This window comes from Halapricum salinum (assembly GCF_004799665.1).
In the GTDB taxonomy this organism is placed as follows: domain Archaea; phylum Halobacteriota; class Halobacteria; order Halobacteriales; family Haloarculaceae; genus Halapricum; species Halapricum salinum.
The window spans coordinates 2817463-2871829 of record NZ_CP031310.1; the positions used below are offsets into that span (position 1 = coordinate 2817463).

At 64.4% G+C, this 54367-nt stretch carries 59 protein-coding genes, 2 tRNA genes and 3 pseudogenes (1 of these 64 cut by a window edge); 33 read left to right on the top strand and 31 right to left on the bottom strand.

The annotated features are described in order from the left end of the window. The first annotated feature begins 118 nt into the window (after positions 1-118). Positions 119-1030: a PLP-dependent cysteine synthase family protein gene (locus DV733_RS13805; RefSeq protein WP_049992577.1), complete on the top strand. Its 912-nt coding sequence runs from the start codon at positions 119-121 to the stop codon at positions 1028-1030. A gap of 17 nt (positions 1031-1047) precedes the next feature. On the opposite strand, the gene DV733_RS13810 is transcribed toward DV733_RS13805, so the two are convergent. The 5 genes from DV733_RS13810 to cyaB form a co-directional block, all read right to left on the bottom strand. Then, positions 1048-1611 carry a hypothetical protein gene (locus DV733_RS13810; protein ID WP_049992578.1) on the bottom strand — a complete coding sequence of 188 codons (564 nt, stop codon included), beginning with the start codon at positions 1609-1611 and terminating at the stop codon, positions 1048-1050. A 76-nt stretch (positions 1612-1687) separates the two neighbouring features. Then, entirely contained in the window at positions 1688-2203 is a 516-nt protein-coding gene (locus DV733_RS13815) for a DUF5804 family protein (RefSeq protein WP_049992579.1), read from the bottom strand. Between the two features lie 52 nt (positions 2204-2255). Continuing rightward, complete coding sequence (locus DV733_RS13820) at positions 2256-3437, bottom strand: tRNA sulfurtransferase (RefSeq protein ID WP_049992580.1); 1182 nt, start codon at positions 3435-3437, stop codon at positions 2256-2258. 37 nt (positions 3438-3474) lie between these two features. Then, positions 3475-4677 (bottom strand): methionine adenosyltransferase, encoded by a 1203-nt coding sequence (locus DV733_RS13825; RefSeq protein ID WP_049992581.1) that lies wholly within the window; start codon positions 4675-4677, stop codon positions 3475-3477. A 59-nt stretch (positions 4678-4736) separates the two neighbouring features. Continuing rightward, positions 4737-5288, bottom strand: coding sequence for a class IV adenylate cyclase (cyaB, locus tag DV733_RS13830; RefSeq protein WP_049992582.1), 552 nt, complete (start codon positions 5286-5288; stop codon positions 4737-4739). A gap of 91 nt (positions 5289-5379) precedes the next feature. On the opposite strand from cyaB, the gene DV733_RS13835 reads away from it, so the two are divergent. Continuing rightward, positions 5380-6348: an FKBP-type peptidyl-prolyl cis-trans isomerase gene (locus DV733_RS13835; protein WP_049992583.1), complete on the top strand. Its 969-nt coding sequence runs from the start codon at positions 5380-5382 to the stop codon at positions 6346-6348. Positions 6349-6778: 430 nt separating this feature from the next. Here DV733_RS13835 and DV733_RS13840 read toward each other — a convergent pair whose 3' ends face one another. After that, on the bottom strand, positions 6779-7408 hold the full coding sequence (locus tag DV733_RS13840) for an RAD55 family ATPase (RefSeq protein ID WP_049992584.1): 630 nt from the start codon (positions 7406-7408) through the stop codon (positions 6779-6781). Between the two features lie 164 nt (positions 7409-7572). Here DV733_RS13840 and pyrB point away from each other — a divergent pair, with 164 nt between their 5' ends. The 3 genes from pyrB (at position 7573) to DV733_RS13855 (ending at position 9977) form a co-directional block, all read left to right on the top strand. Then, a complete protein-coding gene (gene pyrB / locus DV733_RS13845) occupies positions 7573-8487 on the top strand; it encodes an aspartate carbamoyltransferase (protein ID WP_049992585.1) in 915 nt (304 codons plus the stop codon). Then, on the top strand, positions 8484-8948 hold the full coding sequence (pyrI, locus tag DV733_RS13850; protein ID WP_049992586.1) for an aspartate carbamoyltransferase regulatory subunit: 465 nt from the start codon (positions 8484-8486) through the stop codon (positions 8946-8948). Before pyrB ends, pyrI begins: the two co-directional genes overlap by 4 nt. Positions 8949-9143: 195 nt before the next feature. Beyond that, positions 9144-9977: a hypothetical protein gene (locus tag DV733_RS13855; RefSeq protein WP_049992587.1), complete on the top strand. Its 834-nt coding sequence runs from the start codon at positions 9144-9146 to the stop codon at positions 9975-9977. Here DV733_RS13855 and DV733_RS13860 read toward each other — a convergent pair. Continuing rightward, positions 9974-10525, bottom strand: coding sequence for an NUDIX hydrolase (locus DV733_RS13860; RefSeq protein ID WP_049992588.1), 552 nt, complete (start codon positions 10523-10525; stop codon positions 9974-9976). The genes DV733_RS13855 and DV733_RS13860 overlap by 4 nt on opposite strands. A gap of 161 nt (positions 10526-10686) precedes the next feature. On the opposite strand from DV733_RS13860, the gene DV733_RS13865 reads away from it, so the two are divergent. The 6 genes from DV733_RS13865 to psmA all read left to right on the top strand — a co-directional run bounded on the left by DV733_RS13865 (position 10687) and on the right by psmA (position 13866). Then, positions 10687-10896 (top strand): hypothetical protein, encoded by a 210-nt coding sequence (locus tag DV733_RS13865; protein ID WP_049992589.1) that lies wholly within the window; start codon positions 10687-10689, stop codon positions 10894-10896. Positions 10897-10905: 9 nt separating this feature from the next. After that, entirely contained in the window at positions 10906-11337 is a 432-nt protein-coding gene (locus DV733_RS13870) for an RNA-binding protein (protein WP_049992590.1), read from the top strand. Next, positions 11337-12032 carry an RNase P subunit p30 family protein gene (locus DV733_RS13875; protein ID WP_049992591.1) on the top strand — a complete coding sequence of 232 codons (696 nt, stop codon included), beginning with the start codon at positions 11337-11339 and terminating at the stop codon, positions 12030-12032. Before DV733_RS13870 ends, DV733_RS13875 begins: the two co-directional genes overlap by 1 nt. Positions 12033-12103: 71 nt before the next feature. Then, complete coding sequence (locus tag DV733_RS13880) at positions 12104-12511, top strand: hypothetical protein (protein ID WP_049992592.1); 408 nt, start codon at positions 12104-12106, stop codon at positions 12509-12511. Between the two features lie 93 nt (positions 12512-12604). Continuing rightward, positions 12605-13084 (top strand): Rpp14/Pop5 family protein, encoded by a 480-nt coding sequence (locus DV733_RS13885; protein WP_049992593.1) that lies wholly within the window; start codon positions 12605-12607, stop codon positions 13082-13084. A 2-nt stretch (positions 13085-13086) separates the two neighbouring features. Continuing rightward, on the top strand, positions 13087-13866 hold the full coding sequence (gene psmA / locus DV733_RS13890) for an archaeal proteasome endopeptidase complex subunit alpha (RefSeq protein ID WP_049992594.1): 780 nt from the start codon (positions 13087-13089) through the stop codon (positions 13864-13866). A gap of 36 nt (positions 13867-13902) precedes the next feature. Here the strand turns inward: psmA and DV733_RS13895 are convergent, their stop codons facing one another. Continuing rightward, on the bottom strand, positions 13903-14685 hold the full coding sequence (locus DV733_RS13895) for a hypothetical protein (RefSeq protein WP_049992595.1): 783 nt from the start codon (positions 14683-14685) through the stop codon (positions 13903-13905). A 96-nt stretch (positions 14686-14781) separates the two neighbouring features. Further along, positions 14782-16890 carry a DUF4397 domain-containing protein gene (locus DV733_RS13905; RefSeq protein WP_237560461.1) on the bottom strand — a complete coding sequence of 703 codons (2109 nt, stop codon included), beginning with the start codon at positions 16888-16890 and terminating at the stop codon, positions 14782-14784. Between the two features lie 339 nt (positions 16891-17229). On the opposite strand from DV733_RS13905, the gene DV733_RS13910 reads away from it, so the two are divergent. The 3 genes from DV733_RS13910 (at position 17230) to DV733_RS13920 (ending at position 18671) form a co-directional block, all read left to right on the top strand. Further along, entirely contained in the window at positions 17230-17508 is a 279-nt protein-coding gene (locus tag DV733_RS13910) for an ArsR/SmtB family transcription factor (protein WP_049992596.1), read from the top strand. A gap of 43 nt (positions 17509-17551) precedes the next feature. Then, positions 17552-17860 carry a hypothetical protein gene (locus DV733_RS13915; protein ID WP_049992597.1) on the top strand — a complete coding sequence of 103 codons (309 nt, stop codon included), beginning with the start codon at positions 17552-17554 and terminating at the stop codon, positions 17858-17860. A gap of 85 nt (positions 17861-17945) precedes the next feature. After that, on the top strand, positions 17946-18671 hold the full coding sequence (locus DV733_RS13920; protein ID WP_049992598.1) for a ribosome assembly factor SBDS: 726 nt from the start codon (positions 17946-17948) through the stop codon (positions 18669-18671). 42 nt (positions 18672-18713) lie between these two features. On the opposite strand, the gene DV733_RS13925 is transcribed toward DV733_RS13920, so the two are convergent. The 3 genes from DV733_RS13925 to DV733_RS13935 form a co-directional block, all read right to left on the bottom strand. Continuing rightward, a complete protein-coding gene (locus DV733_RS13925) occupies positions 18714-19028 on the bottom strand; it encodes an FUN14 domain-containing protein (RefSeq protein ID WP_049992599.1) in 315 nt (104 codons plus the stop codon). A 73-nt stretch (positions 19029-19101) separates the two neighbouring features. Beyond that, positions 19102-20076 (bottom strand): transcription initiation factor IIB, encoded by a 975-nt coding sequence (locus DV733_RS13930; protein ID WP_049992600.1) that lies wholly within the window; start codon positions 20074-20076, stop codon positions 19102-19104. Positions 20077-20238: 162 nt separating this feature from the next. Then, positions 20239-20520: a DUF357 domain-containing protein gene (locus DV733_RS13935; protein WP_049992601.1), complete on the bottom strand. Its 282-nt coding sequence runs from the start codon at positions 20518-20520 to the stop codon at positions 20239-20241. Between the two features lie 82 nt (positions 20521-20602). Here DV733_RS13935 and DV733_RS13940 point away from each other — a divergent pair, with 82 nt between their 5' ends. The 3 genes from DV733_RS13940 to DV733_RS13945 all read left to right on the top strand — a co-directional run bounded on the left by DV733_RS13940 (position 20603) and on the right by DV733_RS13945 (position 23293). Beyond that, positions 20603-22432 (top strand): DEAD/DEAH box helicase family protein, encoded by a 1830-nt coding sequence (locus tag DV733_RS13940; protein WP_049992602.1) that lies wholly within the window; start codon positions 20603-20605, stop codon positions 22430-22432. A gap of 120 nt (positions 22433-22552) precedes the next feature. Then, complete coding sequence (locus DV733_RS17165; protein WP_154019507.1) at positions 22553-22711, top strand: hypothetical protein; 159 nt, start codon at positions 22553-22555, stop codon at positions 22709-22711. Positions 22712-23002: 291 nt separating this feature from the next. Continuing rightward, on the top strand, positions 23003-23293 hold the full coding sequence (locus tag DV733_RS13945; RefSeq protein ID WP_136342360.1) for a hypothetical protein: 291 nt from the start codon (positions 23003-23005) through the stop codon (positions 23291-23293). Positions 23294-23692: 399 nt separating this feature from the next. Here DV733_RS13945 and DV733_RS13950 read toward each other — a convergent pair whose 3' ends face one another. Both DV733_RS13950 and DV733_RS13955 read right to left on the bottom strand, forming a co-directional pair. After that, positions 23693-24010, bottom strand: a complete 318-nt coding sequence (locus DV733_RS13950; RefSeq protein ID WP_174876521.1) for a hypothetical protein — start codon at positions 24008-24010, stop codon at positions 23693-23695. A 48-nt stretch (positions 24011-24058) separates the two neighbouring features. Further along, positions 24059-25819: a MutS-related protein gene (locus DV733_RS13955; protein ID WP_049992604.1), complete on the bottom strand. Its 1761-nt coding sequence runs from the start codon at positions 25817-25819 to the stop codon at positions 24059-24061. Positions 25820-25896: 77 nt separating this feature from the next. On the opposite strand from DV733_RS13955, the gene DV733_RS13960 reads away from it, so the two are divergent. After that, the gene (locus DV733_RS13960) at positions 25897-26505 is read left to right on the top strand and encodes a zinc ribbon domain-containing protein (RefSeq protein WP_049992605.1); all 609 of its coding nucleotides are present in this window, start codon (positions 25897-25899) and stop codon (positions 26503-26505) included. 9 nt (positions 26506-26514) lie between these two features. Here DV733_RS13960 and DV733_RS13965 read toward each other — a convergent pair whose 3' ends face one another. Beyond that, the gene (locus DV733_RS13965) at positions 26515-27816 is read right to left on the bottom strand and encodes a prolipoprotein diacylglyceryl transferase (RefSeq protein ID WP_049992606.1); all 1302 of its coding nucleotides are present in this window, start codon (positions 27814-27816) and stop codon (positions 26515-26517) included. A 192-nt stretch (positions 27817-28008) separates the two neighbouring features. On the opposite strand from DV733_RS13965, the gene DV733_RS13970 reads away from it, so the two are divergent. Then, positions 28009-28452, top strand: a complete 444-nt coding sequence (locus DV733_RS13970; protein ID WP_049992607.1) for a type IV pilin — start codon at positions 28009-28011, stop codon at positions 28450-28452. A gap of 91 nt (positions 28453-28543) precedes the next feature. On the opposite strand, the gene DV733_RS13975 is transcribed toward DV733_RS13970, so the two are convergent. Then, positions 28544-28945: an ArsR/SmtB family transcription factor gene (locus DV733_RS13975; RefSeq protein WP_049992608.1), complete on the bottom strand. Its 402-nt coding sequence runs from the start codon at positions 28943-28945 to the stop codon at positions 28544-28546. A 98-nt stretch (positions 28946-29043) separates the two neighbouring features. Between DV733_RS13975 and DV733_RS13980 the strand changes: the two genes are divergently transcribed. Together DV733_RS13980 and nirK are read left to right on the top strand one after the other, a co-directional pair. Next, positions 29044-29694: a DUF7509 family protein gene (locus tag DV733_RS13980; RefSeq protein ID WP_049992609.1), complete on the top strand. Its 651-nt coding sequence runs from the start codon at positions 29044-29046 to the stop codon at positions 29692-29694. 109 nt (positions 29695-29803) lie between these two features. Next, on the top strand, positions 29804-30907 hold the full coding sequence (gene nirK / locus DV733_RS13985) for a copper-containing nitrite reductase (protein WP_049992610.1): 1104 nt from the start codon (positions 29804-29806) through the stop codon (positions 30905-30907). A gap of 43 nt (positions 30908-30950) precedes the next feature. On the opposite strand, the pseudogene DV733_RS17825 reads toward nirK, so the two are convergent. The 6 genes and pseudogenes from DV733_RS17825 to DV733_RS14005 form a co-directional block, all read right to left on the bottom strand. Next, a pseudogene (locus DV733_RS17825) lies at positions 30951-32129 on the bottom strand (RtcB family protein); the annotation flags it as partial. 3 nt (positions 32130-32132) lie between these two features. Continuing rightward, positions 32133-33488: pseudogene (locus DV733_RS17830) on the bottom strand (RtcB family protein); the annotation flags it as partial. Positions 33489-33491: 3 nt separating this feature from the next. Next, a pseudogene (locus DV733_RS17835) lies at positions 33492-33839 on the bottom strand (RtcB family protein); the annotation flags it as partial. A 55-nt stretch (positions 33840-33894) separates the two neighbouring features. Further along, complete coding sequence (locus DV733_RS13995; protein ID WP_049992612.1) at positions 33895-35013, bottom strand: DoxX family protein; 1119 nt, start codon at positions 35011-35013, stop codon at positions 33895-33897. A 68-nt stretch (positions 35014-35081) separates the two neighbouring features. Further along, on the bottom strand, positions 35082-35492 hold the full coding sequence (locus DV733_RS14000) for an archease (RefSeq protein ID WP_049992613.1): 411 nt from the start codon (positions 35490-35492) through the stop codon (positions 35082-35084). After that, positions 35489-36220, bottom strand: coding sequence for a DUF502 domain-containing protein (locus DV733_RS14005; protein ID WP_049992614.1), 732 nt, complete (start codon positions 36218-36220; stop codon positions 35489-35491). The genes DV733_RS14000 and DV733_RS14005 overlap by 4 nt, the downstream gene beginning before the upstream one ends. A 93-nt stretch (positions 36221-36313) precedes the next feature. On the opposite strand from DV733_RS14005, the gene DV733_RS14010 reads away from it, so the two are divergent. The 4 genes from DV733_RS14010 (at position 36314) to DV733_RS14025 (ending at position 38608) form a co-directional block, all read left to right on the top strand. Then, positions 36314-37147, top strand: coding sequence for an HD domain-containing protein (locus tag DV733_RS14010; protein WP_049992615.1), 834 nt, complete (start codon positions 36314-36316; stop codon positions 37145-37147). A gap of 60 nt (positions 37148-37207) precedes the next feature. Continuing rightward, complete coding sequence (locus tag DV733_RS14015; protein WP_049992616.1) at positions 37208-37933, top strand: MinD/ParA family ATP-binding protein; 726 nt, start codon at positions 37208-37210, stop codon at positions 37931-37933. A gap of 62 nt (positions 37934-37995) precedes the next feature. Further along, on the top strand, positions 37996-38436 hold the full coding sequence (locus tag DV733_RS14020) for a hypothetical protein (protein ID WP_049992617.1): 441 nt from the start codon (positions 37996-37998) through the stop codon (positions 38434-38436). Positions 38437-38534: 98 nt separating this feature from the next. Further along, positions 38535-38608, top strand: a tRNA-Gly gene (locus DV733_RS14025). 19 nt (positions 38609-38627) lie between these two features. Here DV733_RS14025 and DV733_RS14030 read toward each other — a convergent pair. Genes DV733_RS14030 through DV733_RS14040 form a run of 3 tightly spaced genes read right to left on the bottom strand, consistent with a single transcriptional unit; the run spans position 38628 to position 39853 of the window. After that, positions 38628-39305, bottom strand: a complete 678-nt coding sequence (locus DV733_RS14030; RefSeq protein WP_049992618.1) for a class I SAM-dependent methyltransferase — start codon at positions 39303-39305, stop codon at positions 38628-38630. Between the two features lie 36 nt (positions 39306-39341). Next, positions 39342-39572 (bottom strand): DUF7123 family protein, encoded by a 231-nt coding sequence (locus DV733_RS14035; protein WP_049992619.1) that lies wholly within the window; start codon positions 39570-39572, stop codon positions 39342-39344. Beyond that, positions 39572-39853 carry a hypothetical protein gene (locus tag DV733_RS14040; protein ID WP_049992620.1) on the bottom strand — a complete coding sequence of 94 codons (282 nt, stop codon included), beginning with the start codon at positions 39851-39853 and terminating at the stop codon, positions 39572-39574. The genes DV733_RS14035 and DV733_RS14040 overlap by 1 nt, the downstream gene beginning before the upstream one ends. Positions 39854-40001: 148 nt before the next feature. On the opposite strand from DV733_RS14040, the gene DV733_RS14045 reads away from it, so the two are divergent. Both DV733_RS14045 and DV733_RS14050 read left to right on the top strand, forming a co-directional pair. Beyond that, the gene (locus DV733_RS14045; protein WP_049992621.1) at positions 40002-41030 is read left to right on the top strand and encodes a DHH family phosphoesterase; all 1029 of its coding nucleotides are present in this window, start codon (positions 40002-40004) and stop codon (positions 41028-41030) included. 56 nt (positions 41031-41086) lie between these two features. Then, on the top strand, positions 41087-42241 hold the full coding sequence (locus tag DV733_RS14050; RefSeq protein ID WP_049992622.1) for a hypothetical protein: 1155 nt from the start codon (positions 41087-41089) through the stop codon (positions 42239-42241). A 315-nt stretch (positions 42242-42556) separates the two neighbouring features. Here the strand turns inward: DV733_RS14050 and DV733_RS14055 are convergent. The 3 genes from DV733_RS14055 to DV733_RS14065 form a co-directional block, all read right to left on the bottom strand. Further along, positions 42557-42631 (bottom strand) — tRNA-Glu (locus DV733_RS14055). A gap of 68 nt (positions 42632-42699) precedes the next feature. After that, on the bottom strand, positions 42700-43977 hold the full coding sequence (locus DV733_RS14060) for a helix-turn-helix transcriptional regulator (protein WP_049992623.1): 1278 nt from the start codon (positions 43975-43977) through the stop codon (positions 42700-42702). Positions 43978-44067: 90 nt separating this feature from the next. After that, positions 44068-47154 (bottom strand): FAD-binding and (Fe-S)-binding domain-containing protein, encoded by a 3087-nt coding sequence (locus tag DV733_RS14065; protein WP_049992624.1) that lies wholly within the window; start codon positions 47152-47154, stop codon positions 44068-44070. A gap of 393 nt (positions 47155-47547) precedes the next feature. Between DV733_RS14065 and DV733_RS14070 the strand changes: the two genes are divergently transcribed. Then, a complete protein-coding gene (locus DV733_RS14070; RefSeq protein ID WP_049992625.1) occupies positions 47548-48489 on the top strand; it encodes an alpha/beta fold hydrolase in 942 nt (313 codons plus the stop codon). 6 nt (positions 48490-48495) lie between these two features. On the opposite strand, the gene DV733_RS14075 is transcribed toward DV733_RS14070, so the two are convergent. Continuing rightward, complete coding sequence (locus DV733_RS14075; protein ID WP_049992626.1) at positions 48496-48771, bottom strand: DUF7111 family protein; 276 nt, start codon at positions 48769-48771, stop codon at positions 48496-48498. Positions 48772-48859: 88 nt separating this feature from the next. Between DV733_RS14075 and DV733_RS14080 the strand changes: the two genes are divergently transcribed. Further along, positions 48860-49135: a hypothetical protein gene (locus DV733_RS14080; protein ID WP_049992627.1), complete on the top strand. Its 276-nt coding sequence runs from the start codon at positions 48860-48862 to the stop codon at positions 49133-49135. A gap of 4 nt (positions 49136-49139) precedes the next feature. On the opposite strand, the gene DV733_RS14085 is transcribed toward DV733_RS14080, so the two are convergent. Both DV733_RS14085 and DV733_RS14090 read right to left on the bottom strand, forming a co-directional pair. Next, positions 49140-50282, bottom strand: coding sequence for an acyl-CoA dehydrogenase (locus DV733_RS14085; protein ID WP_049992628.1), 1143 nt, complete (start codon positions 50280-50282; stop codon positions 49140-49142). 162 nt (positions 50283-50444) lie between these two features. Continuing rightward, on the bottom strand, positions 50445-51305 hold the full coding sequence (locus DV733_RS14090; RefSeq protein WP_049992629.1) for a 3-hydroxyacyl-CoA dehydrogenase family protein: 861 nt from the start codon (positions 51303-51305) through the stop codon (positions 50445-50447). A gap of 188 nt (positions 51306-51493) precedes the next feature. On the opposite strand from DV733_RS14090, the gene DV733_RS14095 reads away from it, so the two are divergent. The 4 genes from DV733_RS14095 to DV733_RS14110 all read left to right on the top strand — a co-directional run. Continuing rightward, the gene (locus tag DV733_RS14095) at positions 51494-52423 is read left to right on the top strand and encodes a class 1 fructose-bisphosphatase (protein WP_049992630.1); all 930 of its coding nucleotides are present in this window, start codon (positions 51494-51496) and stop codon (positions 52421-52423) included. A 41-nt stretch (positions 52424-52464) separates the two neighbouring features. After that, a complete protein-coding gene (locus DV733_RS14100; protein ID WP_049992631.1) occupies positions 52465-52773 on the top strand; it encodes an MTH1187 family thiamine-binding protein in 309 nt (102 codons plus the stop codon). A gap of 345 nt (positions 52774-53118) precedes the next feature. Next, positions 53119-54051, top strand: coding sequence for a methenyltetrahydromethanopterin cyclohydrolase (gene mch / locus DV733_RS14105; protein WP_049992632.1), 933 nt, complete (start codon positions 53119-53121; stop codon positions 54049-54051). Between the two features lie 3 nt (positions 54052-54054). Beyond that, positions 54055-54367, top strand: the 5' portion of a protein-coding gene (locus tag DV733_RS14110) for a hypothetical protein (protein ID WP_237560462.1). 167 nt of this gene lie beyond the right edge of the window; the window shows 313 of its 480 coding nt (coding positions 1-313); its start codon is at positions 54055-54057; the stop codon falls past the right edge of the window.

A 54367-nucleotide genomic window follows, 5' to 3' on the forward strand; every position in this document is an offset into this window, starting at 1 on the left:
ATTGGGGCTTGAGCCGATTAAGCGGCGCGGTCGCGGCCGATCGAGCGTGTCACCGGAGACGGCACACGCTGCCGGAGACCCACACCGGTAAGTAACGACGAGGTCCTACGTTCATCCAGTGAAATCGAGCATCGTCGAGACGCTTGGCTCGCCCCTCGTCGAGATTGACGGCCCCGAGGGCGTGACAGTCGCAGCGAAGATCGAGTCGTTCAATCCCGGCGGCTCCGCGAAGGACCGCCCGGCGAAGTACATGATCGAAGCCGCCGAGGAAGCTGGCGAGCTCGAACCGGGCGACCGCATCGTCGAGCCGACGAGCGGTAACACCGGGATCGGCCTGTCGATGGTCGCCGCCGCGAAAGGCTACGACATCACCATCGTCATGGGCGAGGACAAGTCCGTCGAGCGCCGCCAGATCATGAAGGCCTACGGCGCGGATCTGCACCTGATCGACGGTGACATGACCAGGGCCCGCGAGGTGGCCGACCGTCTCGAAGAAGAGGAGGGCATGGTCCAGATGCGCCAGTTCGAGAACCCCGCGAATCCCCGCGCGCACTACGAGACGACCGGGCCCGAGATCCTCGACCAGATCGGCGACCGGACCATCGACGCCTTCGTCGCCGGGATCGGCACTGGCGGGACGATCAGCGGGACCGGCCGCCGCCTGAAAGAGGCGTTCCCCGAGATGACCGTCGTCGGCGTCGAACCCGCCGACAACGCCGTTCTCTCGACCGGCGAAGCCGGCGACGACGACTTCCAGGGGATGGGTCCCGGGTTCGTCTCGGAAAATCTCGACGTCGACCTGATCGACGAGATCGAAACCGTCCACGTCGAGGAGGCCGAAGACGAGTGCCGGCGACTCGCACGCGAAGAGGGAATCTTCGTCGGGCAGTCCTCGGGCGCGATGGGGGTCGTCGCGCGCGACGTTGCAGCGGAGATTGCTGATCTGGATGCGGAAGAAGAGCCGCTGGTCGTGACGGTCTTCTGGGATTCTGGCGAGCGCTACATGTCGACCGGGATGTTCGAAGCGTAGGGGGCGTCGAGTCGCGATCAGTCGCCGAGCAGCCGATAATAGCAGACGTCTGCGACCGTCGGAAACACCAACGTGGCAGCGATTCCGACCGCGGCGGCACAGGCGACAGCGATACCCGGGCCGCCGAGGAGTGCTTCGACCGCCAGCCCCCCGTAGATCGCGACCAGCAGCGTCGCGTTGTAGTAGAGTGCTCGGAGCGCTAGCAGCGAGTAGCGAGTCGACACCCACCCGAGCGTCTCCGAGCCGAGGGGCGTGATCCAGCCGCCCCGGAGGAGTGTCGCGACGCCGACCATCGCAAACCACGCTGCCAGCGTCGGAGCGGTCAGTGGCTGGTCCACGAACGGGTGGGTCACCCAGACGTACACGAGCACGGGGAGGCTGAACACCGAAATGTCGGCGTAGACGCTCACGAGGTCGTCGAGCGTCCGGCCGAACCAGCTCTTTTCGACGACCGCGAGCGAGCCGATCCCGTACCACGTCCGACGCTTGTGCGAGTTCGCCGCTCGCGTGTTCCGCGTCTGCGAGCGAGGGATGACGTCTTCGGGGTCTCGATCAGCCGTCTCCCATGGCACGGGCTCCATCGTACCCGTAGTGGTGGCTCCCAGGCTCAAAACGTATTGGGTCGATTCGTGGCCGTCGACACTCGAGAGAGGCGACTTACTCGAATTCGGCTTTCGTCACGCGAACTCTCACCGTCTCTTCGACGTCGCGCAGATCGTACTCCGGCAGTTCGGGGCCCGTGCGCGTGACGAACATAGGCTCGACAAGCTTCGGTGGCCGATCCTGCTCGATCTCCTCGTCGGCTCGCTCGTCCCCATCGTCGCCACCGCTCGTCCCTTGCTGGGCGACGCCGTAGATCTTCAGGAACCGCTCGGTCTCTTCGGCGGTGAGTTCGTTGTCCCGCACAGCGGTCGCGACGTCACGAGAGAGCCACTCGTCCTCGGAGACGCTCGGTTCGAGCACGAGCACGTCGTCGACGAACCGGACCAGATACCAGTTGAGGTCGTTCAGCAGCGAGACGGCCGCGCCGAGACTGACGGTCTCGAGTGCGACGGCGTTGTCGTAGGGCTCCCTGAGGTCGTAGGTCGCCAGCGCGTTCCGGGAGGTTTCGCGGGAGAGCAGTTCGTACTGGAGGTTCACGTCCTCGTCGCCGAGCAGGCAGACCCGCGTCATCGAGTGGACCCACGCAACCCCGCGGGAAAGCGATTTCGCTCGATTCCGTGCGTCACTCCTGCAACGACCGCACGGCAGCCGATCGCGCGCGGTCGAGCAGCCCGTCGGGTTCGGCCGACTCGACCTGCTCGATGGAGGCGTTTGTCTCGGGATAGGAGGGGGCGACTCGGTTGCAGCCGGCCTGGATCGACGAATCTTCGTAGGTTCCCAGCTCCCGGCCCTGGTTCATGATGTCGGTCTTGTCCCGCGTCAGGAGGGGCCGGTGGACCGGCAGGTCGACAGCGGCGTCGGTCACGGCGATGTTGGCGGTCGTCTGACTCGACTTCTGCCCGACGGCCTCGCCGGTGACAATCCCGACGGCGTCGTGGTCCTCGGCGACTCGTTCGGCGGCAGCGAGCATGGCCCGCCGAAGTGAGAGCATCCGCGTCGCCTCGACCTCGCGCATCAAATCCGCGACGATGTCACCGAAGTCGAGGACGCGCAGGTGCATGTCGTACTGGGGCGCGAGTCGGGCGAGGCGGTCGGCAGCCACGTCGGCGCGGGCGCGGTGGTCGACGCCGCCGTACTCGCCGAGGTCGACGTAGACGGGAATCACGGGCGAGCCGCGGCGCATGGCTTCCCAGGCGGCGACGGGCGAGTCGTGGCCGCCCGAGAGGAGGGCGACGAGTGGCTGCTGGCTGCCGAGCGGCAGCCCGGCCGGCCCCGAACGCTTCTCGACGAAAATAAAAGCCTTCTCGGGGCGAGCCTCGACGAACACAGTACAGTCGGGATCGTCCAGGTCAGCGACAGGGTCGTGTCCGAGACGATCGATCGTCTCGCCGACGCGCTGGCCACCGTCCTGTTCGAGGTCGCGGCTGTCGAAGTCGTGGATCTCGTCACCGCCGGCCCGGTGAGCGTCGACGGCGAAGGTTCCACCGTCGTAGCAGGCTTCGGTCGTCCGTTCCATCGCGTCGAAGATGGGTTCGAGTGCCGGCTCGATCTTGACCGCGGGGCTTGCCGAGACGACGCCGAAGGCGTCGGTCGCGGCTTCCGTCGCAACTTCGATGTGCTCCGGGTCGGTCTCGACGTAGAGGCGGTTGCGCTCGGTCCGAACCCGCCCCGGGATGTCACGGTCCTCAAGGAGACACTCGATGTGGCCCTGGAGCTGGCGCTCCATCTTGATACGGACCTGATCGCTCTTGACGCCGAGTTCACCGTGTCGGACGACGATGGTCTCGGCTCCCGGCGGGTGCATGGCCCAGGGTTGACGACTGGCGTGTAAAGCCGTGTCGTTAGAAGGTCGAGAGCTTACCCTCGATGACGTTCTTCGTGACGTCGGTGATGTTCGCCAGTTCCTCGTCGATGGCGGCCTCGACTTCACGTTCGACGTCGCCCACGGAGACGCCCTCCTCGGTCACGAGCTGTGCGTCGGCGACGTGGGGGTTGTCGATCGGCTGACCGATCTGGCTGAGTAGCCGGACCTGCACCTCGCGGATACCCTCGACCTGTTCGGCGACGGAGTGGGCGATCTCCGTCGAGAGGAGGTTGTAGATCTTCCCGATGTGGTTGACGGGGTTCTTCCCGGAGGTGGCTTCCATGCTCATCGGACGGTTCGGCGTGATGAGACCGTTCGCGCGATTGCCTCGGCCCACGGAGCCGTCGTCGCCCTGCTCGGCAGAGGTCCCTGTGGTCGTGAGGTAGATCGCACCGTCCTCGTAGTCGTCGGCCGTGTTGACGTGGACCGTCACGTCGCGGTCGGTGTACTCGCCTGCGAGTTCGGTGACGTGCTCACGAACGCCCTCGATCACGTCGCGGTAGTCGGCCATGTCCTGGACGTAGTGGTCGATGATCGCGACAGCGACGGTCACGTCGATGTGGTCGCCCTCGCGCTTGCCCATGACCTTGACGTCCTGGCCGACTGCGGGGTTCTCATCGCCGTACTGACCGTTCAGCGAGCGCTCGGTGTTGAGCACGATCTGCTCGGTCTCGGTCAGCGGTGCGTGACCCACGCCGTAGGAGGTGTCGTTGGCCATGGGGACCGTCCCCTCCTCGCCGAAGACTTCCTGGAGGTCACCGCTGCCTTCGCCGAGTTTGACGTCGACGATGACGTCCTTGCCGACGTCCAGATCGGGGAACGTCTCGTCGAGGTAGTCTCGCGCTGCTTCGAGCGCGATCGATTCGGCGGGGAAGCGCTGCCCCTCGTAGGTCTTGGTCGCGCGGCCGACCACGAGGAGATAGATCGGGTCGAGAACTTCGCCGCCGCCGAAGGCGGGCGCGGCCGTCCCGGCGACGAGCTGGGTCTCGTCGGTGTTGTAGTGCAGGACCGTCCCGTAGCGGTCGAGGTACTCCTGTGCGAGTGCGCGCGAGACGCTCTCTGCGACGCCATCACAGATCGAGTCCGGGTGGCCGATCCCCTTTCGCTCGACGATCTCGACGTCCTGGTCTTCGACTGCGCTTTCTCCTGTGGCTTTGACGCGAATGTTCCGCTGACTCATTACCACCGCTTGGCCGCCCGGTGCTCTATAACTTACGGAAACTTTTCGCGTTCGTCTGATTACTCCTGGGTATCCCCAGCGAGGAGGAGGCCAAGATAGGAGGTCTGGGTCTGCTCGTCGGGATCCAGTCCGAGGTCCCGCAGGAGGTCGAACGCCTGCTCGCGGGCGGGCCCGACCTCGCCTTCGGTTTCGACGGCAGTCTCGACTTCGACGAACTCGCCCACGCCGTCGACGCGGTCGAGCGTGACGATGAATTCTCGGATTGCGTATCGCTCACGCTCTTTACGGACGGTCGCCGCAGGATCGAATCCCAGCGACTCGGCGATCGATCGCATGACTTCGCCGTCGTGGACGCGCGTCTCGAACTCCTCGCGGGTCTTGGAGTCGGCTTCGACGAGCGGTCCCTTGTAGGTGATCCGCGTCTCGGTATCGCTTCCAACAGTCTCCTCACGGACGCGGAATGCCTCGTCTGTCGCCGCGAAATCGCGGTGGGGTGCGTCGTAGTAGGTGTCGACCTGTTCGACGCTGTCGACGTGTTCGGCCCCGAGCTCGTCGAGTCGCTGGCGGACGGCTTCGAGGTCGGCTTCGACCTTCACCTCGACTTCGTACATACCGGGGGGTCGGCGGCCCGGGACAAAAGTCGCCCGTTCGTCCGCGCGACGAAACGTTGTCCTTAAGAGTGCAAAGAGGGACAGACGAACTATGAGTAACGAATCCGAGGCCGAGGAGGCCGACGTGGACGACGTCGAAGAAGACGTCGAGAACGAGACGGCCGATGAAGAGAGCGAGGGACTCCAGCGCGGCGATTTCGTCGAACTCGATTACACCGCCTGGACCGTCGAAGGCGAACAGCTCGTGGACACGACCGACCCCGAGGTCGCCGAGGAAGAGGGCGTCGGTGAGGACCAGGAGTTCGGTCCGCGCACGGTCGTGCTGGGGCAGGGCCACATCTTCCAGGCCGTCGAAGACGACATCGTCGGCAAGGACGTCGGTGACTCCGGGACCGTCGTCGTCTCCGCAGCGGAAGCGTTCGGCGAGTACGACGAGGAAGAGGTCCGCACCGTGAGCGCGAACAAGATCCCCGAAGACGACCGCTACCCCGGTGCGCACGTCGACGTCGGCGGCGAGCACGGTCACGTCGAGACGATCATCGGCGGCCGCGCACGCGTCGACTTCAACCACCCGCTCGCGGGCGAGGACATCGAGTACGAGTACGAGATCCTCCGCGAGATCGAGGACCGCGAGGAGAAAGCCAGCGGCCTCATCGAGATGTTCCTCGACATGGAACTCGACGTCTGGTTCGAGACCGACACCGTCGAGGAAGAGCAGCTCGTCGAACCCGACGAGGACGACGAGGACGCCGAGCCCGAGACTGAAACGGTGGAGGTCGAGAAGGACACCCTCTACATCGAGGCGACGCCGCAGCTCACGATGAACCAGCAGTGGATGATGGGCAAACAGCAGATCGCCCAGCAGCTCACCCAGCAGCTCGATGTCGACCGCATCATCGTCCAGGAGGAGATCGGCGGTGGCGGCATGATGGGCGGCATGGGCGGCATGATGGGCGGTATGGGCGGCGGCGACGTCGACATCGAAGAGGCCGTCGAGGACATGGATCTCGAAGACGAGGATATCGACGCCGACGAGATCGTCGAAGAACTGGAAGACTAAACTTTTTCCACTCGGGTTCGAGTCGCGCCTCCGGCGCGCTCGAACCGCTCGTGCAAAAACTTTAGCGATCCAAAAAGGCCGGATGCTCGGTCTTCGACCTCGCATCCGGTGAAACGCCTCACTTCGTTCGGCGTATGCTTCGGTCGATAGCTACAGTTCGAACTGCTGGAAATTTGAATCGAGTCCGAATCGCGACCTCTCAGCGGTGTCGCGCATTTCAGCGGTCGAAAGCCCTGAGAGATACTCACTCAGATGGATCAGGACTGCTGTGCGGTTGGGGGCAGTTGCGAAGTAGCATACGCGCCTTCGGCGCGTTTCACCGCGAGCGCGCTACCGCACGCTCGCGGCCTTTTTCCCCAAGTTTTTGCGCTTGAGTGGTCCGCCTCGCGCCGACAGGCGCGAGTGCGAGACCCGACGCAGCAAAAAGTGGCTAGGCGATATCCCGGCTCGTGTCGATGGAGACCTCTTCGACGAGGTTGAGCTTGATGACGTTGGTCGGCGCGCGCCCGCCACGGAATTTCGGGATCGCGAGCTGGTTTTCGACCTCGTCGCCCTGGATCCGCGTGTCCATGTTGAAGATGACGTCCGCGAAGTGCTCGGTGGTGTCACGCAGCGGCGGGACCGACCGGCCGTCCAGACAGTGTAACACGGCAAGGCTGCCGGTGTTGAAGATGTGATTCTGGAGGTCGTTCATGAACGAACGGAACCGCGACGGCGGTTCTTGCTCTTCGAGGACGTTCAGCGGATCGATGATCAGATTCGATGTCTCTGGGAGCGCGCTCACCAGTTTCGAGGCGTTGTCCAGCGGTGCTTCCCCGGAGACGTGCCTGACCGTAGGCTCGCCGGTGTTGGTCGGGGAGTTCGAGAGGCTGTCGCGGATGGCCTGTTCCGACCGATCGAGCGAGAGATAGAGCGTCCCGCGCGTCGCGGTGAGTTCGTACAGAAACAGCTCTGCCTGACTCGCCGGGTTGGCGTTCAAGACGACGATACTGCCGGCCGGGATCCCCCCATCGAGCTTGCGATCGAGGACGTCGATCCCGGTCCGGAGCCGATCCTGCATGTATCGTAGGATGGTTATAGTTGCATGTGATTAAATATTGTGCTCGTATCGAATTCGACAGCAGGCAGACCTGTCAACCCGAAACATCTGGTTCGTATGGAGAATGTGATGTGTCTGGAACTGTGTCGGGAGATTCAAGAGCGTTCGCCGCGGGGATACGGTCGATGCGGCACGACCACATTATCAGTCCGAAACAGCTCTCCAGAGAGGACATCGAGGAGGTGCTGGACCGAGCTGCCGACATCGCCGCGGACCCGTCGGCATACGGGGATCGCCACGCCGGGAAGTTGCTGGGCCTGTTGTTCTTCGAGCCGAGTACGCGCACGAAGATGAGTTTCACGGCGGCGATCAAGCGACTCGGCGGCGACGTCGTGGACATGGGACCGGTCGAGTACTCCAGCGTCAAGAAAGGCGAGAGCCTCGCAGACACTGTCCGGGTCGTCGAGGGCTACGCCGACGCGCTCGTGCTTCGCCACCCCAGCGAGGGCTCGGCGAAGATGGCAAGCGAGTTCGTCGACGTCCCACTCCTCAACGGCGGCGACGGTGCCGGACAGCACCCGACGCAGACGCTGCTGGATCTCTATACGATCCGGGAGAACGCGGGGTTGGACGATCTGACGATCGGAGTCATGGGTGATTTGAAGTACGGGCGGACGGTGCACTCGCTGGCACACGCGCTGACGAACTTCGACGCCCATCAGCACTTCATCAGTCCCGAGAGTCTCCGTCTGCCGCGGTCGGTCCGGTACGATCTCCACGAGGCCGGCGCGACGATTCAGGAACACACGGAACTCGAGGAGGTGTTGCCGACGCTGGACGTGCTGTACGTGACCCGGATCCAGAAGGAACGGTTCGCCGACGAGAACGAGTACCAGAAGGTCGCGGGCGAGTACCAGATCGACGCCGAGACGCTCGAAGCTGCCAGCGACGATCTGTCGGTGATGCACCCGCTACCGCGCGTCGACGAGATCGATCACGACATCGACGGTACCGACTACGCCACCTTCTTCGAGCAGGCACATAATGGCGTCCCGGTTCGGATGGCACTGCTCGACCTGCTACTGGAGGACGACTCATGAGCGACGACCAGAAACTCCGCGTCAGCAAGATTCGCAACGGTACCGTCATCGACCACATCGCGGGCGGACAGGCGCTGAACGTCCTGGCGATCCTCGGGATCGACGGCACTGACGGCGAGCCGATCAGCATCGTGATGAACGCCCCGAGCGATCGACTCGGAACGAAAGACATCATCAAAGTCGAGGGTCGCGAGCTGAGCGAGGACGAACTCGACGTCCTCTCGCTGGTCGCGCCGGCGGCGTCGATCAACATCATCCGCGAGTACGACGTCGTCGACAAACACGTCGTCCACCGCCCAGAGGAGGTGATCGGCGTGCTAGAGTGTCCGAACCAGCACTGTATCACGACCGAGAGCGAGCCGGTCGACTCACACTTCGAGGTCCTGGACGAGGGCGTCAGGTGCACCTACTGCGATACGATCATCCGTGAAGACCTCGCCGCGCACATCCTGGCTGGCTGACCGCCGAGGGGAAAGGTTTTGTCCGGGGGAATCGTTGGATTACGTGATGTCGACGAAAGTGAAGCTACTGTTCGCCCTGCTCGCCCTCGCACTCGCGTACAAGCTCGTCGTCAAAGAGTAGCCTGCCGCTGTGAGGGGCTTGTCGTATCGTCGTTCGAACGTGACTGATTTGACGACGCGGCCACGAACTCGATCATGGTCGGCGTCGTCACGCGGAACGAACCCGAACTGACGTGGTCGGAGTTCGACCGCGCTTTCTACGAATGTAAGTCGGTCAGCGGTCGCGCTAGCGATCCCGTCAGCGAGGGGATCAACACGCTCTCGTGTTTCGCCGACAACGCTGCGGCGCGCGAACAACCAGATGTCCTCGCTCGCTCGCGCGAGGGTGAATCCGCTACGCGCGAGCGCCCCTACTTCGACTGGTCCCACATCTGCCCCACGCACGAGCCCTATCGTGAGGGATTGCTGGAGATGATCGCCGACGCAGGCGCAGCCAGCGGCGACGTCCGTCTGGACGATGTCGGGTTTCCCCGCGGAGAGTACTGTCACTGCGAGCGCTGTAACGACGCCTTCGCCGACAGCGAGTTCGACGACCGCGGGCAGTGGCGCGCTGCGGTCATCACCGAGTTCGTCGCCGACGCTCGCGAGCGCGTCCCGGGTGATTTGATCCTCGCACTCCATCCCGACCCTTATCCGGGCCATCTCTACGAGCGGAGCGGGATCGACCTCGACGCGATCGAGCCGCTGGTCGAGGAGTTCGTCGTCCCGCTGTACGACACCAGCTACGGGACGACCTACTGGCTGGAGTCACTGGCGAGTGGCTTCGCGGATTTGCTCGACGCTCGCCTGACTGTCGAACTCTACGCGGTCGACGTGGACGTGGATGCACTGATCAACGCTACGAGAGTTGCCGAAACCTATGCCGACGACGTATGCTATGGCTACGACGCGAGTACTGCGAGAGTGGCGATCCGACGCCGCTCTGCCGACGACCGCGACGGCGTCACCCACCGTCCGGACGAATCCTAATCCTCGCGCCAGGACTGGAGAACGCTCCGATCACGCGTGTCGTCGGGAAGCGTGTCGAACCACCGAGCGTCGACGATCTCACCGTCCGGATCCTCGACCGAGAGATCTGTCGCGTCGGCGCTCCCTTCGTAGATGGGCAGCACGCCCCAGGTCGTGTGGCCGTCCCCGTGGAATTCGACGCGTCCGAGGAGCGCGAGCCCTTCGAACGTCGCCGGGATGCCCGCCTCTTCGATGAGTTCGCGCCGAGCGGCACTCTCGAAAGTCTCGCTGCCGTCGACCTCACCGCCGGGCAGGACCCACATGTCGACGTCGCGGTGGCGGACGAGCAGGAGGTCGCCACTGTCGCGAGTCACGAGCACGTGCGAGCCGTAGGGGAGGCCGTTGTCGCCGATCCGCTGGGCGATCGTCCGGAAGCGTGGCCGCGAGACCCACCGCGTCTTGGTGAATCCGGTGACGTCCGCGTGCGCAGACTGGAGGCGGTGGTAGGTTCGCTCGGCCTGCTGGTCGGCTTCGTCGGCGAGATACCACAGATTGTCGACGGCCGTCATCGTTGACGATCGGGGCGGGTCGGTGTCTGTGGCCGGTGACAGCAGTCCGGAGGGGCGAACTGAGCGGTAATCATACCAGCCAGTATGGGGGTATGAAGTATAAGTCTTCGACCCGGTGGCGAATCAGTCCCTTTTTGAGCGGGACGGGAGTACCCGAACCTATGAGTTTCGAGGAAGACGACAGAGTCATCCTGCACGACGAGCACAGCGACTTCGACGGCGAGACGGGGACGGTCACCCAGAAGATCGAGACGATGTTCGGCGACGCGAACTACATCGTCAGCTTCGAGGACGGCCAGGAGCAGGGCGTCCCCGAGGACAACCTCGAAGCCGCCCCGGACGAAGACGACGAAGACGCCGACGAGGAATAGCGACGGTCGATGTCGTCGGTCCCGTTCCACTACGTCGACCTCCGGACGTTCTGTTACGCGACGGAGGACGACAAACGCGTCGAAGACGCACTTCGGACGCTGCTTCCCGAGGAGTTCGAGGTCCAGCGCACCGAGAGCGAAGGCCATCACGGCGACCGGATCGTCGTCTTCTCTGCCCGCGTAGAGAACGCCGACGACGTCCGGCGGGTACTCGATCGACTGGGCGAGTTGCCCGACGACGAGCAGGCACGACTCGTCTCGGAACTGGACGAGCGAGTCACCGCCAACACCGAGCTGTTTCTGACGCTCGATAAACAGGCAGCGTTCAACGGCCGGATCGAACTCGGCGACGGGATCAAGTTCCGTGCGAAAGTCGAGGCCTATCCTGCCTCGAAAGACGCAGCTGTCGAGAACGCGAGCGACGTGCTCGATGATCTCTGATGTACGAGGGCGTCCACGCCGACCTCGACGGTGACAGCACGGTCGCGCGGATGGCGCTAACCGCGAGCGAGTACGGGTACGAGGGGATCGTCGTCCGCAACCACGGCGACGCACTCGCGGCGTACGACGCGTCGGCGATAGCCAACGAATACGGAATCGACGTCGTCGAAGGCGTCGAGGTCAGAGCCGACGACCCCTCGCGGGCGAGCGGGTTCGTCGGCAATCACCGCGAGTCGAAGACCTTCCTCGCCGTCCACGGCGGCAGCGTCGCGATGAATCGCTTCGCAGTCGAACAACCTGCTGTCGACGTGCTGGCGCATCCGATGGTTGGCGACGGCGATTTCAATCACGTTCTAGCCAAAGCAGCGGCGCGAAACGACGTCCACGTCGAACTCTCCTTCCGACGGGTCCTCCGAGCTGACGGCGGCGCACGCGTCCAGGCGTTGCGCGACCTCCGAAAACTCCGGGAACTGCTGGCCGACGCCGGTGCTCCGTTCGTCGTCAGTGTCGACCCCCGAAGCCATCTCCAGATGCGATCACCGCGCGACCTCACGGCACTCGGTGACGTGCTCGGCTTCGAAGACGCGACTGTCGAACGCGGACTTGCTGCGTGGGGCAAACTGGCTGAGCGAAACCGCACCCGCAAGAGTGATTCGTTCGTCGAACCGGGCGTTTCCATCGACGACGACCGTTAATCTCACCTCCTCTGGTAGTCGAAATCATAACTAACGAAAAACATAATGGTCTATAGTTATAATAGTCGGGCATGGTGGGGACAGGAGTCTCACTGACCAAGCGAGTTGTCGGCGCGTTTGCGGCGATCGTCGGGGCAACGGTGGTTGGACACTCGACAGTGGGGTTGGTCGAGGCGATGGAGGCCGCCGATACCGCCGCGTACGCCTCGATCGCGGGCGTGGCGATCGGTGCGGCGGCGGCGATCGTCGGGACGATGCTCGTCTTCGGGAGTCTCTGGGCCCGGACTGCCGGAACGGTCGTCTTCCCGGCGGCAGCGGTCTTTTTCGCTCTGCGCTTCGGTGTGACTGGGAGCACGCTCTGGGCCGTCGCGGCGGGCGCGAACCTCGTGTTCTTCGTGTTGCTGTTGAGTCGACGCCCACCGCGATCAGTGGAGGTCGACGAGGAGACGAGCGGGATCTGGGTCGGGACGATTCATTGATATCGGTCCGTTCTTCATTCGGCCGTCCGTATCGGCGCCTATGAGTGACTTTGCCGCTCGCAGGATACGGCCGGGCCGCGATGGGGGACGACCGTGAAACACCTCCCAAAGCATCTCCGCCCGCGCTGGCGCTATCTCGCGGTGTCACTGGAGAACTGGCCCGAAGCCGACTTCGATCGGAACGCCTTCCAGCGTCACGTCTGGTTCGCGGCCCAGAACCTCCTGGGCGATGTCGGCAGCGCCGCGATCGATCTGACCGTGATCCGTTTCGAAAGCTGGGACGGGGGCGCCGAAGCGATCGTCCGTGTCAGGCGCGGTGAGAGCGACCGTGCGCGAGCCGTATTGGCCTGTCTCGCGGACGTCGACGGCGAGGCGGTCGGTCTGCGAGTTCGCGGGACGAGCGGCACGGTCCGGGCCTGTGAAGAAAAGTATATGGGTGGGGGGCCGGAACGAACGGGGCAGAGACACGTCGCGATCGGAGACGCCGAGCGACCGGCTGTCGTCCGTGACGGCCGCGTCGACTACCGCGATGACGACGCGTTCACCGGGGCGACGCTACTCGATACCGAGTAACTATGCAGGGAAGCCAACAACAGCAGGCGTACGATCGGGGAATCACCATCTTCTCTCCCGATGGGCGCCTCTATCAGGTCGAGTACGCCCGCGAGGCGGTCAAACGCGGGACAGCGAGCATCGGCGTTCGAACGAAAGACGGCGTCGTGCTGGCGGTCGACAAGCGCATCCGATCGCCGCTGATGGAGCGCTCCTCCGTCGAGAAGATCCACAAGGCCGACGACCATATCGGCATCGCCAGCGCCGGCCACGTCGCCGACGCCCGACAGTTGATCGACTTCGCCCGTCGGCAGGCCCAGATCAATCAGGTCCGCTACGACGAGCCGATCGGCGTCGAGACGCTGACGAAATCGGTCACCGATCACATCCAGCAGTACACCCAGGTCGGGGGCGCGCGCCCGTTCGGCGTCGCGCTGATCATCGCCGGCATCGCCGACGGCGAGCCGCGTCTCTACGAGACTGACCCGTCGGGAACGCCCTACGAATGGAAGGCTCTCGCGGTGGGCGCCGACCGCGGCGACATCCGGGAGTATCTCGAAGAACACTACGACGAGGAGATGACCCTCGACGAGGGCGTCGGTCTCGCGCTGGCGGCGCTGGCGTCGGTCAACGACGATCAGCTTTCGCCGGAAGGAATCGGCGTCGCGACCATCTCCGTCGACGACGAGCGGTTCCACGAACTCTCCGACGAGGAGAAAGAAGAACACCTCGAAGCCAACGATATCCTCGCGAGCGAGGACGACGCAGACGACGAGGACGAGTCCGACGCCGACGAAGAGTAGCGACGTCGATCACGTTTTCGCCGTCTTTTCGCCGCCTCACCCTTCGTAGGAGATCCGTTTCACGCGACCGGGCGTCGAGCGGAACTCCCAGATGTGACTGCCGTCGCGCGCCGGCTTGACGCGGTCGACCTGTTCGAGCCCCTGTTTGATACACTCCCACCACGAACTCTCGGAGTCGTATCCCGCCGGAAAGTCCTCGTAGAGGGCGTCGACGAAGTCGTTGCGTTTGGCCGTCTCCAGATCACGTAACAGCGCGAGCGCGACACCGACGGCCTGTCGACGACGGGCGACCAGTTCCTCCTCGTAGCCTGGGACCTCGATCTGGTCCAGATCAGCGATGTCTTCGCCGACGCGGCGATCCTCGCCGATGGCGTTCTGCGAGCTGTAGTCGATCCCCGAACCGACGCCGTCGCCGAGGCGTTCACGGGTCTGGGCGACCGCACGGCGGGCGAACTCGTCCAGCCGGTTGGCCTCGACGTTCGAGAGGGCGTCGGCGCTGGCCCCGAGCTTGTCGTCTTCGATCCGGGCGACGTTCGGCGCGAGGTTCGACTGCATCGGCTCCGGGACGCCCTCGGCGTCGGGGTCGGGCTCGACCGACGGTTCGATCGGCGGCGTCTCGACGTTGCGCAGATCCATGTCCTCGGCTCGGTCGGCGTAGGCAGACAGAAGGTCGGTGTACTCGTCGTCAGTCTTGATCGAAAAGCGCTGGCTGACGATCCACTGGAGGTACTCCCGGCGCGAGTCGAACCCGAGGAGATCGGCCTCGACCGCGAGACCCCGTGCGGTCTCTTCGGGCAGGTCCAGCTCGAAGGTGGACATTCGATATACAGTACATCGGTGGCTCGCATAAAACTATCACACGACACCGACGGTCGCGTGCCGGCGACGGAAACGGACGAACGAACCCGGCGTCGCTCAGTTGTGGCTGGCGTCCTGGGCGACGAGCAGGTCGAAGGACTCGTCTGCGGGTTCGTCGTCCGGCGTGAGGTAGCCCGCGGCGAAAGCCGTGTAGACCGTCCCGCCGTTGAGGCTCACGTCGAAGTCCGCGACGACGTCGCCGTCGTTGCTGTCGGTGTCGCCGCGGATCTGGACGGTGTAGTCGTTGGCTTCGACCTCGGCGTAGCCCGACCCGCCGTAGGGGACGCCGTCGAACAGCACGACGTCGCCGCCCGCGGCCGTCACGTCGACGGCGGGGGCGTCCGGCGAGGCGTGGACGACCCGGAGACGAGACTGATTGGAGCCGACCTCGGAGTTGTCGTCTTCGAGCACGAGCGGCTCGAACGGCTGGTCAGCCTGCTCGCCGATCTCGCCGATCGCCGCGATGGTGTAGTCGGTGTCGGCCGCGACCGTGACCGGCCCGGAGAACACCGAGGTGTCGGGGTCGCCAGCGGCCGTGATCTCGACGTCGTGCTCGGTCGCCGAGACGGTCAGATAGTCACTGACTGCACCGAATGGGACGTCCTCGAGGACGGCCGACCCGTCGAGATAGACGTCGACGTTGGGTGCGTTCGGCGACATGTGTGCGACCCGGACGCGACCCTCACCCGTGGGTTCCGGAGCCGCGCCGCGACCCTCGACGGTCGAGAGGAGGAGGTTGAACGGTTCGTCGCCGGGTTCGTCGTCGGGCGTCAGGTAGCCCGCCGCGAACGCGGAGTAGACCGTCCCGCCGTCGAGGGTGACCTCGTAGCTCGCCACGACGTCGCCGTCGTTGCCGTCGGTGTCGCCGCGGATCTCGACCGTGTACGTGCCGGCGTCGACCTCGACGGCGCCGGACTGGCCGTACTCGACGCCGTCGAACAGGACGACGTCACCGCCGGCGGCCGTGATATCCACCGCGGGCGCGTCGGGGGAGACGTGGAACGCCTGCAGCCGGGCAGTCTCGTCGTCGAGGTCGGAGTTGTCGTCCTCGACGATCAGTGGCTCGAATGCCTGGTCAGCCATGTCTCCGATCTCGCCGGTTGCGGCGATGGTGTAGTCCGTGTCGCCGTCGACCGTGACCGTCCCGGAGAACACTTCGGTGTCGGGATCACCGGCGGCGGTGATCGCGACCTCGTGATCACCGGCCGGCAGCGAGAGATAGCCGCTCACGGCGCCGAAGGGCACGTCTTCGAGGACTGCGTTGCCGTCGACGTAGATATCGACGTTAGGCGCGTTGGGCGACATGTGTGCCACTCGGACGCGGCCCTCCTGGGGTTCGGGGTCAGGCGCTGGGCCGCGACCATCCATCGTCGCGACGAGGAGATTGAACGGCTCGTCGCCGGGTTCGTCGTCGGGCGTCAGATAGCCCGCCGCGAAGGCCGTGTAGACCATCCCGTCTTCGAGGGTGACCTCGAACTCCGCCACGACGTCGCCGTCGTTGCTGTCGGTGTCGCCGCGGATCTGGACCGTGTAGGTACCCGCGTCGACCTCGACGGCGCCGGACTGGCCGTACTCGACGCCGTCGAACAGGACGACGTCACCGCCGGCGGCCGTGATGTCGACCGCGGGCGCGTCCGGCGAGGCGTGGACGGCCTGGAGTCGGGCCGTGCCGTCGTCCGGGGCGCTGTTGTCGTCCTCGACGATCAGCGGCTCGAATGCCTGGTCGGCCATGTCTCCGATCTCTCCGATCGCTGCGACGGTGTAATCGGTGTCCGCCGCCAGGGTCACTGTTCCCGAGAACACAGCAGTATCGGGCGAGCCTGCGGGCGTGATCTCGACGTCGTGATCGCCGGCAGACACCGAGAGATACCCACTCACGGCGCCGAAGGCGACGTTTTCGAGCACCGCGTTTCCGTCGACGTAGACGTCGACGTTGGGCGCGTTCGGCGACATGTGTGCCACGCGGAGTCGGCTCTGGGCCGGCTCCGGCGTCGGCGTCATTCCGGGCTCGGTCGTGGTCATCCCGGGTTCCGTGGTTTCCATTCCAGGTTCGGTCGTCGTGTCATCGTCGCCATTCCCGCCTCCGCTACAGCCCGCGAGGGCGATGGTCGACGCCGCTCCCATGCCAACGAGCAAGTTCCGTCGTGTCGTGAGTCGGTCCGTCATGTGCATCCGACACTGGCGTATGATAGGACATTAACAATTTTCGAGAGTTAGACTCAAATTCGTCGTGAAATCCACGAAAATGATTGGTAGAAGTCCCGTATCCCCCGTCTGACTTTCGAGGGAGATTTTAGTCTAATCCACCAAAACCCCTATACTGTCTGTTCGGATAGGACAGAGCAATGGGATCGTCCAGACTGACGGCGCCGTCTCACAGAGCGACGAACGTGGTCGCTCCCGGTCGCAGTCTACTCGACTCCGCCCCCCGACCGGTTCGCGGAGCCGCTGGTCCGGACTTCCGACCGATGGTTTATTTTAGGCTCCCCCAGAATCGAAGCGCGTATGGAGGCGGTGCTCTGGCAGACGCTCGCAGGGACGCGCGGCGGACCGAACAGGGCACGCATCATCCGCGCCCTGGACGCACGCCCCCGCAACGCGAACCGCCTCGCCGAAGACCTCGATCTCGCGTACAACACCGTTCGGCATCATCTCGATGTTCTGGAGGACAACGATATCGTCACGAGCGCCGACGAGAGTTACGGTGCCGTCTACTTACCGAGCGAGCGAGCTCGACAGCACTGGGACACAGTCGAGGATATCATCTCTCAGGTGGAACAATGACTGACCGACGACCCCGAGCCCGAGCGGTACAGGGAGGACGACCATGACGTATCTCGAGACACTACTGGACGCTGCACGTGTCGCGGCGGCACTGAACATCGTCCTCCTGACGACGTTGATCGTCATCTGGGGGCGGCTCTACCGTGAGATCCGCTCGACGTTCACCCTCGGATCGATCGTCTTCGCCGGGTTCCTGCTGGCGGAGAACGTCGTCGCACTGTGGTACTACATGAGTGCGCCGACGGCCACACCCGCGCTCCTATCGGTCCCACTGGCCGTCGAGGTCATGATGGTCCTTCAGATCCTGGAAACGTTCGGGATTGCGACCCTCCTCTACATCACCTGGCAGTGACGCGCTCCTCCCGGTTGTCTCTCGCGTCTCCTCGGACCCAGTCGTTCGGAAACACCTTTTACCCGCCCCCAAGTAGGGCCGATATATGATATCGCTTGACGAAGCCGTCACGGCCCGGCTCGAATCTCATGGCGAGCGTTTCGAGGTCCTCGTCGACCCCGACGCGGCGCTGGCGATCAAACGCGGCGAGTTCGACGGCGACCTAGAAGACGTCATCGCTGCCGAGGACGTCTTCGAGAACGCTTCGCGTGGCGATCGACCGCCCGAGAACGCCCTCGAAGAGGTCTTCGGCACGACCGACCCGATGGAGATCATCCCCGAGGTCATCAAACGCGGGGAGATTCAGATCACTGCCGAGCAGCGTCGCGAGATGCAAGAACAGAAGCGCAAGCAGTTGATCCAGCGCATCACGCGCAACGCGGTCAACCCCCAGATGGACGACGCGCCCCATCCGCCCGACCGGATCGAATCCGCTCTCGAAGAGACAGACTTCCGGGTCGATCCGATGGAGCCAGTCGAGAATCAGGTCGACGAAGCGCTCGAAGCCCTGCGACCAGTGATCCCGATTCGCTTCGACGAGGTGACTATCGCCGTCCAGTTGCCGCCGGATTACGCCGGCAGCGGGCAAGCCAAGATCAGGGAATTCGGCGATCTCAAACGCGAAGAGTGGCAAAACGACGGCTCGTGGGTCGGCGTCGTCCAGTTCCCCGCCGGGTTGCAGAACGACTTCTACGACCTCGCGAACGAGGTCTCCAGCGGCAACGCGGAGACGCGGATCATCCAGGACGAAGACGACATCAACAGACGTTGATCGAGACGCAACGACAGACGCCGATCGGCCGGCGTCGCAGAATCAGGCTTTCTTGAAGCCGAGGAAGAAGCCGCCCACGAAGCCAGCGCCGACACCGGCCGTCGAGACGAACGTCATGATCCAGTCCTGACCTTGCTCTCTGCCTTCTTTGCCCGCTTTGACGATCCCGTTCGTCAGTTTGTTCCAGTCGACCCAGATGATGTCTCGCGATTCGAGGAACTTGAACAGGACGAGCTCCAGGCCGATGATGATCGCGATCACTTTCGCGACCTTCTTTGCAGCAAATCCTATCAAAAATCCGATCGCACCGGAGCCACCGACTTCCAGGCCTAGTTGTGTGAAATTGAACTCTGCCATATGCGCCAACTCACCGTCGGGCTACATTACTCTTGTGCCCGAAAAATGACGGACGAGTCTTCCGATTCCCCGATCAGGCGGACATGTTCTGGACGCCGTCGGCCTCCAGCAGTTCCTTGTAGCGGTTGCGAATCGTCACTTCCGAGATGTCTGCGACCTCGCTGACCTCGCTCTGGGTGACGCGCTCGTTACTGAGCAGCGCCGCGGCGTAGATGGCTGCCGCAGCGATTCCCACGGGGCTCTTGCCGCTGAGCAGGCCGTCAGCGCGGGCGGCGTCGATCAGCCGGCGGGCCGTGCGTTCGACCTCGTCGGAGAGGCCGAGGTCGGAGGTGAACCGCGGGACGAAGCTCTCGGGGTCGGCGGGCGCGACTTCCAGGCCGAGTTCGCGGATGATGTAGCGATACGTCCGGGTGAGTTCCATCCGGTCGACTCGCGAGACGCGTTCCATCTCGTCGAGGCTGCGCGGGTAGTTGGCCTGTCGGGCCGCGGCGTACAGCGCGGCGGTCGCGACACCCTCGATCGACCGACCCGGGAGGAGGTCGTCTTTCAGCGCGCGACGATAGATGACGCTCGCGGTCTCGCGGACGCTCTCGGGGAGGCCGAGCGCACTCGCCATGCGGTCGATCTCGCCGAGAGCCTGCTTGAGGTTGCGCTCTTTGGAGTTCTGCGTGCGGAAGCGCTCGTTCCAGGTGCGCAGACGCTGCATCTTCTTTCGCTGGCTGGCGTTGAGACTCCGGCCGTAGGCGTCCTTGTTCTGCCAGCCGATGTTCGTCGACAGGCCCTTGTCGTGCATCATCGTCGTCGTCGGCGCCCCGACGCGGCTCTTCTTGTCTTTCTCCCGGGCGTCGAACGCGCGCCACTCGGGTCCGTGGTCGATCTCGTCTTCCTCGACGACCAGCCCACAGTCGGTACACACCGTCTCACCGCGCTCGCTATCGGTCACGAGCGCTCCGCTGCACTCGGGGCAGCGTTCGCTCTCGGCTTCGTCCGTTCGGGCGTTCAGTCGTTCCGTTTCGGCGTCTGTGGTTCGAATCGTTGTCTCGCTCATGATGGGGGAATCGAGGACGACTCGTCACTCGTCTGCCAGCGTCCTCTTACCCTATAGTTAGTGCGACAAGTATTTAAAGATTTCGCAGACATTTATATACTAAACAGGAATACCGTATATACATTGTGTTTTTCTGTGTACATAGACTTCCGTGTGAGTGGATCACACAGTAAAAAGGTGTCCATCGGTCGGGACCGAGAACAGGCCGATCCGTGCGCCGGCATCGAGCCATGCGTGGCCGTAGGAGAACGCGGCCAAGGCGTTCACCAGATCGTCCTCGTCGCGGAAGTGACGGCCGTCTTCGAGGTAGGACTCGGCCATTTCCAGGCACTCTTCCGCACCGTCCGCGAGCGGCGTATCTTCTGGCGGGGCGACGCTCGCTTCGTCCAGTGCTTCACTGAGCAGTCGTTCGTAGCGGTCGGTCTTCTCGGCGATGTCTGCCATACAGGCCCCTCGCAGCGAACCGGCCTCAAGGTTCGGACTCCGTCCCGCAAGCCGTTTGTAGGCCACTCGACTAGGAGTGGTAGTGACCGACGACGCTCCTGCAGACGCGACGATCGATACCTTCTACGACGCCCTCGAAGCGCTGGGCCAGCCCGTCGTGACGGCCTCGCGATTCGCCCAGCAGCTGGACGTGCCACAGAGCGAGGCCACCGACGCGCTCGACTCGCTTGTCGACGCCGGAACCGTCGAGCGCCAGGACGTCTCGACCGATCCCGTCGTCTACTACCCCAGCGAGTGGTCCCGGATGACCGACCGCGAGCGCGTGATCGTCTTTCCTGAACGGCGACAGCTCGTCGTCGACAAGCCCCACCAGTTCACCCGCGCACAGCTCTCGCAGTTCGCGCGGCTCGTGGACACCACGGGATCGGAGGGCTACCTTTACGAGATTACGCAGGCCGATATCTGGCAGGCCCCCTACGACGGCGTCGAAGAACTGCTGGCCACAGTGAGAGATGTCCTGCCCGAACGTCTGCCCGATCTGGAAGACTGGATCGAGAGTCAGTGGGAGCGGGCCCACCAGTTCGTCCTCCGTACGCACGAGGACGGCTACGTCGTCCTCGAAGCCGCGAGCGAGGACCTGATGGGAAACGTCGCCCGCCAGAAGCTCGACGAAGACCACCTCCGGGCGGCCATCTCGGACACCGAGAGCTGGGTCGCCGAGGAGTCGATCGCCGAGGTCAAACGAATCCTCTACGAGGCGGGCTACCCAGTCGTCGACCAGCGTGACCTCGACACGGGCGAACCCCTGCCCGTCGACCTGGATCTCGATCTCCGTCCTTACCAGCACGAGTGGGTCCAGTCGTTCCTCGAAGGCAACTCGGGCGTGCTCGTCGGGCCGCCGGGCAGCGGCAAGACCGTCGCCGCCATGGGGATCCTCTCGCGGATCGAGGGCGAGACCCTCATCCTGGTTCCGGGCCGCGAACTGGCGAGCCAGTGGCGCGACGAACTGCTCTCCCACACGACGCTCACCGACGACCAGATCGGGGAGTACCACGGCGGGACGAAGGAGATCCGCCCCGTGACCATCGCGACCTACCAGACCGCCGGGATGGACCGCCACCGGCACGTCTTCGACGACCGCAAGTGGGGCCTGATCGTCTTCGACGAGGTGCATCACGTGCCAAGCGACGTGTTCAGACGGACTGCGGATCTCCAGAGCCGTCACCGCCTCGGCCTCAGCGCGACACCCCTCCGGGAGGACGACCGCGAGGAAGAAATCTTTACACTCGTGGGCCCGCCGATCGGCACCGACTGGGACGCGCTGTTCGACGCCGGGTTCGTCGCCGAGCCCAGCGTCGAGATCCGCTACGTCCCCTGGGCCGATGAGACTGCCCGCAACGAGTACGTCAGTTCCCACGGTCACGAACGCCGCCAGCTTGCCGCCAGCAACCCCGCCAAGGTCGAGGAAGTCCGCCACCTCCTCCGCGCCCACGAGGGCGAGCAAGCCCTGGTGTTCGTCGACTACCTCGATCAGGGCCGGGAGCTTTCGGCAGCCCTCGACGTGCCGTTCGTCAGCGGCGAGACGCGCCACGCCCGTCGCTCGGAGCTGTTCGAATCGTTCCGCTCGGGGCTACGCGACACGCTGATCGTCTCGCGAGTCGGTGACGAGGGGATCGACCTTCCGAGTGCCGAAGTCGCCATCGTCGCCTCCGGTCTGGGCGGTTCGCGCCGCCAGAGTTCCCAGCGCGCCGGTCGGACGATGCGGCCGGAGGGCCAGGCCACGATGTACGTCCTCGCCACACGCGGCTCCCGAGAGGAGGACTTCGCCCGCCAGCGAATGCGTCACCTCGCTGAGAAGGGCGTCCGTGTGACCGAGTCCTCGGCCGAGAGTGTCGAGCCAGATTCGACCTGATTCGGGCCGCTCGAAGCCCCTTCTGCATGCTATCGTCCACCGTGTGAACGCGTTTCATTCGTGCAAAAGAATTAATATGTTACCCGTCACAGCACAGAGTGAAGCGATCAGGTGATCCCAATGTCCGAACTCCACATCCCGTCGCCGGCTATTGCGCCCAGCAATGGCCAGGCCGTGATCGGGGGGTCGATTTCGACCCCGGCGGTCCGCGGCGGGACTGACGGTGGATTCGGGCAGGTCTCCTGGCCCACCCGGTACAAGCCCAGTCTCGCCGCGTAACGCTCCCGACGGGGGCACGGTGCTCGCCATCGAGCGCCCGAGGGCGGCAGACTGGACGTGACCCGCGTGGGCACGCCCTTCTCTGTCGTCACTACTCCGTCGAAGCCGCTCAGCCAGCCTCGACGAGACCGTCTTTGAAGGACAGCATCGACGACGCTGTCACCGCCCGGTCTCGACGGCTCCCGCTGGCAGTCTTCGCGTGGCCCTCCAGAGACATCCCTCCCGGACAGCAGCAGCACCCGGCGCGTGGTCGCGTCCGGTCGGTTCGATTCCGGCCGCCGGCCTATGGCAGTGCAAGCCAGAACCACGACCGTGACGGCGACAGTCACCCTCTGGGTCCCTCTCGACGCGAGCGGGGATCTGACCAGCGGCGTCGAGAACGTCCTGGGCGATGTCGAGAACGTCGACGGACTCGACGTCTACGACGTGACCGAGGTCCAGCCGCGCGCGACCGACATCCAGGTCACGGCCGTCGTCGGCGTCCAGCTGGCCGTTCCCGCGGTCGAGGACCGGACTGTGCGCGAGACGCTGGCCGACGGCTTCGGCGTCATGAACGTCGGCCGCGTCGAGACCGACGCGTGATCGAGGGTATGACCGCTCCGGGTGGTCCACGCCAGCCCCGCTGGCGCGTGGGTTCGATTCCCGCACGGAGTCTCGGGGCAACCGCCCCCGCTGATAGACATGTTGCGATCACTGGCCCTCCGAGCCAACCTCCTGAAACAGGAGTACGAACGCAGTCGCATGGATCGAAACTACCGCCGCTCGCGACGCTATCGATGAGTGGCGGCCTGCGATGACGGATACTCTCCCGAGCACTCCTGAAAAGACGGTCTCTGATGGTGGGTACTGTAGGTCTGTTCCGTATCGACCGCACGAAGACGTGCGGTCAGAGCGGTAAATCGCTACAGTACCCACCATGGCATGGTCTCGACCGTCGTTTTTCGGCTGTTCTATTCGACAGTGACGACGCTTTGGAGTGTGTTAGTCGGTCGTTTCGACCGTGACCTCGTCGTCTTCGTCCTCCATCTCTTCGGTCGGTTCGTCTTCGGTATCCTCCTCGTCAGCGACCGCCGGCTCGCGTTCGAGCAGCAATCCGGCGATTCCGGCGGCGACCATCCCGACGCCTGCCGCCCGGGTGCTCGTCGCGTACCAGTTCTTGGGTTCGAGTTCCTCGACGTTCTCGAAGCCCAGTAGCCACAGCTTTGCGGTGAGTTTGAGTGCCAGCCGGGGTGCGAGAACGTAGAAGACCCCGTTGAGTACGAGCCACGCGTAGCCGAGTCTGCGACACTTGCGGAACATCATCGACACTACGAACTCCAGCGACGTGAATGCACGCCCGAACAGGGATCATTCCGGGGACCACCGCGCGTCCGACAGCGTCCGCTGGACGGCCGCCTGGCCGATGGCTCGCGCCAGCGTGTCGAAGCCGGCGCGCTCCTCGTGGTCGTCGGCGTTGGCGACCAGCCGCGAGATGATGAATTCGGGCGTCGAGCGCCCGACGGTTCCAAATCTTGGCTGGTAGTCGACTTCGAGTTCCAGGTCTGGGGTCAGTCCTTCCGCGAAAATCCCGTCGACGCGGGCCGTCTCGGGCAGTGGTTCGAGGTCGTCCGCGAGGTGGGTGACGAACACGCCCAGCGCCTCCCGGTCGACGGTGAGGGTGACCAGGCCGTGGAGGAGGTCGGCGGCGCTCCCGGGTTCGGTGATCGCCTCGAACTCGTCGACGAGCATCAGTGTATGCCCGCTCTCCGAAAGTGGTGGGACGACGTTTTTCAGTGTCGACTCCAGAACGCCGGCGTTGAAACTGGCGTGCCGTCGGTGGAAGACGATCGCGTCGACGAAGCCGATCTCGGCCTGCTCGGCCGGCACGGGCAGCCCCATCTGGGCGAGGAGCTGGATCTGAGCCAGTGTTTCGAGGAGGGTCGTCTTCCCGCCGCTGTTCGCGCCAGTCAGGACCGCAACGCGGTCGCCGCTTGGCGGAGCGTCGGCCTTCGGGAAGTCGATCGTGTGTTCGCCGATCGCGTAGGTCACTGGCTGGACTGTCTCGTCGGCGGCTTCGAGAACGACGTTCCGGGCGGCCTGGACGGCGAGGACGTCACTGTCGTCACTGAACTGCGGCCGGACGAGGTCGAATTCGAGCGCGAAGCGCGCGAGTGAGAGCAACAGCGCGATGTCGTCGACGGCCTCGACCGCGGCGTCGATGGTCTCCCGGGACGCTTCGATGGTCTCGCTGGCGTCGCTCGCCACGCTTTCGGCCCGCTCGTCGACGGCCGTCCGCAGGCCGTCTGTCAGCGAGCGCAACGTTGCACCCACGAAATCCCGGGCGTCGGTGGCCTCGTTCGGCATGGCCTCGCGGACGCGTCCGACGTCGACGCCTGTCTCGCTCACGACGTGCTCTACAACACCTTCCTCGAAGGCGTCGGGCGTCCGGATCTCCTCGCGGACAGCCTCGACGACGCCCTCGGAGCTGGCTGCCAGATCCTCGGCGGCTCCGAGTTGCTCGCGCAGGCGATCCAGTTCTTCGTCCGCGCCCGCGGCGACGCTGCCGTCAGGTTCCAGTGCCCCAAGCGCGTCGGCGGCAGCCTCCAGATCCGACGGGTCGAGTGCGGCCAGCGGTTCGAACACGCCCGAGTCGACGCCGGCCGCACCGAGTGTGCGCGCGACGTCGACGGCCGAGCGCTCGCCACCGCCGACGTCGTCGTAGCGCTCGAAGGCCTCTCGAACGGTCTCGCGGGTCGACTCGTCGAGCCCCCGCCACGTGTTCCGGGCCTCGACGACGTCGTCGAGGCGCTCGCGGATGTCGTCGCGGTCCGCCAGTGGGGTCAGGAGGCGAATCCGATCTGCAGCGTGGTCGGTCAGCGCGTACCGGCCGATGACGTCCAGCAGGTCCTTGTAGACCTCGCGGGTGTCACGCGTCGCGAGGACGTCCATCGCGGGACCACCCTCGACGCGCCGGAGGATCCGCGTCGCGCGGCCGCGACTGAGTCCGGCGTCGGTCAGCGTCCTGATATCGCCGCTCTCGATGGCCTGGATGGCAGCCTCGACGCCCAGTTCCGTCGTGAGTAGCTCCCGGGTCTTCGGCCCGATTCCCCAGTAGTCCTCCAGTCGCATAGCAGGTCGTCGGACCCGTAGCGTTTAGAGGTTTCTTCTCCCGCAGGCTCAAGACCGTCGGGTTCGAACCCGTGTACATGTCCGACGACGGAATCGACGCGTCCTGCCCGCAGTGTGGCGAGCCGATCTCGGGCCACGAGGGCCGGTGTCCGTCCTGCGGACTCGACTTCCTCGACGGCGAAGGTGGACTCTCAGAGGACGCGATCGACGCGATGCTCGCAGACGCTGGCATCGAGGGCCCAGAGGCCACCCCACACGGCGCACTTTCGACACCAAGGTGGGTCCGCTTGCTCGTCGGACTGTCTATCACCGTCCCGATGGGGCCGCTCGTGATGTTCGTCGTCGAATCCGTTTGGCCAGTCCCCCTGTTGGTGTCCGTCTTCGCGTTCCTCGTCGGTTGGCTCGTCCCCGGGTATCTGCTCTCCAGGTGGAGAGTCCCCACCGCGATCGTCGCCCTCGGTCTCCTGCTGGTCGGACTCACGTTGTCGGTGACGCCGCTCCTGATCGTGGGCGGTCGCGCGCTGCTCGGCACCGACGCCAGCGAGATCGGCACGCTCGGATCGAACGTCGTGGCCGCCCAGACAGCGTTTCTCCTGATCGGGCTGGTCGTAGTCGGGCTCGGGGCCGTGGTCTATCGTCATGCCGTCTCCCGGCGGGAGGCGTGGACCCAGCGGACCGACCAGTAACCGTTCCGACTAGTCCAGCGCGTCAGTGACCGACGTCCCGGTCGCCGAGAGGCTGGCCGTGAGCGTCCGCGGATCCGGCGGCCCGCCGTCGGTCCTGTCTGGACCGATGATCCGCACGGGCGGGGCCTCCTCACGATTGGCGAGCGCTATTGCTTCGTGAATCTCCCTCACAGATTCCCCCGCCCGATCCTCGGTGACCAGCGCCGCCGGTCCTTCTCGCCGCTTCTCGTCCGTGTGCTCGCCGATTCGAACAGTCGGTGACACGTCTGGATCGACGTCGTCGTCCGCCGCCGGCCAGACGAAACCCGACGTTTCCTCGGCGGTCGCGTCGCTCGACGCGGTCTCGGAAGAGGGGCCTTCCGTATCACTGGCGGCTGTCGCGTGCGCCGACTGTCGCCCGTTCTGGGATCCTGATTCTGGGGCCTCGTACGTCGGAATCACTGCCCCGTCTCTCTCGTGGTCCGACTCCGCCTCCCTTCGGTCTTCTGTCGATCGACCTGTACGACCCGCTGTCGCCGTCGTTGTGTTTGGAGCGGCCTCACAGGCCGTCTCTTCGGAGTCCGCACCGGTCGTCTCTTCGTGATCCGGCCGACCCTCTGCGTCTCCAGTGTCGTCCGCGGGCGGCTTTTGTTCGCCGCCGTCGACCGCGATCTGACCAGAGTCACCCCCTCCATCCCCGGCATAGACGCCGTTGGCGGCCGCGACTGTCGTGACCTCGGTGGGGCGGTCGGCGACCGGCGGTTCGACGTACGCCTGATCGCTGCCGTCGACGAGTGCGTGATGACTCCCGGATCGACACTGCGGACTGCCGTCGTCTATCCCGGGCATCCCCTCGAAGTCGTCCATCGAGATGTCGATCCCGGCCGTCCTGGCGTCCTGGACGAACGCTGCGAGCCGATCCGACCGACGGTTCGGCGGTGCGTCGAGCTGACGTCTGGCAGCGGCCAGCGCTTCGGCGGTCGTCGACGGCGTCGTCCGTTCGAGCACCCGCGAGACGTCGACGGCGTATCCCTGTTCGTTCGCGGCCTCGCACAACTGCCCGAGATCCTCGCGGACAGACGGACCGACTCTCACGTCGAGCCCGTTCGTCTGTCGAGCGTATCCAACCAGGACTGCTTCTAACGAGAGCGGTGACTCACGGAGAACCGAGCCGGCTGCGAAGACGCGCGCGGTCGGCGGTCGACCCCTCTCTTCGAGGCGCTCGATAGCTTCGGCTCCACGCTCCCGATCCCGCGAGAGCGGTTCGTCCGGAGTGAACGTCCCGATCACGCTCTCGCCCTCCTTCGACTCTCGACGCCGTAAGTCGCCCACCAGCGAGTTTCCCCTGGCGTCGTGTGTGCTGTTCGTCGATCGATGGCTGATATCTCTCTCACCCCAATCCCCCGTTGCGTACGTACAGATCCACCGATCGCCTGCCTAATATCAGTATCGGTTGGGTGCGAAACGAGCGCTCCAGTGCAGTGGCCGGTCGGCTTAAGGTGTTCGCTCACGAACGATCGATCGATGGCCGCTGGCTCGTTGTCCGGAGACGAACAGGCAGTCTCAGAGATGGCGAGCGTGATCACACTCGTCGCTATCGCGTTCGTGATCGTCTTCGCTATCGGGGCGAACGTCCTCTTTTTCGAAGCCGACACGGACGGGCCTGACACTACGATCTCGTTTCAGTACTTCGAGGAACTCTCTGCGTTGCAGGTCTCGCACGACGGAGGCGAGGGGATCCGTGCCGGTGATCTCCTCATCCAGGGCCCCCAACGAGAGGTGACCTGGGCCGAGATCGACAGAGGAATGGACGACTCTTCGATGGTCGAATCGGGAGATGCGATCCGTCTCGGTGACGCAGGTGCCTACGGTGAAACCGTCGGAGAGAACGATCGCATCGTGGTCCTCTACGCCAACGTCTCTGCCGAGACTACCGTCCTCGCCCAGTGGAACGGGACTCGTGGATAGGCATTTAACGCCACGGGCGAACGTCTTCCCGCGCCCTGTCACGCCCCGGCGGTCGGGATCGCCGACGACGACTGAGTCTCAGTCGACGCTCTCAATCGCTGCTATACGCGTCCAGCGCGTCCCACTCCTCCTCGATCAGTTCCCGGACGCCGTGAGTGAGAATCCCCTCCCCCAGGCTCGTCGCCCGGTAGTACGAATACAGTCCCTCGCGGTCGGGCTCGCTGCGCTTGCGGTTCTCGACCAACCCGACGTCGACCAGTTCGTCCAGGTGGTAGTGCAGCGTGTTGCCCGCGACGTCCAGTCGCTCCTCCAGTTCTGTCGGCGTCATCGCGCCCGCCTCGACCAGCGTCGCGAGGACGCGAAACCGCGTCTCGTTGCCGATCGCCCGCTGCATCGCCAGATACTCTGACAGCTCCAGCAGGCTCGCCTCGGGTAGGAACCCCTCCCGCCCGTCGCTGGGTTGTCGCCGCGATCGGTCACCACTCTCAGCCATACGTGAATATATAAAATGCGCCACTGTAAATGTTCGCTGACTCAATATTCGCTGAAACGGCCGCTATTTATATATGTATGGCGTGAGCGACGCCAGATATGCGCGATCGGATCATCGAGGAACTGGGGGGACTCGCACACGACCGATTGCTGGTGTATCTCATGGGTCCCTACTCGGCGTTCGACATCGGGGCAGCGCTGGAACGAGCCGACACACCAGAGGATGTCGTCGACCTTCAGGCACTCCCCGAGGCGGTCGACTTCGGAGCGCTGGTCGGGACGGATTCGGGGGTCGAAGGCCAGGAGGCGACGCTCGACCTCTTGCTCGGCGTGCGCGATTCGTTGCGGACGGACCCGGGCGTGAATGCCTTTCTGGCGATCGACGTCGACGTCCCACTGGAGGAGATGGACGCCGCGACCCAGAGCATCGAGTTCGCGCTGGCGAGCAACGCTGTGGTCTACGTCGTTCCCAAGGTCGGGAACAACCTCGGCGTTGGGATCGAGACAGGGGCAGTCCTCGAGGCGATCTTCCAGCGCGAGGCCGACCCGACCGATCACCGCGAGCGCGTCGTCTTCGTCCACGAAGCGGGTGTCACGAGCGCGATGATCGCCGCGGTCCTCGATCGCTGGGACGCCCGCGTCTACGACTACGAGGACCGCGCCGATCTCGTTCGGCAGGTCCGCCTGTTCGTCAGAGACGTCGTCCGACGCGAGCAAGTCGGCGACCTCTCGACGCTGGATGCAGAGTGATATCGGACGTGCCGAACACGTTCGGCCGTCGTATCGGGGCCTGAGAAGCTGATTCTCAGTTGAAGTACGTCGGTCGGCAAGCGTCACGTGTAGGACCCAAGTGATCACCATGTTCGACACCTCACGCCGCAAGCTGCTCGGTGCGGTCGGGCTCGGCGCGCTCGCCTCGCTCGCCGGCTGTGGCGGCGACTCCGACGGCGACCAGACTCCAGGCGCTCGGGCCAGCCAGTCGACGCCCGAACCCGCCAGCGAACCTGACGTCGACTCGGTCGCCGCCGACCCGACCGACGTTCCCGACCCGATCGAGCGCGACCACAGCGAGACCATCGAAGTCACGCTCACCGTCGAGGAGGTCACCGCCGAGGTCGAACCCGGCGTGACCGTCGACTACATGACCTTCGACGGACAGGTACCGGGGCCGATGCTCCGCGTCCGGCAGGGCGACACCGTGGAGTTCACCCTGGAGAACGCGCCCGAGAACGCCACGCTGCACAACGTCGACTTCCACGCCGTCTACGGGACCGGCGGCGGTGCAGTCGCGACGACGGCCGCCCCCGGCGAGGAGAACGCCATGCGATTCCAGGCGCGCTATCCCGGCGCGTTCATCTACCACTGTGCCGTCCCGAACATGGACTACCACATCTCGACGGGTATGTTCGGGATGATCCTCGTCGAGCCGCCGGAGGGGTTGCCCGAAGTCGATCAGGAGTTCTACCTCGGCCAGCACGAACTCTACACCAGCCACGACGCGGGGACGCCGGGTCACCACAGCTTCGACTACGAGGCGATGCGGGCCGAGGAACCGACCTACGTCCTGCTCAACGGCGAGAAGTTCGCCTACGCCGCAGACAACCACGGCCCGATGGAGGTCGATGTCGGTGACACCGCCCGCGTCTACATGGTCTCGGGCGGGCCGAACCTCACGTCGAGTTTCCACCCGATCGGCAACGTCTGGAGCGAGGCCTGGCCCAACGGCTCGGTCACCACCACGCCCGACGAGTTCGTCCAGACGATGTCCGTCCCGCCGGGCAGCTGTTTCGTCGGGACGCTGGACTTCGAGGTCCCCTCCCGCGTGAAGCTCGTCGACCACGCCCTGACGCGAGTCACTCGAAAGGGCTGTCTGGCCGAGATCGACGCGACCGGCGAGGAAGACGAGTCCATCTACGATCCGGACTTCGACGGGAGCACTCACGAGGGACCACTATACGACTGACGTGTCGACGGCCGGCTCGTGAGCAGTCTCGTCTGCGAACAGTTCACCCCTTGATGTTGCAGACGGGGAACGTCCGAGCGACCTTGTCGCCGATGCCGAGCGCGTCCGAGACGTTCACCACCTCGTCGACGTCCTTGTAGACGCCGGGCGCTTCCTCGGCGACGGTGGCGCCGCTCTGGGCTTTGACGTAGATGTGCTGTTGCTCGCGGAGGTCGTCCTGCACGTCCTCGCCCCAGTAGGTGTTCTTCGCCTGCGTCCGGGACATCAGTCTGCCAGCCCCGTGGGCAGTCGAGCCGAAGGTCTCTTCGAGCGAGCGCTCTCCCCCCCGGAGGACGTAGCTGCCCGCGCCCATGCTCCCCGGGATGATGATCGGCTGGCCGACGTCGCTGTAGGCTGGCGGCAACTCGGGCCGGCCCGCCGGGAACGCCCGCGTCGCGCCCTTGCGGTGGACGTACAGCTCCCTGTCCTCGCCGTCGACGTCGTGGACTTCTTTCTTGGCGATGTTGTGCGCGACGTCGTACAGCAGGTCCATCTCCATGGCCTCCCACTCCCGGTCGAAGACGTCCGCGAAGACCTCGCGAGTACGGTGCATGATGAGCTGGCGATTGACCCACGCGAAGTTGATCGCCGCACACATCGCTCCGTAGTATTCCTCGGCGAGGTGCGAGCCAGCGGGGGCGGCCGCGAGTTCCTTGTCCGGTAACTGGTTCAGCAGCCCCTGATGGGCCTTCTCGATCTCCCGCAAGTAGTCCGTGCAGACCTGATGACCGAGCCCGCGCGAGCCACAGTGGATCAGCACGACGATCTGGTCCGCTTCGAGTCCGAACTCTCCCGCTACGTCCTCGCGGAAGATGTCGGTGACGCGCTGGACCTCTAGGAAGTGATTGCCCGAGCCGAGCGAGCCGACCTGGACTTTCCCGCGATTCTTCGCCTTCTGCGAAACGGCGCTCGGATCGGCGTCCGGCCGCCGTCCCTCGTCCTCGCAGTGTTCGAGGTCCGCGGGGACGGCGTAGTCGTTCCGCAGCGCCCACTCCATCCCGTCGGCGAGAATCTCGTCGATGTCGCCCTTGGTGCCCTCGAAGATGCCACCGCCGCCGAGACCTGACGGAATCGCGTCAAATAGCGCGTCGACGAGTTCTTCTTCTCGTCCACTAACGTCGCTGTCGGTCAAATTCGTCTTCAGCATCCGGACGCCGCAATTCGAGACGACAAACCCGTCTGCGAGGAAATTGTGAGCGTCGTGAGCGACACCGATGTCATAGACCGCTTTCTCACCAGCGGGTTCGATGTGTTCGATCGTCGATTCGACGGTCATGTCGTCACTGACAGTCGTCTGCTCGCAGAACTCATCGAACGTCGGGAACGCGTCGCCGGGACGCGGACGCCCTTTCCGACCGGACCAGGCACTGCGCTCGATGAATCGGTCGTTGATGTCGTACTTCTCTTTGAGCGTCTCGACAGGTGTTCCACCGTCTGCTAGCGTTCTCACCTCGTTTGCGATGTGTTCCCGGCGTTCGATCTCTCGTTCTTTCAGCTTGAGATACTGGATCGCTTTGACGGCCAACCGACGTTTGTGTCGGTTGTAGCGGTACCCGACCGTCTCGAAGAAGCGGATCAGATTCGCCGAGTCGTTCTTGACACCCAGTCGAAGTCGGACGGTGTCGTGTTCGCGGTTCGAGTCAGTCTCGAAGGACTCTATCTCGTTCGTCTCGATACCGAGATCACCGAGGAACGACGCGAGGTCCGCAAGGAATCGCCGCCCGTCTCCTGCAGTATCGACGGTCCGGGTCTGTGAAACCTTGGGACAGTAGAGATTCATGTCGTGCTGGGCTGCCGGCGCGTTCATTTCGGCTCCGAAGTACGCGCTGTAGAAGAGTGCCTTCTGCCAGTCGGCAAGTCGGTCGAGATACCATGGTGTCGAAAAGCCGGCCGCGACTTTCGGACCGTCCGGGACCCCGAGTTTCTGGAGCGTCAGACGAAGGGCTTTCGATGTCGTCTTGAAGCTGTATTCGGTCGTCTCGAAGGTCTCGCCCTCGATGTCGTGGTCTCGGTCGCGCGAGTAGACCTTCGAGGGCTTGAATCCGATCGCTTTCACGTCCTCACGGATACCTTCGAGATCTTCCGGCTCCCCGTAGAACCAGAGCTGTCCCTCACCACCCAGCGAGCCGTCACCGAGATGAAATCCGACAAGTTTGAGCAGGCGATTGAATGCCTCATCGGTCGATTTGAGGGGCAAGAGACCCCGATTTTTGAGGACGCTGCGGATCTGTGGATTCGCGTCTTCCAAGTCGTCGACCGAGAGGACGGTGAATTCTTCGGGATCGTCGTGCTCGATTCCCTGGAAGGGCTGGACCAGCGCTTCGTCGCCGGCTTCGAGATCGCCGAGTTCGACCATCCCGTCAGGTGTCGCGAACGGGTGGTCCGCGGTTGCTTCGATCGTCTCGCCGGTCGCCGTCTGGACCTCGTAGACCTGCTTGGTCCCGCTTTCGGTAAACAGTCGAATATCTGAACTGGTGAGTGAGTCCCCGGCTACGGTCGCCCGCTCTCGCTCGAATCGATCGCGAACCGATTCGATCGGCATCTTCCGACCGAACGACAGCCGGACGTCGGTCGACCCCGGCAAGCAATTGATGTCATATCCTACCGCTCCGGGGCTGATACAGCCGTCTTCGGCATCTATCCCTGCCACCCCGCCCACGGGAAACCCGTAGCCCTGGTGGCCGTCCGGCATGCAGATGGCGTACTTCTGGATGCCCGGCAGATGAGTCGTATTCGTGAGTTGTTCGAGGGTCTTGTCCTCGCTAATCTCCTCCAGCAGGGCTTCGCTCGCCAGTACTCGGGCGGGCACGTTCATTTCCCCCTCTTGGGGAATTTCCCAGACGTATTCACGCACCTTTTCGAGCGTGACGTCGCCGGCGTCGTAGGTGGTCATACTCGAAGCTTCTGCGGCCTTCCTCAAAAGCTGTCGGACGGGGGTGTCACTTCCGTCAGTCGGTTGCGGCCGGTGTCCCCTCGGGGCGACTCGTCGGTTGCCGGCCCAGCCAGGCGTCAAGCGAGAGTGGGCCAGCACCGAGCGTGAAGACGGCCGAGGCCAGCCCGAACAGCGTGATGTGTGCGAGTACGGGGTCGTCGGGCAGGCCGAACAACGTCAGCGTGAACAGGACGAACGCTCCGGCGGCAGTTGCGCGCGTCAGGAGGCCCGCGATGAGAAGCAGACCAAAGGCGATCTCAGCGAGGCCCGCGCCGACAACCCAGACGCCGGGGTCGACGGGCACGATCGACGTGAGATCGTATTTCGCGACGACGCCGAGCCCGGGACCGGGGTTGAGCAGTTTCTCACCCAGTCCCAGAAGGACGAACGTCACGCCCAGGCCCACGCGCAGAATCACCGGCACGTAGGCGGTGTAGGGGTCGAGTCGCTGCTGAAGTTCCCGTGCTCGAGCGTGGACCGGGTCGATCCGGCTGTAGTAGGTTCCAGGTGAGCTGGCGACGCGGCTGAGGAGGTGGTCGCCGCTTGGTCGCCCGCTCCCAAGCAAGAAGATCGCCAGCAAGCCGGGGACGTACTCCAGCGCGAGGATCGTCCTCGGGAAGAACGCGAGCGAGGCGACGTAGGTGAGCAGTCCGACGAGCGCCACGACGCGGGTCGCCAGCCCGAACAGCAGGAAGAAGCCCAGGCCGATCATGAGCAGGCGGACTTCGGCCTGCGCGGCCGCTCCGAGGTGATCAGCCGTCATCACCGACGGGCTGAAGATGTAACCGATGAACCCCGCACCGACCAGCGGCAGGCCCATGCTGAGTCGGAGCATCCACGGGACGTACGTCAGATACTCCGCCAGCGCCGACCGGAGCACCTCGAAGTCCGGGATCGTCGGTCTGACCCACAGGAACGCCCCGACGCCGGCGGTCGCGAGCAGGCCGACCCCACCGAACAGCACGGCGTTTGCGGGGTCCGTGAGCACCTCGATCGTGAACTGGAGCCCCTCTTGCGGTGGATTCTCGGTGACGTAGCGAACGTGTGCCACTACTGGCCGTACACTGACTGCCAGCAGCGTCAGTACCGCGACGAGCAGGCTCGCCCGCCGGGTGTAGGCGCGAGGAACGGTCATCGTCAGTCGATAGGGCCTCGGGCCGCTTAAACGGACAGTTCGGTACACCTCGGCGGACGCCAGCCCGATCAGACGTCGAAGACGACGTACGCGCACCAGCCAGCGTCGGTCTCGTGGAGTTCCATCTCGGAGTACGTGACGGCCTTGACTTCCCGGGCCGTGACTGCCGAAAGCGGGACTCCCCGTGCACTGGCGTCGACTGCCCAGCCGTCGGCCGTCTCCGTGACCGTCGCGTCGTTGTCGACCGGGAGGACGTTCCGCACGTCTCGCTGGTAGATGAGTTCGTCCAGATAATCGAACAACAGCGCTTCGGACGACTCGGCTGTCACCGAGAGCCTGAAGCGCTCGCCCTGGGCTGGCACGTCTTCGCACATCGCAGCCGCCAGCCCGTCTGCGACGGCCGCGAAGACGTCGTCGATCGACTCCCCTGTGGCTTCGACCGCGACGTCTGCGGTGTGCTCGCGAAGCGTGAAACTCATAGCTCCGAGGTGTCGCGGGGTGGGACGTCGATTTCGCCCCCGATCTCACCAGGGATCTGCTCTTCGTCGGCCTCGTTGATCGCGACGCCGCTGGTGACGACCGAGCGCATCCCTTCCTCGACGCTCATGTCGACGTCGTAGACCTGCTCGTCTTCGACGTGGACGACGAACCCACCCATCACCGGGTTGGGCGCCATCGGCAGGTAGAGCGTCGTCATCTCGTCGTTACCCGTCGCTGCACGGATGTTCTCGGAGGTATCTGCAGTCACGAAGGCGACGCAGTACGACCCCTGAGTGGGGTACTCGACGAGTTTGACTTCCTGAAAACTCTGGACGTCGCTGTCGAGCAGCAGCTTGCTCATGTCGTTGAAACTGCTGTATACTGCGCCCAGGCCCGGAATCGAGGACATCGCGTTGTCGAACGTGGCTTCGATCCGATTGGACAGCCGGCTGGTTTCGGTGAGGACCCCGATCAGGAGGATGAGCGACAGCAGCGAGACCAACGCCGCGAGGTCGGCGGCGAACTGATCGCTGATGCCCAGCTCCTGCAGCAGGGTGGCAAGCGGGCCGACCGAATCCAGCATGAAGTTCATCGCAAAGCGGAAGACGAACAGCGTGATGAGGACCGGAATCGCGACGGCGAGACCACTGATCATCGAGGTTCGCAGGAACCCACGGATCGATCGATCCCCGCCGGATCCCGGCTGCATCGGGCCTGAGGGTTGCATGTGCGGGGTAGTCACAGTGGGGACACAAAAATGGTCGTTTGTCTCGCGGCGCTGAGCGCGAACTGTTTTTTCGCTCGCCCACCAACGGCGTCTATGAGCGATACTGACGACCCAGCCGCCGCCGACGTCCAGGCCGGCCGCGTCTACGATCCGAGCGCAGATCACTCCTTCCCGGACGAGCGCGTCAACGACGTCCTCGAGCGGGTGGCGAGCGACGAGGAGATCCAGACGCTACTCGAGGCACAGAACGTCAACCCCGTCACGCGAAAGCGGTACAACGACCACGGCTCGAAACACGTCAGCATCGTCCGTAACCGCGCGCTCTGTCTGTACGACCTGCTCAAGCGCGGCTCGGTCTCGTTCAACGGCGCTGCCGATCAGGGCCTCGACGAGGCCGACGAGGCCGTCATCGTCGCGCTCGCGGCGACCTTACACGACATCGGCCACATCGTCCACCGCGACGACCATCCCTACTACTCGATCCCCCTCGCTGCGGACGTCCTCGACCGCGTCCTCGAGGAACTCCCCTACTACGATCTGGCCGACGCGGTCAGAGTCAAGGGAGAAGTGCTACACGCGATCCTCTGTCATCACACCGAGGAGACACCGCTGACGACCGAGGCCGGCGTCGTCCGGGTCGCCGACGCGCTGGACATGGAACGCGGTCGCTCGCGCATCCCCTACGAACGGGGTGGCCGCGGGATCAACACCGTCTCCAGCCAGGCGATCAGGAACGTCCGACTCGGGCCGGGCGAGGACAGGGTCGTCCGCGTCGAGATAGAGATGACCAACGCCGCCGGCGTCTACCAGGTCGACAACCTTCTGAAGGCAAAGCTCAGGGGCTCGGGACTGGAAGACGATATTCGGATCGTCGCCGTCAACGTCCGCGAGGACGCCGACCAGATCGTCGAGCGGGTCGAACTATAGGACAATTTTTGTTGGATCGCCGCCAGAATACTTTTGCGTTCTGGACGGAATTACTCGGCTGTGTCCGAGGCAAGTGTACTGACTATCGGTGGCGCGAAAGGTGGTGCGGGAAAGACGGTCACTGCGATCAACGTGGCGTCGGCCGTCCGTTCGGTCGGCTACTCTGTCGTGGTCGTCGACGCCGACCTGGGGACGACGAACGTCGCCGACATCCTCGAACTCGACTGTGAGACGAGCATCCACAAAGTGCTCGCTGGCGAGGCCGACATCGGCGAGGCAATCGTCACCACCGAGACGGGTCTCGACGTCGTCTCCGGTGGGGACTCACTCGAATACTTGATCGACGCCGACCCGGCGGAACTTCGGCCCGTAATCGACACGCTCGCCGACAGTTACGACGTCGTGATCATCGACACCGGAACCGGCCTCAGCCACGAGGTATTGGTCCCGTTCGGCCTCGCTGACGGAGTCGTCCTGGTCTCGACGCCGAAGAACACCTCCATCGTCGACACGCGAAAGACTGCGGAAGTCGTCGAGAAGGTCGACGGTACGCTCCTCGGCGTCGTCGTCACGCGCGTCACCGACGACACCGACGTCGACCGGGTCCGCGACCAGATCGATCTCGATCTGCTGGGACTGCTTTCTGACGACCCCCAGGCCTGCAAGACTGAACCGGTCGTCATGGAAGCGCCCGACAGCGACCTCGCAGATGGTTACCGCCAGCTCGCGACGACGCTCATCCGCCTGGAAAACGACCGCAAAGACGCCGACGGCGACGATCAGTAACCGTCGTCGCTCGACATTCGAGTAGACACAATCGTTTTGTTCCATGATACCGATGTACACACATGAGTCTCACTCCGACAGACGGCCCGGAGGTCCGGGGCTCGGAGGGCCAGGAAGTCCCAGAACGGGCGACACGCCCGCCACTGTCGGGTCGCGCGCGAGCCGACGCAGTCGCTGTTAGCCTCCAGCGCAGTGTTTCTCGGGGATGGCGATCAGTTTGGGCGACCGTTCGAACCGGTTTCGATCGCCTGCTCAGCCCGGGGTTAGCCGCCAGTGACCAGAACTCGCTGGCCGACGACGCCGTCGAACCCCCTCGTTGCCCGCGGATCGATACCCTCCCCGCCCGCGCGTTCCCGCTGACCTACCCCGCCCGATCCTACCGGCTCGTCGACAACGACGCCGACCTCGTCGCCGAAGTAGACGACGACACCCTGCGGATGTATCACCCTGAGGGCTCCGACGCCTGGATCCGATCTGACATCTGGATCGACGTCCAGCCGTGACATCCTCCCCATCCTGAAGGGCTTGACAGCGGTGGCCCCCACGATTTCTGGGACTGAATAGAAAGCCCTTAATCCCGGCACGGCCAACTCGATTTTGAGCGGGGCTGGTCTAGTCTGGCTATGACCTCAGCCTTCCAAGCTGACGACCCGGATTCAAATTCCGGGCCCCGCACTTCTCTACTGCAATTCCGTCAGAGAGCACCGGCTTCGTCTCGGGACTTCCCGCTGATCCGGGCGTAACAGTTCCCGCTCGACACCTCGAACTCTATCACTCGGCAGTCACTCGCCGCCAGGTCCGCCTCGAACTCCGCGGGCGCGTAGATGTGATAGAATCGCGCTACTGTTTCCCCTCCCGGAAGTGTCCAGTCGATCTCCGTATCGAACCCCGTCTCGGCCTCGGCGTCGGCGTCGAAGCGATCGTGGGCCGTACTCCAGGCGCTGACCAGTGCCTCGCCCTCGGGAGAGAGGACCCGGGCCAGTTCGTCCAGACTCTCTCGGCGCCGCTCGCGACTCGGCAGGTGGTGCAGCGTCGCCACGTAGACGGCCAGGTCGACGCAGTCGTCCGCCAATGGGAGTCGCGCGGCGTCGCCCTGGAGCAACCGGACCCACGTGGGATCGAGTTTCTCGCGGGCCTCTCTCAGGAGGTTTCGACTCGCGTCGAGGGCGAGCACCTGATCGGCCCGTTCGTGCAGCACGGCGGCGTGTCGGCCGTTCCCACAGCCGAGATCGAGTCCGAGGTCGACCTGTGTGGCGGCCTCGACGAACTCGGTGACTTCCGGCCAGGGGTGGGCCCGCGTCTCCGAGAAGTGACTCGCGATCGTCTCGTAGGTCTCCCGAACCGACCGGGCGTCGTGGTCGTCGCTACCCATACCGACCACAGATCCGCGGCCGGCAAGGGGGTTTCGCTACCGTCGCTCGACGCGCCAGGTCGTCGCGTTAGTGTACGACCACTTCTCGATCGCCAGCTCCGAGGACCTGTCCGCGAGCTGGCCGAGTACGCTTCCGATCTCCCGCGCAGAGAGATCGATCTCCTCGGCGAGGAACTTGCTCTTGACGTACACTGGTTCCTCGGCGGCGCGCTCGCGGAGGTGGGCGGCGACTCGCTGGCGCTTGCGGTCGGTCGCGGCCGAGGACATCACTGGTCACCTCCGAGCAGCCCCGCGCGTGCGATGACTGCCAGCACCCCTGCGTCGTGTGACGGTCGGTGGCGATGCCCGACGATCAGACACGCGGCGTTGAGGACGAGCAGTGGGGCGATCAGTTCCAGGGAGTGATCCAGTGCGAGCGCCGGGAGATAGCCCAGTGGGGCCAGGACTGCACCCCAGAACCCGACGGTTTCGACCGCCGAGCGGCTTCGAGACAACGCTGAGGAGGGCAAGCGGCCGAGGTGGTCGACCGCCGTTTCGTGACGGCTCATATCTCACCCCTCGAACGCCACTCCCCAAAAGGCGCTGAAAGCTCAAATAGCCGTTTGATACTGGCCCCGCTCCGGATTTCCCTGTTCACCCGGGAGCCGGACGCACGTCGCCGGTAGACACATCTGCCAGGCGGTCGAACGTCGGTCGATGGCCACCTCCCAGGAACTCAGGGACGTCCTCGCCGGCGGCGATACGCTGACGATCGTCTGTCACAACAACCCCGACCCCGACTGCCTGGCCAGCGCGCTGGCACTCGGGCGCATCGCCGCGACAGTCGGCATCGACGAACGTCGAATCCTCTACAGCGGCAACATCTCTCACCAGCAAAACCGCGCGTTCGTCAACCTCCTCGATATCGATCTCAGGCCGTTCGAACCCGAGGCTGTCGTCGACCGCCCCGAGGGATCGTTGCTCGCGTTCGTCGACCACGCCGTCCCCGAGTCCAACAACGAGGTCCCGGAGGGAACGCCAGTCGATATCGTCGTCGACCATCATCCCGTCGACGGCATCGAAGCCCGATTCGTCGACCACCGCGTCGAGGTCGGGGCGACGGCGACGATCCTTGTCGAGCACCTCCAGAATCTCGGCGTCGAACTGGACGCGACTCTCGCGACCGCGCTTCTGTTCGCGATCCGTCGGGAGACGCTGGGTTTTCTCCGCGGGACGACGAGCGCCGAATACCAGGCCGCAAGCACCCTCCACGACCGCGCCGACCGTGACCTCCTCCGCAAGCTCTCGACGCCCTCGGTCAGCGGCGTGACCGTCGACGCCATCGCCGACGCGATCCGAAATCGAGTCGTCCGCGGGGCGGTTCTCATCACCCACGTCGGGCGGACAATCGAGCGCGATGCGCTCCCGCAAGCGGCTGACTACCTCGCCACCCTCGAAGGCGTCGAGACTGCCATCGTCTTCGGGATCGTCGACGACGCGATCCACGTCAGCGCCCGCTCGACCGACGCCCGCGTCCACATCGGCGAGGTACTCGATGCTGCCTTCGCGGACGTTGGCAGCGCCGGTGGCCACCGCGAGATGGCCGGTGGTGAGATCCCGCTCGGGATACTCGCTGAATACTCAGCCGACGACGAGACACTGGTCGACATCGTCGAACAGGTCGTCACCGCTCGGCTGCTGGCCGGTCTCAACATCTCCGAGAACGGGGATTCAGTCGAGAGCTAGGCTGAGCAGAAATCGATGCATGCTTTGTCGGGCCCCCCGACCTACAGGGTATACTGATGACAGACGGGTCCACGGACGAGAGTATTCGCGAGCATCGGCGCAACTTCGAGAAGATCTGGTGGCAAAACCCCGAGCGACAGAACTGGGCGTCTTCCTCCTGGTGGTTTTTCATCCTCTTTCCCGAGGGCGAGGAGGGGTACGGCCCCAAGCAACTCATGTTCTCGATCGCCGCCCGCGTCGGCGATCACTGTCTCGTCAACGACCGTCCGACGCCCGGACTCGACCCGAACCGCCCGGTCTCCGACGATGAAGACAGATTCAACGTCATGACTGTGGGCTGGGCCGGTGACGACGAGGAAGTCCACGATCACGTCGTCAACCAACCGTCCGAGGCCGTTCTCTCCCGAAACGACCAGCGCATCGATGCCTGGACCGAGAACGAGGCTGGCGAGCGCCGCGGGAGCCATCTCGAAGCGCTCTCGGACCCGCTCGGACTCAAGATGGAGGTCGTCGGCGACGACGTCGAGGCGGAGTTCGAGGCGCGCGGGGAACTCGACTCGACGCTGACAGCGCCTCACCACGGGCTCGACGTCGAGACACCGCTAGGTGGCGTTCAGGTCCTCGCCTGGCGCCAGATGGACTTCGAAGGTGAGTTCGACCTCCCCGGCGGCACGGAGACGCTGTCGGGATCAGCGTACTTCCAGCGGGTGTGTTTCGACATGCCGCTGTTCCCCTGGAAGTGGATCTGGGCCATCTTCCCCGACGGGACGGCCTTCTCCGCGATGGTCCCGTTCATCGGCCCCCAGTTGTTCCGCAAGGGCTACAAGTTCTTCTCCTCCACTCGGCTCGAACGACTGACGATCCCGCTCCGGCAGACTGCGTTCTGGCAGTGGGGTGACGGCAGTCGCGTCGACTTCGACCGGGTCACGATCGAACCGATTCTCGATACCGGCGAGCACCCGGACTTCGACGTCCGCGTCGAGAACGACAACGGTGACTACGTGTCTTTCGTTGCCAGCACCTACGGCCACGCACGCAACTGGCTCGACCGGCCGATTCTGGGCGGCCTCGCGGAGTCACACTGGAGCTACAACGAGTTCATGTTCCGCATGTCGGGCCTCGCCGGGCGCATCGACGGCGAGGAAATCGATAGCGACTCGCTTGGCAAGTGCTTCGGGACGCTCGAATACAGTACCGGAATCGGCCTGTAACTGCTGGTCTCTAAGTCGATCCTCTTTCGCACCACAGCACCCCAGCAGGGATTCGAACCCGATGACGAGACTCGCTGCGCTCGTCTCGCGTGGTTCAAATCCTGAGTCGCATTTGCGACTCACGAATTTGCGATCGCAGAGAAATGCTCACGGGTCACTCCGTTCCCTGTTCGCGTTCGAGGCCTCACTGCGTTCGACCTCGCTATGCTCCGGCAGGGATTCGAACTACCTCCACTTCGCTCGCTATCGCTCGCTCGTGGCGTCATTCAAACCCTGGTTCGCATCCGTCGCTCGCGAACTTGCGAGCGACAGAAGTGCTCCGGCAGGGATTCGAACCCTGGTCATTGCCGTGAGAGGGCAATATGATTGGCCGGACTACACCACCAGAGCGTGCACTCGTTGGTACTGGGGAGATACGTAAAACGGTTCCGTTTCCGACCGCCGTATGCCGATGTGTCTCACTCTTCGTCCTCGAACGGCGACCCCGCAGCGTCCGGTTCGTGGCCCGGTAAACTGATGATGTTCTCCCGGCCGACCCGCAGTTTCGTGATCTCGTCGTCCTCTTCCATATCCGACAGCAGCATGCTCACTTTCGACTTCGACCAGTTTGTCTCCTCGACGATTGCCGACTGTCGCATCCGACCGCCGTGGGATTCGAGCAACGAGGCGACGCGATCTGTGTCCGAGAGTAACTCTTCGTCGGTGACTGTCGTCGCGGGCTCGTCCGAACCTTCCGCCTCAGTCGGCGTCTCGGCCGCTGCCCCACTGTCGTCACTCGACGGCGTTGATTGGGTGACCCTCCTCTCGTCGCCATCGTCGGCCGAAATCACCGTCCGATAGAGTGCGACCGTCCCGCCAGCCAACAACAGGACGATCAACCCCACGACGAACATCCCGCCGATACCGTCGTCCGCGCTGGTCTCGACCGGTGCAGTCGTCGGTGACTGTCCCGAAGTGGTCGGGCCCACACTTGTCGTCGGAGTCGTCGTGGCTGCTGTCGACACCGTCTGGGTTGTCGTCATCGTCCGCCCAGCCGGCTGGAACGTGACCAGGGGCCGCTCTGGGTTGAACTCGTACTCACCCTCCCAGGCGATCCACTCGCTCTCGGCCTGCGAGTCGGGATCGTCCTGCGAATCCGGCCCGGGATCGACGCTCGCAAAGACCAGCCCCGGCCCCGGTCGTATCGTCAGACGCTGGTTTGGACCGAGGTACAATCCGACATCGAACGCTTCGCCGAAGACGACCTGCTCACCTTCGACACTCGCGAGGTTCGTCCACAGAAACGACATCTCGACTTTGCCCTGCGTCCCGAGGTTGAACCCGCCCCGGGCGACGTGCGCATGCTTGCGGAAGTTCGTCGCGTTCATCGTCCGGTTCGTCGACTGCGTCCCGGTCGCCGCCAACGACTCTGCTTGCGCGACGAACTCCCGGTAGAGCTCCATCTCCGTGTTGTTGAACTCCTCCGCGTAGGATTCGAACGCAGGGACTTCGCTCTCGTTGAGTGGCCGCGAGTGTATCGTCGTCCACCGAACCGTTCCGTTCTCGTAGACAGTCAGCGTGTACGACGTTCGAGAGAACCCGTCCGGTGTCGAATCACTGACGTTGCCCGCGTCGACGGCTGCGGGCTGCAGAGAACCAGTCGCCTGCGTGCCGGACATGCCACCCGTTACACCCACGAGACCCGTGAGGGAGACGGCCAGAATGACGAATCCGATCACGTGGGGGCGGCGGACCATCTATTCGTACTGTCCAATGGATCGTATAAAAGAACTACGCCTACGTGATCTCAGTAGACGAGGTGGCGAGACGGAAACCACCCGACGTGATCAGGCAAGGGCGTCGGCGAGCCGCTCGATCGGGTGGGGCGGTTCCTCGCCCTCGTAGTCTTTGAGCTGGCCGCGGCAGGAGGCCCCAGGTGCGACGACGGACTCGCCCGAACTCCGGTCGAGCTGGTCGTAGAGGATCGACGCGATGGCCTTGCTCATCGAGTAGTGCTCGGCCTCGTAGCCGAACGAGCCGGCCATCCCACAACAGCTGGAATCGACGGCGTCGACCTCGTAACCTGCCCGTCGGAGCACACCTACCGCGTGGTGATCCTTCTTGGTCGCCTTCTGGTGGCAGTGGCCGTGATACGAGAGCGACTCGGTGGGTGCGTCGAAGTCGATTTCCGCGTCCAACCGATGCACGTCCAGATATTCGGCGATTCCGTAGGCGTTGGCCGCGACGCGTTCGACGTCGTCGCCCGAGAGCAAGTCGAGGTAGTCCGACTGGAACATCACTGCCTCAGAGGGTTCGACGAGGACGACGTCCCATTCCTCCTCGACTCGCGGTGCGAGTTTCGCGACGTTCTCCTCGGCCTGCTCGCGAGCCGTGTCCAGAAAGCCCTTCGAGTGCGGTGCGCGCCCGGAGTCGACCACGTCGGTAGGGACCTCGACGTGGACGCCCGCCGCTTCCAGTACTTCGACGGCGGCCATTCCCGCCTCGGGACGGTTGTAGTTGGTGAAGGTGTCGGGGAACAGCAGGACTTTCCGGTCGGCCGCCTCCTCGCTGACAGCTGGCTCGTGATCGGCGAATCGATCGACGAAGGTGTTGCGGTAGAATGTGGGGAGTTCCCGCTCGCGAGCGATTCCGAACAATTTCTCCTGAACGATTCCGGCACCAGGAAGCTTCTGTGCCCAGTTCGACAGCGGGGCGAGCGCGCTCGCGAGTGGGTAGAGCGTGCCGGCGTTGGCGAACAGCCGATCGCGGATCCCCGGTCCCTCTTGCTCGTGGTGGGCGTGTTTGACCTCCACTTTGAGCTTGGCCATGTCGACCTCGCTCGGGCAGTCCTTGGCACACCCTTTGCAGCCGACACAGAGATCCAGCACCTCCTCCATGAATTCCTCTTCTCGTGGATCGTCAGGGAGGTCGCCACTCATTGCCTGGCGAAGCATGTTCGCCCGCCCACGAGTCGCCTGGATCTCCTCGTTCGCGGCTCGATAGGTCGGGCACATCACGCCGCCAGTCGTTCCCTGCGGGCCGCGACAGCCGCCACAGCCGTGACAGAGTTCGACCATTCCGGCCATGCCGTTGTCGTTGTCCCAGTTCAGCGTCGGCTCGAACGGGATCTCGAGTTCGTACTCGGGATCGAACCGGAGATTCTCGGCCATGTCCGCCACGCGAGCGCGCTCGGGGACGCCCTCCGGCAGCTCCTCGTCGGCGGCGTAGCCACACACTTGACTCGGGTTCAGCAGCCAGTCCGGATCGAAAGTGTGCTTCAGGTCTCGGAGGAGCTCCCAGACGTGCTGGCCGTAGAGTTTCCGGTTCCACCCGCTCCGGGCGCGACCGTCACCGTGTTCGCCCGAGACGCTACCACCGTACTCGACGACCAGATCGGTCGCGTCCTCGGCGATCGAGCGCATCTGGTTCACGCCGTCCAGCGTCTTGGTATTCACGAGCGGCCGGATGTGCAAGCAACCAGGGCCGGCGTGGGCGTAGATGCTCGCAATCGTGCCGTTGTCTTCGAGGACTTCCTGGAATCCCTCGACGAACCCGGGGAGGTTCTCCGGCGGGACCGCCATGTCCTCGATGAAGGAGATGTGTTTTTCGTCTGTCGTCCGGCCGAGCAGAATCGGGAGGCCGGACTTGCGAAGCTTCCAGAAGCGCTTGCGCTGGTCGTCGTCGTGGGCCTCGCGAGCGTCGAAGGCGATGACGTCCTCGTCGGTGATATCGGCCGCGCCCTCGTCGGGCTCGACCATCGACTCGACGCCCGCAGTGCGGTCGGCAAAGAGGTTCGCGACCTTCTGCTTGCCGTCGGCGTCGTCCTCGGCGTAGAACTCCACCAGCAGCGTGGCCCGGGTTCCATCGGGCAAAATCTCCTCGACAAGATCGCCGAAATCCTCGGTATCGGCGGCCAGATCCAGCAGGACCTCGTCGAGCACTTCGACTGCCGCGGGGTCGTGTTCGAGGATGATCGAGACGTCTTCCATCGCGCTGACGAGATCCTCGTAGAACAGCAACGCGACGGACTTGGTGTTCGGCAAGGATTCGAGTCCGACAGTGGCTTTCGTGACCGTCGCGAGTGTCCCCTCACTCCCGCAGAGCAACTTTGCGAGATTGACTGACTCCTCCTCGCGTGCGCGTTCGACCAGCCTGTCGAGGTCGTAGCCGGAGACGTTGCGCTTCAGGCTCGGGAAGGCGTCCAGAATCTCGTCGCCTTCCTCCTCGATCAGGCGCTCGACGGTCGCGCAGATCTGCGCTTCGAGGTCGCCATCGGGATCTGCCCGGTCACTCAGTTCTTCCAGACTCATCTCGCCCCACTCGGTGACAGTCCCGTCGGCCAGCACGACCTCCGCACTCTCGACGTAGGCGGCGGTCATGCCGTACTTCAGCGAGTGTGACCCCGAGGAGTTGTTCCCGATCGCCCCGCCGATGGCGCTCTTATCCCGCCAGGCCGGGTCGGGCGCGAACTTTAGTCCGTGGTCTTCGAGTTCGGTGTTGAGATCACCGATGTACATTCCACACTCGAGTCGGGCGGTCTGTCCCTCGGGATCGACGTCGAGCAGGCCAGTCATGTGCCGCGAGAAGTCCAGTACGACGGCCTCGTTGACGGTCTGGCCGGCGAGACTCGTCCCGCCACCCCGCGGGAGGACGGGGATCTCCCGTTCGGCGCAGTAGGTCATCACGCTCGAGACGTCGTCGGTATCCTGCGGGAAGACGACGCCGATCGGCGTCACCTCGTATGCGCTGGCGTCGGTCGCATAGAGCTGGCGGGTGTACTCGTCGAAGCGGACGTCTCCCTCGACGCGCGAGCGCAGGTCCGCGACGAGACCCGGTCGTTCGACCTCTCCCGAGACGTAGTCGTAGTCGGCGCGTCCGTCCTCGGCGGGATCCACTGACGGCCCGGACTGTCCGACGTGATCGCTGATTCCCATTATCCGGCCCTTCGGACGCCCGGAGATTAAACCCACGCTCTCACGTTTGACTTTTCGGCCGGCTGGACTACTCACACACAAAAGTGTTCGCGAGCCGGCCGTCGACAGGTCAGGTCTCCCGGCCGGACTGTTCGCAGACGAGACTGCTCACGAGCCGGCCGTCGACAGGTCAGGTCTCCCGGCTGGACTGTTCACAGACGAGACTGCTCACGAGCCGGCCGTCGACAGGTCAGGTCTCCCGGCTGGACTGTTCACAGACGAGACTGCTCACGAGCCGGCCGTCGACAGGTCAGATCTCCCGGCTGGACTGGCTGCGCATCAACGCGCAGCCGTGCCGCCGTCGACACGACAGTCGTCACCACGTATAAATCATTCTCACTCCTACTACAGAGTATGAAACTCCGGAACGCGCTCGGTGCAGTCGTCGGCGGGGTCGGCCTCGCGGCCGTGACCAACCGCGTGCTCTCCTCGAAATCCGAAGCACTCGCCCCCCCGTTGTCGGGCGAACATCGGACGTATCGCTGGCGAGGGTTCGACGTCGGATACACCGAGGCCGGCGATCCCGATGATCCCGAGCTGGTGCTCTTTCACGGCGTCAACGCCGCAGCCTCCAGCCACGAATTCGAACCCGTCTTCGACGCGCTGGCCGAGAACTACCACGTTCTCGCACCCGACCTGCCGGGCTTCGGGACCTCCGATCGCCCGCCGCTTCTGTACTCGGCGTCGCTCTACCAGACGTTCGTCGCCGACTTCTGTGTCGACCTCACGGACGAGCCGACGGTCGTCGGATCTGGTCTCTCAGGCGCGTACGTCGCGCTGGCGGCCGAAGAGATCGAGGTCGAGCGCCTGGTACTGATCTCGCCGACGGACTCGACCATGGGTGGTGACGGCCAGCGAGCCTGGGTCCGGTCACTACTGCGCGCACCAGTCGTCGGCCAGGCGCTGTACAACGGGATCGTGAGCGAGCGCTCGATGCGGCATTTCCACGCCGATCACGGTTACTTCGATCTCGACAACCTCACTGACGAGCGACTCGACTACGAGTGGCAGAGCGCCCACCAGCCCGGCGCGCGCTTCGCCCCGGCGTCGTTCCTCGCTGGCTATCTCGACCCCGAGCAATCCCTGGAGGAGGCCCTGGGCCGCCTCGACGTCCCGGTGACGCTGGTCTGGGGACGAGACGCGTCGGTAACGCCGCTGTGGGAGGGCCGCTCGCTCGCGGAATCCGCCGACGCGACGTTGGTCGTCTTCGACGAGTCGCTATTGTTGCCCCACGTCGAACACCCCAACCAGTTCGTCGACGTACTGAGTGGCGATTTCGACAGCGAGTCGGGCTGATCCGCTCTACATACCCATGTCTTCGGCGGGCTCGGGGATCGGGAGGTCGTGCGGCGAGACGCCCAGCAGTTCGCCAGCATGGTCGAGCGCCATATCGAAGCCGTAGTAGCGTTCGAGTTCGTCCCCGTCGGCACTCGGCCGGACTTTCAGCATGGCGTAGCCCTCGATGTTCTGGGCGACGGCAGCGGTCCGCCCGTCGCGATCGAACGTCAGGATGCGCTCAGTCTCTGTCTCTTCGTAGCGGGCGGTGATACCGTTCGCGGACGCAGAGGCCTCGGTCATTGGCCGTGACTGAGTCCTACACCAAGTGAAGCGTTCCGATTCACAGCGCAAGCGAAATCAAGTAGTGGGACGACCACGACCCTCGGATATGAAGTGGCTCCAGAGCGGCCGCCGCCGCGACCTCTGTGTGCTTCTCTATAGCAGCGACGGCGTTCCGGCGCAGAAGCTCAAGACCAGTCTCGAACGCCGCTATGACGACCGAATAGATCCCAAGCAGTTCTACGGCGCACTCGATGCCTTGGAACGACTCGGCCACGTCCAGAAACGGACGGAGGGACTGAGCGACGTCTACGAACTCACAGCTGCGGGCCGCGAACACGTCGAGAGCTATACCGAGTGGCTGGACGAGCAGGTCGACCAGTGATTCGCTACTGGAGCAACTGATCGGCGATCGTATTCCTGAGGACTTCGCTGGTCCCCTCGTAGATCTCGTTGAGTTTGGCGTCGCGGTAGAATCGCTCGACCGGGAAGTCCTTGGTGTAGCCGTAGCCGCCGTGGATCTGGATCCCCTCGTTTGCCACCTCTCTGGAAATTTCGGAGGCGTAGAGCTTCGCCTGTGCGGCCTCTTTGATGTGGTTCTCGCCGCGGTCTTTCAGATCTGCGGCCTGGTGCATGAGCAGCCGGGCGGCCTGGAGCTTGGTGTCCATGTCCGCGAGCTTGTGCTGGATCGCCTGGAAGTCGCTGATCGGCCGGTCGAACTGCTCGCGATCCTGGGCGTACTGGAGGGCCTCGTCCAGGGCTGCCTGGGCGATCCCGACCCCGCGAGCGGCGATGGTGATTCGACCACCATTGAGCGTCTTCAGCGCGTGGACGAATCCCCGGCCCTCCTCGCCGAGTCGCCGCGATTCTGGAATTCGCATGTCGTCGAAGCGCAACTCGGCCGTGGGACAGCCCTTGTCACCGAGTTTGTGTTCGGTCCCCTCGACGTGGAAGCCGTCGTCTTCCTCGGGGCGGACGATGAACGAGGAGATTCCCTTGTTGTCGGCCTCGGGATCGGTCTTGGCGAAGAGGACGACCGTGTCGGCCACTGACCCGTTGGAGATCCACAGCTTTCCGCCGTTAACCACGTACTCGTCACCGTCTTTCTCGGCAGTCGTCTCCATCGCTGGAACGTCGCTGCCCGCCCCTGCTTCCGAGAGCGCGAACGCACCGATCTCTCGGCCTTCCGCCAGCGGCGTGAGATACGCCTCTTTTTGACTCTCGTCGCCAAATTCGTAGATCATGTTGCACGCCAGCGAGATGTGCGCTGCGACGATGGTCCCGAGGCCGCCACTGCCCCGGGAGATCTCTTCGAGTGCCATCGCGTAGGCGTGGTAGTCCAGGCCGGCCCCGCCGTACTCCTCGGGGATTGGCATGCCCATCAGGCCGAGGTCGGCCATCTCGTCGATCAGATCCTGTGGAAATTCGTCTTCGTCGTCGATCTCTGCCGCGCGCGGGACGACCTCTTCGTCGACGAACTCGGCGACCATCTCCTGGATCTGGCGCTGCTCGGTGGTCGGGCTAAAGTCCATGCCATCCGCTAGCTCCCCCTCTGTCTTTACTGTTGGTGAGCACCGAGGACAGAAAACGTGCAAACAGTTCTCACAATACCCGAACAGGGGGGCGTTTCGGACCTCCCGTAGTTCCAGCATATTAGCATGGCAATTCCCGGTCTTCCAGCGGAACTGATCGGGTCACTCGTACTCGTAGAATCCCTTGCCGGTCTTCTTGCCCAGATCACCCGCATCGACCTTGCGCTTGAGCAAGTAGGGCGGCTTGTACCGATCGCCCAGTTCTTCGTGGAGTGTCTCGGCGGCGTTCAGACAGATGTCCAGACCGATGTGATCGGCCAGTTCGAGCGGTCCCATGGGAACGTTCGTTCCGAGCTTGAGTCCGCGGTCGATATCCTCGCGCGTCGCCGTCCCCTCGTCGAGTGTCCGAATGCCTTCACACACCCAGGGAATGAGCACGCGATTGACGACGAACCCGGGCTTATCGTCGGACTGCCAGGTCTGCTTCTCCAGGGACTCGGCGAAGTCGTGGGCGAATTTCGCAGCGCGGGCCTCTGTCTTCTCGCCGGCGATGACCTCGACGCCGGGCATCAGCGGGACGGGATTCATGAAGTGGAGGCCGACGACGAATCCCTCGCGGTCGGTGACGCTGGCGATGGAGGTGATCGAGAGCGTGCTGGTGTTGGTCGCCAGGACGACATCATCGTCGACGATGTCGTCCAGCTCCGCGAAGATGTCCTGTTTGACTTCCAGGTTCTCGACCACGGCCTCGACGACGAGGTCGCACTCGGCGAGATCAGCGAGGTCGGTCGTCGCGTCGATTCGGTCCCGGATCGAGGCGGCCTCGCTCTCGGTGAACCGGTCCTTCCGGACGAAGCGATCGAGACTGTCCTGGATCGACTCCGCACCGCTGGTCAGGGCCTGCTGGTCGACGTCGCGCATGACCACGTCGTAGCCGTTGGTCGCGGCGACCTGGGCGATTCCACTTCCCATCGTCCCCGCGCCGACGACGCCGACGGTGTGCACTGCATCGAGTTCGCGCATATCACGAGTCCGCGCGCGGACGCGGTAAACGTGGCGGTGGGTTCCCCGATCCTACGATCCAGTCGTGAGGTACTCGTTCGTCACATCCTACGAGTATAACCACACTATCAGGGCCTCTAGGGTCGTATAATGGTGAATATACATTAGACAGAACACTGTTGTGGATGGTCAAGAGACCGCAAAACGAAATGGGGAACCCCGGTTCGCGGTCAGACCTCGACGCCGACGAGACATCGATCGTCACACCGATCATCGAAACGCTCGCCGACGCAGTGCCGAAGATCAGAACCGCCTTCGAGACACATCGTGCCTACGAGGGCGAGGAGAATCCGAGCGGTGAGGAGATGCTCGCCGCGGACGTCTACGCCGACGAACTCCTCGAATCCCGACTCGGCGACCTCGACTGTGTGGGGACCTACGCCAGCGAAGAGCGTGCGGATCCGGTCGACACGGGCGAGGGACTCTCGCTGGCGGTCGATCCGCTCGACGGATCCAGCAATCTCACGTCGAACAACGGCGTCGGGACCATCGTCGGGATCTACGACGCCGAACTTCCGGCGACAGGCCGCGACCTCCTCGGTGCAATCTACGTCCTCTACGGACCGACGACGACCGCGATGGTCGCCACCGAGGCGGGAGTCACGGAGTATCTGGTCAGCGACGGCGACCTCGACGTGTTGACCGAGGAGGTCGAAATCAACGACGAGGGAGCCGTCTACGGATTCGGCGGCCCAGTCCCGGAGTGGTCACGAGAGTTTCGCCGGTACGCCATGTCGATCCAGCGCCGACTCAAGCGTCGGTACGGCGGCGCGCTCGTCGGCGACGTCAACCAGGTGCTGAGCTACGGCGGTGTGTTCGCCTATCCGGAGTTAGAGACGCGGCCCGAGGGCAAACTACGACTGCAGTTCGAGGCCAATCCGATCGCGTTCATCGTCGAGCAGGCCGGCGGCGAGTCCTTCGACGGCGACTCCTCGGTACTGGAGACCGAGGCCGAGCGTCTCCACCAGCGGACGCCGCTATTCGTCGGCAGCGAGGAGCCGATGGCCCAGTTGATCGAGACACTCGGCGGGCGAGCGCGGGACCCCCACGTGACGACGCGGGACTCGCCGTGGGAGTAGGTTTCCGTAGCTTTTCTACCGCGGCCGCCGAACTGTCGGCCATGACACTCGTCGCGTTCCTGAGCGTCGCACCGGTCATCGAAGACAGCATGTCAGGCGAGGTCGCCAAAGCCGTCGCCGCACTGGACGACTTCGCCGTCTCCTACGAGACCACGCCGATGGGGACGATCATCGAGACCGACGACACTTCGGAGTTGTTCGCGGCCGTCGAGGCGGCCCACCGCGCCGTCGAGGCCGACCGCGTCTCGACGTTTCTGAAAATCGATGACAAACGGACGATCGAACAGGAGGCTCGCGAGAAAGTCGAATCCGTCGAGGAGCATCTGGGCCGACCCGCCAGAAGCGAGTGAGCTACGGTATCGATTCTCACACAGTGGGAATCTTGCTGCAATTATAGAGTGAGAGGGTACAAACCGTTCTGGTAGACCGATGACTACCAGCGAGGACGCGCCACTGGGGAGGGGAATCAGTCCGGGGGAAGCTGCTGCGAGTGTACTCGCGGAGGTCCCTCGGTTCGAGCGTGACCACGATTCGCGAGCGGATCGATCCGAGTCGGGAGATTCCGATTCGCGGCGTGTGAACCGACGCTCCGTGGCCGAGACACTGCTTCTGGCTGGACAGTGAGAAATCGGTGCGTGTCCGATCACGACCGATGATGAGAAAACGGTAAACGGCTCCCGAGCGAGGGTCCGGGCATGGATCCCCTCAATCGGATGGCCACCGAACTCGTCGACGAGGCCATCGACTTCGCCGACGAACTGGCCATCGACGTCCACCAGCTCGATAGCGACGCCACAGTACTCGATTTCGGCGTCGAGACCCCCGGCGGCGTCGAAGCCGGCCTCATGCTCGCGGAGATTCAGACGGCCGGCCTGGCGACCCTCCAGACCGACATGCGCGAGATTGACGGCGTCCCGCGCACGCACGTGGAACTCTCGACTGACTACCCCGGACTCGCCCTGCTGGGCTCGCAGAAAGCGGGCTGGGAGATCAGCACCGAGAGTTTCGAGGGCCTGGGATCGGGACCGGCCCGCGCGCTCGTAGCAGAGGAAGACGAGTTCGCCCGCCTGGGCTATCGGGACGCCTTCGAGTTCGCCGTCCTCGCGCTGGAATCGGACACGCTCCCCGACGAGTCGGTCGTCTCGCAGGTCGCAGAGATGGCCGGCGTCCCCGAGAGCGGCGTCTTCCTGCCGACGTACGCCAGCGCCTCCATTCCCGGAAGTGTCACGGCGGCCGCTCGCGCCGCCGAACTGGCGGTCTTCCGACTCGCCGAACTCGGATACGATCCGCTGGACGTGCTCTCGGCGTCGGCCTCGGCACCGGTCGCGCCCGTCGCCGGCGAGGAAGACCTCGCGATGGCCCGGACCAACGACGCGCTCGCCTACGGCGGGCAGGTTCACCTGGTGGTCGACGAGCCGTTCGATCGCTTCGAGGAGATCACCGCCAGCGCAGCCCCCGAGTACGGCGACCCGTTCGTCGACATCTTCGAGGGCGTCGACTGGGAATTGGCCGACCTCTCGATGGAACTGTTCGCCCCGGGGCAAGTCACCGTCGACGTCGTCGGCGGCGACACGCACGTTCTGGGACAGCGCCGCGAGGACGTCCTCGCCGAGAGCTTCGGCCACTGAGGGATGGCCCGGACGAAAGCCGTCCCCGCCCCCGTCTCGATGGACGCCCTCGAATCGGCCCGGCAGGCCGTTCCGCTCGTGCCAAAATCCACCGACGACTGCTGTGGCCGCGTCCAGCAGCGCGGGCCGGCCGACACCAGGGAGTCGGCCCAGGACTGGCTGGCCTTCCTCGACGCGCTCGACCTCGTCGCGGAGACGAGTCGCGGCTACGAGCGCGGGAGCGTCGGTCTGACCGAAACACCGCTGGGTCAGTGCTTCCGCGAGAACGTCTACGGCGTCGCCGAGGTCCTCGACGCGCTCGAAGACGGGCCGCTGA

What these genes read in the sequence shown, in the direction of transcription:
- DV733_RS13835 (WP_049992583.1), top strand. Translation starts at nt 5,380, where the DNA reads ATGAGTAACGAATCCGAGGCCGAGGAGGCCGACGTGGACGACGTCGAA.
- DV733_RS14045 (WP_049992621.1), top strand. Translation starts at nt 40,002, where the DNA reads ATGGCCACCTCCCAGGAACTCAGGGACGTCCTCGCCGGCGGCGATACG.
- DV733_RS13925 (WP_049992599.1), bottom strand. Translation starts at nt 19,028, where the DNA reads ATGGCAGAGTTCAATTTCACACAACTAGGCCTGGAAGTCGGTGGCTCC.
- DV733_RS13975 (WP_049992608.1), bottom strand. Translation starts at nt 28,945, where the DNA reads ATGGCTGAGAGTGGTGACCGATCGCGGCGACAACCCAGCGACGGGCGG.
- DV733_RS14085 (WP_049992628.1), bottom strand. Translation starts at nt 50,282, where the DNA reads ATGGACTTTAGCCCGACCACCGAGCAGCGCCAGATCCAGGAGATGGTC.
- DV733_RS13860 (WP_049992588.1), bottom strand. Translation starts at nt 10,525, where the DNA reads ATGACGGCCGTCGACAATCTGTGGTATCTCGCCGACGAAGCCGACCAG.
- DV733_RS14010 (WP_049992615.1), top strand. Translation starts at nt 36,314, where the DNA reads ATGAGCGATACTGACGACCCAGCCGCCGCCGACGTCCAGGCCGGCCGC.
- DV733_RS14060 (WP_049992623.1), bottom strand. Translation starts at nt 43,977, where the DNA reads ATGGTCCGCCGCCCCCACGTGATCGGATTCGTCATTCTGGCCGTCTCC.
- DV733_RS14100 (WP_049992631.1), top strand. Translation starts at nt 52,465, where the DNA reads ATGACACTCGTCGCGTTCCTGAGCGTCGCACCGGTCATCGAAGACAGC.
- DV733_RS14090 (WP_049992629.1), bottom strand. Translation starts at nt 51,305, where the DNA reads ATGCGCGAACTCGATGCAGTGCACACCGTCGGCGTCGTCGGCGCGGGG.
- DV733_RS13865 (WP_049992589.1), top strand. Translation starts at nt 10,687, where the DNA reads ATGAGTTTCGAGGAAGACGACAGAGTCATCCTGCACGACGAGCACAGC.
- DV733_RS14020 (WP_049992617.1), top strand. Translation starts at nt 37,996, where the DNA reads ATGAGTCTCACTCCGACAGACGGCCCGGAGGTCCGGGGCTCGGAGGGC.
- pyrB (WP_049992585.1), top strand. Translation starts at nt 7,573, where the DNA reads ATGCGGCACGACCACATTATCAGTCCGAAACAGCTCTCCAGAGAGGAC.
- psmA (WP_049992594.1), top strand. Translation starts at nt 13,087, where the DNA reads ATGCAGGGAAGCCAACAACAGCAGGCGTACGATCGGGGAATCACCATC.
- DV733_RS13920 (WP_049992598.1), top strand. Translation starts at nt 17,946, where the DNA reads ATGATATCGCTTGACGAAGCCGTCACGGCCCGGCTCGAATCTCATGGC.
- mch (WP_049992632.1), top strand. Translation starts at nt 53,119, where the DNA reads ATGGATCCCCTCAATCGGATGGCCACCGAACTCGTCGACGAGGCCATC.
- cyaB (WP_049992582.1), bottom strand. Translation starts at nt 5,288, where the DNA reads ATGTACGAAGTCGAGGTGAAGGTCGAAGCCGACCTCGAAGCCGTCCGC.
- DV733_RS14035 (WP_049992619.1), bottom strand. Translation starts at nt 39,572, where the DNA reads ATGTCCTCGGCCGCGACCGACCGCAAGCGCCAGCGAGTCGCCGCCCAC.
- DV733_RS14040 (WP_049992620.1), bottom strand. Translation starts at nt 39,853, where the DNA reads ATGAGCCGTCACGAAACGGCGGTCGACCACCTCGGCCGCTTGCCCTCC.
- DV733_RS13880 (WP_049992592.1), top strand. Translation starts at nt 12,104, where the DNA reads ATGGTGGGGACAGGAGTCTCACTGACCAAGCGAGTTGTCGGCGCGTTT.
- DV733_RS13895 (WP_049992595.1), bottom strand. Translation starts at nt 14,685, where the DNA reads ATGTCCACCTTCGAGCTGGACCTGCCCGAAGAGACCGCACGGGGTCTC.
- DV733_RS13855 (WP_049992587.1), top strand. Translation starts at nt 9,144, where the DNA reads ATGGTCGGCGTCGTCACGCGGAACGAACCCGAACTGACGTGGTCGGAG.
- pyrI (WP_049992586.1), top strand. Translation starts at nt 8,484, where the DNA reads ATGAGCGACGACCAGAAACTCCGCGTCAGCAAGATTCGCAACGGTACC.
- DV733_RS13950 (WP_174876521.1), bottom strand. Translation starts at nt 24,010, where the DNA reads ATGTTCCGCAAGTGTCGCAGACTCGGCTACGCGTGGCTCGTACTCAAC.
- DV733_RS13820 (WP_049992580.1), bottom strand. Translation starts at nt 3,437, where the DNA reads ATGCACCCGCCGGGAGCCGAGACCATCGTCGTCCGACACGGTGAACTC.
- DV733_RS14075 (WP_049992626.1), bottom strand. Translation starts at nt 48,771, where the DNA reads ATGACCGAGGCCTCTGCGTCCGCGAACGGTATCACCGCCCGCTACGAA.
- DV733_RS13995 (WP_049992612.1), bottom strand. Translation starts at nt 35,013, where the DNA reads ATGACCGTTCCTCGCGCCTACACCCGGCGGGCGAGCCTGCTCGTCGCG.
- DV733_RS14000 (WP_049992613.1), bottom strand. Translation starts at nt 35,492, where the DNA reads ATGAGTTTCACGCTTCGCGAGCACACCGCAGACGTCGCGGTCGAAGCC.
- DV733_RS14095 (WP_049992630.1), top strand. Translation starts at nt 51,494, where the DNA reads ATGGGGAACCCCGGTTCGCGGTCAGACCTCGACGCCGACGAGACATCG.
- DV733_RS13915 (WP_049992597.1), top strand. Translation starts at nt 17,552, where the DNA reads ATGACGTATCTCGAGACACTACTGGACGCTGCACGTGTCGCGGCGGCA.
- DV733_RS13930 (WP_049992600.1), bottom strand. Translation starts at nt 20,076, where the DNA reads ATGAGCGAGACAACGATTCGAACCACAGACGCCGAAACGGAACGACTG.
- DV733_RS13810 (WP_049992578.1), bottom strand. Translation starts at nt 1,611, where the DNA reads ATGGAGCCCGTGCCATGGGAGACGGCTGATCGAGACCCCGAAGACGTC.
- nirK (WP_049992610.1), top strand. Translation starts at nt 29,804, where the DNA reads ATGTTCGACACCTCACGCCGCAAGCTGCTCGGTGCGGTCGGGCTCGGC.
- DV733_RS13905 (WP_237560461.1), bottom strand. Translation starts at nt 16,890, where the DNA reads ATGACGGACCGACTCACGACACGACGGAACTTGCTCGTTGGCATGGGA.
- DV733_RS13970 (WP_049992607.1), top strand. Translation starts at nt 28,009, where the DNA reads ATGGCCGCTGGCTCGTTGTCCGGAGACGAACAGGCAGTCTCAGAGATG.
- DV733_RS13840 (WP_049992584.1), bottom strand. Translation starts at nt 7,408, where the DNA reads ATGCAGGATCGGCTCCGGACCGGGATCGACGTCCTCGATCGCAAGCTC.
- DV733_RS13980 (WP_049992609.1), top strand. Translation starts at nt 29,044, where the DNA reads ATGCGCGATCGGATCATCGAGGAACTGGGGGGACTCGCACACGACCGA.
- DV733_RS14005 (WP_049992614.1), bottom strand. Translation starts at nt 36,220, where the DNA reads ATGCAACCCTCAGGCCCGATGCAGCCGGGATCCGGCGGGGATCGATCG.
- DV733_RS14070 (WP_049992625.1), top strand. Translation starts at nt 47,548, where the DNA reads ATGAAACTCCGGAACGCGCTCGGTGCAGTCGTCGGCGGGGTCGGCCTC.
- DV733_RS14030 (WP_049992618.1), bottom strand. Translation starts at nt 39,305, where the DNA reads ATGGGTAGCGACGACCACGACGCCCGGTCGGTTCGGGAGACCTACGAG.
- DV733_RS14050 (WP_049992622.1), top strand. Translation starts at nt 41,087, where the DNA reads ATGACAGACGGGTCCACGGACGAGAGTATTCGCGAGCATCGGCGCAAC.
- DV733_RS13935 (WP_049992601.1), bottom strand. Translation starts at nt 20,520, where the DNA reads ATGGCAGACATCGCCGAGAAGACCGACCGCTACGAACGACTGCTCAGT.
- DV733_RS13960 (WP_049992605.1), top strand. Translation starts at nt 25,897, where the DNA reads ATGTCCGACGACGGAATCGACGCGTCCTGCCCGCAGTGTGGCGAGCCG.
- DV733_RS13870 (WP_049992590.1), top strand. Translation starts at nt 10,906, where the DNA reads ATGTCGTCGGTCCCGTTCCACTACGTCGACCTCCGGACGTTCTGTTAC.
- DV733_RS13825 (WP_049992581.1), bottom strand. Translation starts at nt 4,677, where the DNA reads ATGAGTCAGCGGAACATTCGCGTCAAAGCCACAGGAGAAAGCGCAGTC.
- DV733_RS13910 (WP_049992596.1), top strand. Translation starts at nt 17,230, where the DNA reads ATGGAGGCGGTGCTCTGGCAGACGCTCGCAGGGACGCGCGGCGGACCG.
- DV733_RS14080 (WP_049992627.1), top strand. Translation starts at nt 48,860, where the DNA reads ATGAAGTGGCTCCAGAGCGGCCGCCGCCGCGACCTCTGTGTGCTTCTC.
- DV733_RS13955 (WP_049992604.1), bottom strand. Translation starts at nt 25,819, where the DNA reads ATGCGACTGGAGGACTACTGGGGAATCGGGCCGAAGACCCGGGAGCTA.
- DV733_RS17165 (WP_154019507.1), top strand. Translation starts at nt 22,553, where the DNA reads ATGTCCGAACTCCACATCCCGTCGCCGGCTATTGCGCCCAGCAATGGC.
- DV733_RS13815 (WP_049992579.1), bottom strand. Translation starts at nt 2,203, where the DNA reads ATGACGCGGGTCTGCCTGCTCGGCGACGAGGACGTGAACCTCCAGTAC.
- DV733_RS13875 (WP_049992591.1), top strand. Translation starts at nt 11,337, where the DNA reads ATGTACGAGGGCGTCCACGCCGACCTCGACGGTGACAGCACGGTCGCG.
- DV733_RS14065 (WP_049992624.1), bottom strand. Translation starts at nt 47,154, where the DNA reads ATGGGAATCAGCGATCACGTCGGACAGTCCGGGCCGTCAGTGGATCCC.